Source organism: Stenotrophomonas sp. STEN063 (assembly GCF_056854515.1).
Window position 1 is genome coordinate 1 of record NZ_JBXFWF010000039.1, and the last position, 42,122, is coordinate 42,122.

A 42,122-nucleotide genomic window follows, 5' to 3' on the forward strand; every position below is an offset into this window, starting at 1 on the left:
CCGCGCCGATGGTAGTGCAGCCTAAGCTGTGCGAGAGTAGGTCATCGTCAGGGTTTTATCTAAGAACCCCGCTGCTCACGCAGCGGGGTTTGTCTTTTTATGTAAGCCAGGGGTTTTACAGCCTGGCTTCAGTTCCGCAAGGAAACGCATTGGAGCTGGCGCAACGCGCTGCTCAAACCGTCTTCCTGATGAAAACAGCGCTATGGAACCACCCGATCCCATCCCGAACTCGGAAGTGAAACGTAGCCGCGCCGATGGTAGTGCAGCCTAAGCTGTGCGAGAGTAGGTCATCGTCAGGATTCAAACCAAAAACCCCGCTGCCAGAAGCAGCGGGGTTTTTCTTTGTGCGAAATAGCGGCACACGTGCACTTGTAGGAGCGGCGTAAGCCGCGAAGCTCATAGAAACAACGATGCGGAAAGGCTTGAGCGAAGCCAGAAGCTAAAAGCCAAAGCTCCCCTCATCCCAACCCTTCTCCCGCGGACGGGAGAAGGGCTAAAACAACAGCAAGAGCGACGGTCAAAGCCAAAGCCAAAAGTCAAAGCCAAAGCCAAAAGCCAAAAGCCAAAAGCCAAAGCCAAAAGCCAAAAGCCAAAAGCCAAAAGCCAAAAGCCTTGGGGTTCTGTAGGAGCTGCTTGGAATGCCCCTGCCGAACATGGTTCGGCACTACGGGTTCGCGGGGCCTTGGTGAACCGTCACGAAAACCGTCGGTGACTCAAAGGCTCGCTGTCACCGTAGACGCACAATCGCCGCTGTCATCAGCCTGTTCGAACCAGGTGTTTACCGCACCCGATAGACGATCCAGGCGCATCGGCAATGTCAGGTGGTCCTCGGCGGCGACTTCAAGATAGCGCGCGTGCGGCGCGGCCGCGGCCAATGCGCGGCCCTGTGCTACCGGAATGTGCTCGTCGTCGCGGCCGTGTATCAACAGGACGCAGGCGGGAACCTGTGCCAAGGCTTGACCGACGTCCACGTGGTCCAGATTGAGGCCCAGTTTGCGATCGGTCGTGGCGATTGCTTCGTCCAGACCGCGGCCACCGTACTGCCAGCGCGCCAGCGGCAGGGCGACATAGTCGCTCCAACGTTCCGCAGGCTTGGCCAGCATGTGCGGGACCATCGTGCGGATTGCTTCGCCGGCGTTGTCGAAGGATTCCATCGCCACGACGCTGCGCAGCTGCGGGCCTAGTTCGCGTGCGGCGAAGATCGCGGTAGCGGCGCCGTAGGAGACACCGAGCAGATGCACCGGGCCGGTGACCTGGCCTTCGCTCTTCAGAGCTCTCAATGCGGCGACCACATCCTCGCCTTCGCGGGTGCCATAGCCGGAAAGTGCATGACCGGAACGACCGTGATTGCGCAGATCCAGGGCGATAGTGCGGTAGCCCTGCTGCGCCAATTCCAGCGACCACGGCATCAGCGAACCGCCATCCATCATCCAGCCATGCAGCAGGATCACCGTACCGCGTGGCTGTGTGTGGGTTTCGATGTCCGGTGCCGAGGCGTCCAGCGAAAACTCCGGGAAGCGCTTGCCCTTGCCCAGATAACGGTAGTCCAGGCGGTAGTCGCCCGGCTCGAACGACACCCAATGCAGGGCGACGCCATCGCTGCCGGTAACGCTGCCTTGCTGATGTGGCAGGCGGGCGAGCAGGGCATCGATGCGTTCAGTGGGGACCAGCGGTGATGTGCCACCAGGTGCCGCCAAGCGCTCACTGAGCGACAGCGGGGGGACGGGGGATGAGAGGGCAAAGCCGGCCAGCATCACGCAGACGCCAGCCAGCGCCAGCGAACGAAGCATGGCGGGAACCGGTGTGGGGAGCCTGCCACGGTAGTCACAAAGCGGCGCTGCATCTACCTCGTGGCGATGACAGGCAGATGACCGTTGTGTGGTGTTTGGGTTGCGGGGGCCTACTGATCAGGCGCCCGCTCAACAAAGGGCGGTATGACAGGTTTGCACAGTTGTCTGTGGGAGCGGCATAAGCCGCGACGCAGATCAAGCATCCGCTATCTGCAATAGGGAATTGCAGTTTATGCGGTCAAAGCGAGTGCGCTTGCGAGTGCTTGTAGGAACGGCGTGAGCCGAGAAGCAGGTAATGCGTCCGCTACATATGGGTTGGCAATCGCAGCTTTTTTGTGTGATCGGAGCAACGCCGCCTGCGGCCGATGGCCGCCCCGCTACCGCAAAGAAGCGAAATGCTGCCCTCACCCCAACCCCTCTCCCGCGAACGGGAGAGGGGCTTCAAGCGCAGCGTTGCGGGTGGTCGACGTTGTCGTCGGCACCCGCCGCTGTTGTTACCTGGATCAGAAGCGCTGCTGGTACTTCATGTACATGAAACGACCGATGTCGAAGCCACCGTAGTAGGTGAAGCTGCTGTTCGGCTGGCTGTACATGATCGGACCTTCGTGCTTGAAAACGTTGTTGACGCCCAGCGACACGGTGCCGTTCCACGGCATGGCATAACGCACCTGCAGGTCGTGGAAGGTGTTGGAGCCCAGCTTGCGGCTCGGCTGCATGTCGGTGTACGCCGACTGGAAGTCCGGCATGTTGCACTCCGGGCCACCGTCCAGATCGTAGGAACACTTCTCCTTCATGCTGGAGTAGTAACGGGTGGTCCAGCTCGCGCCGAAGTTGCCGTTCTGCCAATCCAGCGTCAGGTTGGAGCGCACGCGGAAGTTGCCTTCCCAACCCGTGAACTCTTCGACCGGGGTGGTGGCTACGTTGTCGCTCTTGCGCGACAGGTAGTCCACGTACGTGGTGTTCCAACGCAGCGACAGCTGGCCGTAGGCCATTTCCGGCAGACGGTAACGGACGCCGAGGTCATAGCCAGCGGTTTCCTGGTAACCGGCGTTGTTCAAGGAACGGTTCATGCCGCTGACCTGGCCCTTGTTGGCGCCGGAGCTGTAGCGGGTGAAGCGGTCGCAGGCCGAGCTGATGTTCTGCACGTAGCACTGGTTGAGGATGTCGGTGGCCGACTCGCCAACGATCACGTCATCGATGCGGATCTTCCACCAGTCCAGGCTCAGGTCCAGGCCGCTGACGAAGTCCGGGCTGTAGACCAGGCCGACGGTCCAGGTCTTGGCAGTTTCCGGCTTCAGCGCGGCGTTGGAGCCGGAGGTGAAGTCGGTGACGGCCTGTACGCCGGAGGTCGTGGCCAGTTCGCCGTCGCCGGTCTTCTGGCGGAAGTCGACACCCAGGCCGGCAGCGCTGCAGCGTGCAGCTACTTCAGCATTGCGTGCGGCTGCACCGAACGAACGGTCGCAGGGATCGGTGACGCGGTCACGGGTGGTGACGGTGCCACCGTACAAGTCGTCCACGGTCGGCGCACGGAAGCCGGTGCCGTAGGTGGCGCGGACCAGCAAGGTGTCGATCGGCTTCCACTTCAGGCCGAACTTGCCGTTGGTGGTGCCACCGAAGTTGTTGTAGTCGGAATAGCGACCAGCCAGGTCCAACGATAGTTCACGTGCGAACGGCATGTCGGCCAGCAGCGGTACCTGCACTTCCAGGTAGACCTCGTCCAGCTTGTAGTCACCACGCGTCGGCGCGCCGCTGGTGCCGGCGATTTCGCCGTTCTGCACCATCAGGTCCGGGGTGTAGCTGGCTTCTTCGCTGCGATGCTCAACGCCCATCGCCGCCATGATGTCACCGGCCGGCAGGCTCGCCAGCGAGCCGGAGATGTTGGCGCTGACCACCTTGGTGGTGCTCCGCATTTCATCGGTGAAGCGGGTGAAGATGTAGTCGCGCACCGCCTTGTCGCTGAGCGAGCCGGGGGCGTTGCTGCCTGCCGGCGCCAGCGGATTCCACGGCACGCAACCTTCGATCACGTTGCCGAGGCTGCCGCAGCGGGCAACGCCGTTGGCGTCGATGAAGGACGGGCCGACGGCCAGGTTGACGTTCGGCTGGTACATGCTCTGCAGGCTGCGGCGCTCGCCTTCATTGCGGTTGAACATGTAGCTCACGTTCCAGTCCCAGAACCGCGAACCGGTCTCGAAGCTGCCTTCCAGGCCAAGGCTGGCGCGCTTGGTGGTCAGCGCGTTGTTGGTCACACGCGGGTATTCCTCGGTGCGACGCGAGAACAACACGTCCTTGCCCCAATGGTTGAACGCGCTCTCGGCCGAGAGTGCGGCACGTGCGCCGCTGGCTGCCTGTGCGGCCGACACCGAGTAGGGATAACCGGCGAGTTGCTTGACCGATTCGCGTTCGCTGTACAGAACGTCGGCGACAACGCGCAGATCGTCGGTGATCTGGAAACCACCATTGGCAAAGGCAGACTTGCGCTCCAGCGAGGAGAGCAGTGTCATGTTGGTCTTGGTGTTGGCGTAGGTCGCCGGGTCCGGCTTGTGGAAGTTGGCGACATCGGACGGATCGCCGCCGGGGCCAACGGTAAGCGGCTTGCCGTCAACGGTGACCGAACCCCACTGGGTATTGCCGTTCAGGCCATCAGCGCGATGGTAGGGGCCGTTGGGATAGGCGGTGAATTCGCGGGCGCCACCCAGGACCGGATCTTCCTTGGTCTTTTCGGCGCCAATGCTGAACCAGCCGCGGTCGAAGGTCTTGCCGAAATTGGCGCTGTAGGAGCGCTTCTGGCCGTCGCCTTCGCCGTACTGGCCGACATAGGCGCTGGCGTTGCCGCCGTCGAAGTTCTTGCGGGTGATGACGTTGACGACGCCGGCGATGGCGTCCGAGCCGTACAGTGCCGACGCACCGTCGGTCAGCACTTCAACGCGCTCGACGATGGCCGAGGGAATCGAACCGACGTCGGAGAAGCCGCCGGCGCTGACGCCCATGCGGCGGCCGTCGATCAGCACCAGGGTGCGCTCCGGGCCGAGGTTGCGCAGGCTGACATACATGCCGCCGTAGTCACGGCCGGACGACAGCGCCGAGGCGCGGCTCAGCGACGGTGCGCCGGCAGCGGTGACGTCCTGCAGGATGTCGGCGACGTTGACGTAGCCCTTCTTCTCGATTTCCGCACGGCTCAAGGCGATGACCGGCTGGGCGGTCTCAACGCTGGCTTGGCGGATGCGTGAACCGGTGATCTCGATGCGGTCCAGGGTGGTGGTGGTCTCGCCCGCATCCTGTGCGAACGCGGTGAGGCTGGAGCTGCCGAGCAACGCGAGGGTGATCGCGGAGCACAGTTTGGTCGACTTCAAATACATCGCTTTCGGTTTTCCTTTATACCAACTACAAAAAAAGCGCCCTTTTGGGGCGCCGTCACAGATGCATCACCGTTGGGGGAGGGACACAGCATCTGCCATCACAGCTCCGCTGGCCGCCGGGACTTGGGCGGGCGCGCATGATGACCGAAACCGATGGCTGCGTGAAGGTAGACTTTCCGCCAACCCACCTGCACAAGGGCAGGTGGGTTGTTTGCTGTGCGGGCTGCGCCGTGTTGAGTCAGGTTTCGCGCAAAGCGGTGGTGATGGGTAAACGCGCCGCGCGCAGCGCGGGGAACAGGCCGCCGACCAGGCCAATTCCCAACGCCCACTTCAATCCGCTCCACAACAGTGGTGGTGAGACCTTGAACTGGAACACCACCTGGCTGAAGTTGTTGCCCAGGGTTGAAACAGTGAAGTTGTTGAATGCCAGCCAGGCGACGGCACCGCCCAGCAGACCGCCCAGCAGGGCCAGCAGCATGGTTTCCAGCATCACGGCGGTAACCACCGGCACGCCACGGAAGCCGATTGCGCGCAGCGTTGCGATTTCCCGCGCACGGGTGGCGACGGCGGCATACATGGTGTTGAGTGCGCCGAATACCGCACCAACGGCCATGATCGCGCCGATCACCGTGCCCAGTACCTTGAGCAGTTTGTTCAAGCCGCCGCCCTGCTTGCGGTAATACTCGGCCGTGCTTTCGACATCGAGCTTGAGCCGCGGATCGCTGGCGACGGCTGCCTTGAAGCTCTCAAAGCCCTGCTTGCCCTCGGCGCGCACGCTGATCGATTGCCAGGCACTGCGGTTGTAGGTAGTGGCCAGCGTCTGCGCATCGGTCCACAACTCCGAGTCATGCGCATCGCCGGATTCGAAGATACCGACCACCGTCCAGGCTTGATTGCCCAGCATCAACTCCTTGCCAACCTCCAGGCCCTGGAACTGCTTCTGCGCCCCACGGCCGGCGACGATCTCACGCAGGCCCGCACCGAATCTGCGGCCTTCGACCAGCTTTACCTTGTCGTGCACGGCCCAGGCCTGCTCGCCGACACCACGGAACTGTGCGTTGACATCGGTGCCGTCGCCGCGCGAGGTGAGGTTGACTACCTGCGAGACTTCAGCAGACACCAGCGGCCGGCCATCTTCACCACGCTTCACGCCTGGCAGGGTTTCCAGCAAGGGCACCTGATCGCGGGTGATCACCGAGTTGGTCTCGGCCTGCGAGCCGCCGCGCAGGACGATGGCGGTGCTGTCATCACCGGTGCTTTCCAGTGTGGCCTGGAAGCCATGGCCCATCGCCAGCATCGCCACCAGCACGCCGACCACACCGGCGATACCGATCACGATCACCGATGAGGCGCCCCAACGCTGCGGCAGGCTGGCAAGGCCAATCCGGGTGGCAGCCAGTGCCAGCCGCCCGGTGCGCGTGAGAAGCAGCCACAGTGTGATCGCCACCGCGAGTACCGCCACACCGATCCATGGCAGCGCGATCCACACGCCAAGGCCAGCCACCAACAGCACGATCACCAGCGCATTCGAAAGAAAGTTCTTCATGTCGTTGTCCTCAGCGCCCGGCCAGTGCGTCGACGATCTTCAGGCGCTTGGCCCGCAGTGCCGGCAACACGCCCACCACCAAGCCGATCACCACGATCAGCACCAGTCCCACGATCCAGGTCTGTGCCGGCACGTGCGGCGGCAGCAGGCCCATGGTCTGCGGCGCCATCACCGGCAGCGCCAGCGCGGCGAGCCCCAGGCCGATCACACCGCCCAGGCCAACCAGTACGATGGATTCCACCATCACCAGCATCAGCATGGTGCCGTCCTTGAAGCCCAGCGTCTTCAGCGTGGCAAGTTCGGGCACGCGTTCACGCACGGCCTGGGCCATGGTGTTGCCGGTGAGCAGCAGCAAGGTGAAGAACACGGCACCCATGATCGAAGTGACGATCATGCCGATGTCGGCGAACTGCTTGATGAAAGCCTGCTGGAAGGCCGATTCGGTCTGGCTCTTGGTCTCGTGATCGGAGTTGGCCGAAATCGCGTCGATGGCCTGCGCCACACGTGAAGCATGATCCGGGTTGTCCAGACGCACGGTGTACCAGCTGACCTGGTTCTTGATGTAGTCGTTGGATTCGTCGAAGTACTTCCAGTTCATCATCAACTGGCGCTCTTCGTTGGCAGCGGTTGCGGTGTTCTTGGACTTGAAGGTACCAACCAGCTGCAGCGGCCAATCGTTGCTGCCACCACGCGGGAAGATGGTGGCCTGCAGCGGAATGGTGTCGCCGATCTTCCAGCCGAACTGCTTGGCCAGCGACTCACCGACGATGGCGCCGGTGCGCGTGTTGCGGAACGCCTCCACCTGTTCCTTGGAGATGTCGAACTCGGTCATCAGGTCGAAGTAGTTCGGTGCAACCGAGAAGTTCGGGAAGAAATTCTTCTGGTCCTGGTAGATGCCGCCGAACCACATGGCATAGGTGACGTCGTCGACGCCCTCGATCTGCCGTATCTGCGACTCCAGCCGGATCGGCAGTGATTGGGTGATGGACAGACGCGAGGCCACCACCAGGCGGTTGGCACCGGCCACGGTGCTGCCACCGCTGGCAAAGGCCACGCGCACCGAATCGAGCATGCCGAACAACAGGAAGGCGGTAACGATGGAGAGCAGGGTGAACAACGTACGCGTGCGGCTGCGGAATAGCTGCGCCCAGATCAATGAGAAGTACTTCATGGCCGTGCTCCTCAGTGCACCGGGGCGTCGACCAGCTCGCCCTTGTCCAGATGCACGGTGTGGGTGGCGTACTCGGCGGCCTTGGGATCATGGGTGACCATGATGATGGTCTTGCCGTGTTCGCGGTTGAGCAGCTGCAGCAGGCCCAGCACTTCCTCCGCGCTCTGGCGGTCGAGGTCGCCGGTGGGCTCGTCGCAGATCAGGAAAGTGGGATCGGAGACGATGGCGCGGGCGATGGCCACGCGCTGCTGCTGGCCGCCGGAGAGCTCGTTGGGCCGGTGATCGCGGCGATCCGCCAGGCCGACCAAGGTCAAGGCGATCTGCGCACGCCGCTTGCGGTCGCTGGCGCTGAGGTTGGTCAGCAGCAGCGGTAGCTCGACGTTCTTCTGCGCGCTGAGCATGGGCATCAGGTTGTAGAACTGGAACACGAAGCCAACGTGGTGGCTGCGCCAGGTGGAGAGCTGGCCCGCGCTGAGCTGGTCGATGCGCTGGTCTTCGATGTTGATCTCGCCACCGCTTGGGGTATCCAGGCCACCGATCAGGTTGAGCAGGGTGGTCTTGCCGGAACCGGAGGGTCCCATCAGCGCGACGAAGTCGCCACGGTCGATGTCCAGGTTGATGCCCTGCAGGACCTGCACTTTTTCCGGGCCACGCTGGTAGGTCTTGGTGATGTTGCGCAGGGAGACGAGGGTGCTCATGGATGATCCTCAGCAGTGACGCGGTGGTGTTTGATGTTGAGTGTTTGACGCCTGACGTGGGATTGCTTCGCTTTGCTTCTGTTCCCTCCCTTTGCCGAAGGCAAGGGGAGGGTTAGGGAGGGTGCTTTGGCTTTGGCTTTGGTTTTGGCTCTAGCTGTGGCTCTTGTCTTTGCTTCAGCTTCAGCTGTTGCCGTTGCTTTCCCCTCTCCCGCCTGCGGGAGAGGGGTAGGGGTGAGGGCTGCTTCTGCTTTGCTTCAGGTTTCTGCAGTAGCTCTGCTTCATGTGGCTTTCAAAGCCAAAGCCAAAGCCAAAGCCAAAGCCAAAGCCAAAGCCAAAGCCAAAGCCAAAGCACCCCTCCCCAACCCTCCCCTGCGCTCCGCGCAAGGGAGGGGGTAGAAGCAACAGCAAAAGCTCCACTTCAGTGCATCAAGTGATTCGTGCCATCGCAGCAAGGATCACAAGCCCGCGCTTACTTCTCCGCGCCTTCCAGCGCCACCTTGTCGCCATCCTTCAATTCCGCTGCAGGACTGAGCACCACTGTCTGCCCGGCACTCAATCCCGACAGCACCTGCTTGTCCTTGGCCAATACCTGGCCTACTTCCAGTGCCTGCTGTTTCACCTTGTCATCGGCCTGCACCACAAAGGCGACCGGCTTGCCATCACGTTCGACAATCGCAGCAGCCGGTACGCGCACGCCCTTCGGTGCTTCAGTGCCAGCGGCTGCGGCTTTCTCCAGGAAACTGACGCGTACGCCCATCTCCGGCACGATGCGTGGGTCCTTTGCTTCCAATGCCACACGTACCTTGACCGTCGCCTTGCCGCGGTCAGCGGTGGGAATGATGGCGATCACGTGGCCCGGAATCTTCCAGTCCGGATAGGCATTCAGCACGATTTCCACCGGCATTTTCGGCTGCACGCGGCCGATGAAGGCTTCGCCTACCTCCACTTCCACTTCCAGCGATTCCATGTCGACGATGGTGCCGATGCCGGTACGGGTGAAGCCGCCACCGGCCGACAGCGGCGAGACGATCTCGCCGGGCTGCGCGGCCTTGGCCGTGACCACGCCGGAGAACGGTGCACGCACCACGTTGTTGTCCACGCCCAGGTCGGCGATGGCCAGCGCATCCTGCGCGACCTTGGCGTTGTGGCGTGACGTTGCCAGCTGCGCGCGCAGGCTGTCGCGTGCGGCCACGGCCTGGTCATACTGCGAGCGTGAGACCAGTTGTTGGCCAACCAGCGACTGCAGGCGGCCCGCCTCAGCTTCGGCCTGGCGCAGCTGCGCCTGCAGGCCTTCGGTCTGGCTGCGGGCGGCATCGAGCTGGGCGGCGTTGAGGCTGCGTTGCGCGTTGGCATCGATCGGGTCCAGCGTGGCCATCACCTGGCCTTCTTCGACCCGCATGCCTTCCTCGATCATCACCTCGCGTACCTTGCCGGTGATCTTGGCCGAGACGGTCGCCATGCGCCGGGCAACCACGTAGCCGCTGGCGTCCAGCACCGAACTGTTGCCGGCACCGGCCTGGTTCATGGCTACCACGGGGGCGGTCTGCACCGTCACCGGCGGTTTGCCGCCCAACATGGCGCCAATGCCGAGTACCAGCAGCAGGGCTACTACCAGTCCGATCACGATCCACAACCAACGGCGCGACGGTGCCGGGCCACGCGGTGGCGGGGCGGAGCGGTCGATGCGGAGTTCCTTCAGCAGTTCAGCAGATGCATTCATGGGTAGCAGGACGGCGTGAGAGCGGGAATGTGACCGCAACTTAGCGTAATTCGCTGCGGCCGACAGTGATGGACCGGGACGGGCACATCATAGGCAGCACCCGCCCCGGCGCGCAGGTGACGGCTGTCATGTGCTTTGCCTGATCGGGTTCACTGGGGAGGCAGACATCGCCGACCTAATGTTGCGGCACTCCCGGAAGAAGGCGGCGGCAATGACGGCACATGGTGAAGTACTGGCAGGCCTACACGGCGTGCACAAGCATTACGGTGCAGTGCGGGCCCTGGATGGCGTTGATCTGGAGCTGCGGGCCGGGCAGGTGCTGGCGCTGCTTGGGCCAAATGGTGCAGGCAAGACCACCGCCATCAGCCTGATGCTGGGCCTGCTGCGGGCCGATGCCGGGCAGGTGCAGCTGTTCGGCCATGATCCGCAACAGCTGGCCGCGCGGCGTGGCATCGGGGTGATGCTGCAGAGTGCCGCGTTGCCGGAGACCTTGAACGTGGCCGAGCTGATCCAATTGTCGGCCAGCTACTACCCGTCCCCCCGCGACCTGGCGGATGTAGCCGCGCTGGCCGGTATCGAGGACCTGCTGAAGCGTCGCTACGGCAAGCTGTCCGGCGGGCAGCAGCGACGGGTTCAGTTCGCCCTTGCCGTGTGTGGGCGGCCACGGCTGCTGTTCCTGGACGAACCCACGGTTGGCCTCGACCTGCCGGCACGCCAGCAGCTGTGGGCGACGGTAAGGGCCCTGGTCGCCGAAGGCACCGCCGTGGTTTTGACCACTCACTATCTGGAGGAAGCAGAGCGCCTGGCCGATCGTGTCTGCGTGCTGTTGCGCGGACGCATCGTCAGCGACGGCAGCGTGGATGCACTGCGCGCACGGGTCATCCATCGCAGCATCCGCTGTGTCAGCACCTTGGATGCGGCGGTGCTGGCGTCCTGGCCGGGGGTGGTGCAGATCAGCCGGGACGGTGACTACCTGCAGCTGCGCAGCGACCGTGTCGAAAGCGTGGTGCGGCAACTATTGCAGGCAGACCCTGCGCTATCCGGACTGGAAGTGCAGCCGGCTGGCCTGGGCGAAGCATTCACCGATCTGACTGCAGCCGATGCTGCACAGACACAACGCGAGGCAGCCCGATGAACAGCCAATACCAATCCATGCTGCCGGTGATGTCGTCCCGCCAAGTGCTGGGTGCCTATCTGCAGGAGAGCCGTGCCGAATGCCTGCGCTATCTGCGCTACCCCGGGTTCGTGTTGCCGACATTACTTTTCCCGGCGGTGTTCTATCTGCTGTTCGCGGTGCTGCTCGGTCACACGCAGCCGGCCCAGGCCGCCCGCTTCCTGCTCGGCAGCTATGTCACCTTCGGCGTGATGGCGCCGGGCCTGTTCGGCTTTGGCATCGCGCTGGCGCTGGAACGTGACAACGGCCTGCTTACCCTCAAGCGCGCGATGCCGATGCCTCCGCTGGCCTATCTGCTCGGCAAGATGGTGATGGCGATGCTGACCGCGCTGGCCATCGTGGTGATCCTGCAGCTGTTGGCAACCACCGTGGCCGGGGTGCAGCTCAATGCCTCACAGATGCTGCGGCTGACCGCGGTGGCAACCCTGGGCACCTTGCCGTTCTGCGCACTGGGCCTGTTGCTGGGCACGCTGGCCAAGGGCAATGGTGCGGCCGCCGTGATCAACCTGGTTTACCTGCCGATGGCGGTGTTGTCGGGCCTGTGGTTTCCCTTGAAGGTGCTGCCGCCGCTGTTGCGGGACCTGGCGGTGATCTGGCCGAGTCATCATCTGAACATGTTGGCGCAGGGCGCATTGGACTTCGAGGTGGGCAGCGCGTGGCCGCACGTGCTGTGGCTGCTCGTATTCACGGTAGCCATCACGGCGGTGGCCGGTTGGCGTCTGCGCCGCCACGGCTGATGGCATCATTGCCGCATTGCACAGGATGAAGGTCGATGGGATTGCAGCGCCCTGAGTGGTTGAAGCCGGCACCGGACTCGGTGGTGGCCGACAACATCAAGCTCGGCAAATGGCCGTGGGTGGATGCCGTGCATCTGCTGTGGACGGTCTGGGTGTTCATCACGCCGATGTTCGGCGCGGGCTACACCCTGCGCTGGGCGTTGATCACCCTGTGGTCGTTCCCGCTGTTCATCGTGTTCTACATGTTGACGCTGACAAGCGCGCGGCGGCACGCGCCGATCTTCGCGCTGGCGATGATCGTGCTGTCGATGGCGCTGCTGCCGATCTACCCTTCCGGCATGAACTACTTCGTGTTCGGTTGCGTGATGTTGCGGACCAACCGTTGCATCAGCGTGCGGCACTACCTGCTGGAACTCGTACTGTTGAACATCGCCTTCGTCTCGTTGGCATGGTGGATAGGCTATCCGTGGCAGGTGGTGGCTTGGATTCCGGCGCTGACGGTCATCATTGGATTGATCGTCAACGTCGAGCGCACCAGCAGCGAGAAGGACGCCGCGCTGCGCCTTTCCCACGAGGAAGTTCGACGCCTGGCCGCGACCGCCGAGCGCGAGCGTATTGGTCGCGATCTGCACGATCTGCTCGGGCACACCTTGTCGCTGATCACCTTGAAGATGGAGCTGTCACGCAAGCTGTTCGAACGCGACCCGCAGCGCTCACAGCGCGAGCTGGCCGAGGCCGAGCAGATCGCGCGCGATGCGCTGGCCCAGGTGCGCAGCGCGGTTACTGGTTTTCGTGCTGCCGACCTTGCTGCTGAGTTGGCTTCGGCCCATCTATTGCTGGAGTCTTCGCGCGTGCACCTGCGCTATTCGCCGCCGCCCGCGATGCCTGGGTGGATCGAGGCTGGCTTGTCGATGGTGTTGCGCGAGGCCGCGACCAATATCGCTCGCCATGCCCAGGCCAATGAGGCACTGATCAGCATCGACGTTTCGCCGGAGGCGGTGCAGATGGAAGTAGTGGACGACGGTCGCGGTGGTGTTTCAGCCAACGGCAATGGTCTGGCCGGAATGCGCGAGCGGGTGTTGGCATTGGGCGGTGAACTGCAGATCGAGTCGCCGAAGGGCCAGGGTACGCGCTTGAAGATCCGTGTCCCGGTGCAGGCGCAGGACAGGCCGTCGACGTTGGTCGCCGGCGTGCCGCAGGCCGACGCAGGAAGTCTGCCGGCACAGGAGGCACGCGCATGATCCGCATCCTGTTGGCCGAGGACCAGGCGATGGTGCGCGGAGCGCTGTCGGCACTGCTCAACCTGGAATCGGATATCGAAGTGATAGGCACGGCAGCCGACGGCGAAATCGCCTGGCGCGAACTGCAGCGCCTGAAGCCGGATGTATTGGTCACCGATATTGAAATGCCACTGCTGACCGGGCTGGAGTTGGCACAACGGGTGCAACGTCATCAACTGCCGATCAAGGTGGTGATCGTCACCACGTTTGCCCGCAGCGGCTTCCTGCGCCGCGCCCTGGATGCGGGCGTGCAGGGCTATCTGCTCAAGGATGCGCCGGCCGAGAAGCTGGCTGATGCCCTGCGTCAGGTGCAGCGCGGTGGGCGCGCGATCGACCCGCAGTTGGCGGTGGAGGCATGGTCCGAGGCCGACCCGTTGAATGATCGCGAGCGGCAGGTTCTCCGACTCGCCGGAGAAGGCCGCTCGGCCAATGAGATCGCCGAGCAGCTGGGTTTGTCGCATGGCACCGTGCGGAACTATCTGTCCGAGTGCATTGGAAAGCTCGGCGTGGCCAACCGTATCGAAGCCCACCGCATTGCGCGTCAGAAGGGCTGGCTGTAGCCCAACGGTAGTGCCGAGCCATGCTCGGCAGGGGCCTCCGAAGCAGACCCAACCTCGCTGCAATGGACACATTGCGAGCTTCGCGGCTTATGCCGCTCCCACAAGCGGTTGGCGGTATGCCTTTATCCGCGCGAGCTATGAAATTTCAGCAACGCCGCCGTTGCCGCGTCGACGGCACACTATGCTCGCTGCAATCACGGGCAGGAGCTGGGCATGCGAGGTAGATGCTGGATGTTGGCGGTATTGCTGTGTATCAGCGGCCCTGCATGGGCGCAGCAGTTCAAGGTACTGGTCGCTGCAATCCCCAACCAGTACCACCATGACTACATCCCGGTGGCCAAGCCGCAGTTCGAGGCGCTCGCGCGGCAGCACTACTTCGCGTTGACCTGGGCGTGGAACACCAGCGCCTTCGATCAGGATCTGGCGCAGTACAACGCCATCGTGCTGCTCAACACGCCGGCCACCGAGCTGTCGCCGGCGCAGCGTGAAAAGTTCCAGCAGTACGTGCGCAATGGTGGCGGTGTGGTCGCCGTGCACAAGGCGTTCGCGATACGGCGCGGTGAGTGGGAATGGTACGACCGCATGATCGGCCGCTCATTCCGTACTCATCCCTATCTGCAGACCGCCATGGTCGATGTGGTCAACCGTGATTTTCCGGCGACCGCAGGCCTGCCGCAGCGCTGGATGTGGAGCGATGAGTGGTACGAGTACGATCCCCCGTACAGCGATGACCTGGTCACGCTGCTGGCGGTTGATGAGCGTAGCTACGATCCGACCCTGATCTGGCCGGGCCAGGTTGCCAAGGGCATGGGCAGGGATCATCCGGTGGCGTGGTATCACCGGTTCGAAGGTGGTCGCGTGTTTGCCACCGCGCTGGGTCATCAGGCCGAGGCCTATAACGATCCGCGCTACCTGGAGCACCTGTACGGCGGCATCTACTGGGCCGCTACCGGCAAGGGCGAGGGCAAGCCGCCAGCGCGGTGAGTGCTTTAGCGGCGTGGGCCGCGTGCCATCGCCTGGAACACGCCATCGCGGCGCACCCAGGCATGGAACAGGGCCGCGCCCACATGCACCAGCACCGTGGCGAACAGCAGGTAGGCGAGCAGGCTGTGGGCATTGCGAAGCAAGGCATACAGCGATGGCGTATGCGGCACGATGGCCGGCAGCTGCACGCCGCCCCACAGCACGATGGGATAGCCGCCCGCCGACAACATGGCCCAGCCGATCAGCGGCATCGCCAACATCAATGCATACAACAACCAATGCGATGCGGTGGCGGCCCATGCCTGCCATGCCGGCAGGTCAGCAGGCAGCGGCGGTGGCCGGTGGCGCAGGCGGTTGTACAGGCGCAGCACGGCCAGTAGCAGGATCAGGATGCCGAGTGGTCGGTGCAGGTTGATCAACCCCGGCCGCAGATGCACCGACGCAACCATGGTCACGCCGACGAACAGCATCGCCAGGATCAGCAGCGCCATGCTCCAGTGCAGTACGCGCGCCAGCAGGTTGAAGTGGCCGTTGCTGTTCATGGCTGCACCTGCGCGTTGTCACGTGCGGCTTCGCCAGTGGCGCGCTCGCGCTCGCGGCGATTGAAGGATTGCGAGTACACCGCTGAGCGGGCGGCGAGGATGGGGTCATCGCTGCCTTCGACGCCCTCGGGCAGGATCAGCGGGTCGAAGTTGAGGTCATTGCAGCTGCCTTGTTCCTGCGACTGCATCCGCTCGATGTTGAGCACGCCGGCGACGATCTGCTCGCGCTCAGCTGGCCATGGCACCGATGGATCATTGATCGCGTCCCTCGTACTGGCCAAAGTCACCACCAGATTCCAGCGGACCGGGCCCTGTGCGAGCCGCTGCTGAAGATCCTGGCTGAGGAAATCCACGCCGGCCTGTTCGCGGGTTGCGGCATCCAGCTCACGCGGCGTGGCCTGTGGTTGCCAGCGCCAACGTACAGCTCGGCGCTGCCCCTGCGCATTGGTGAACCAGAAACTGTTGACGCTGTTGAACTCGGTGCTGGCCCAGCTGTCGGTCCACGGTGCGGTCTTGGCCCATTGGGTGAACGCGCGGGCGCTGGGGTATTTCTCCTGGATCGCCGCCAGCCTGGCCGGGTCCGGCTTGCCTGTGGCGGGATCGGGAATCTGTGCGCGGGTCTGCTCGTAGAAGGCCTCCGGTGTCGCGACGGCGAGGAACGGGAAGCTGTTCATGGCCATGCGCCATTGCTGGCCGTCATCGCTGCTCAGCTGCAGGGCGATACTGCGCACGCGCGCATTGTTGTCGGCACCATGCGGGTTGCCGCCGCCTATCGACAGGCGCCCTAGTACCGGCACACGTGCCTGTTCGAAGACGCGGGCGTGGGACAGTTGTGGCGCCTGTGCGTTTGGTTCGAACCAGCCGTTTACGCATACGCCCTTGCTGTGGGCGCGACGAAAGCCGGGATGGTTTGCGCCGGTGGCTTCGATGGCGTCGGTGAAGTTCTGTGCGGTCAGGCGATCACGGCCAATCCAGCCAGCGAGCCAGGCAAAGCCGAGTGCGACTGCACCGAGGATCAATGCGATCAAGGCGATCCAGGGCAGGGGAGAGTGCGGCTGGCTGCCGCGCGCTAGCCCGCCGTGGCGGGTGAACTTGAATAGGGGCATTGCGGTACCAGTCGTGTCTGACGGGAGCGTGGTGCCGCTATACGGTGGCAGAACTGGCTGCCGAGGGCCAGCGTTGCTCCTCCGTTGCGCACAGTGCGGCGGCTTTCAGCTCCCTCCCTTGCACACAGTGCAGCGGCTTTCAGCTCCCTCCCTTGCGCGTAGCGCAGGGGAGGGTTGGGGAGGGGTGAGCTTTTGCGTTGTTGCTGTTGCTGTTGCTTTGGCTGCTGCCTTTTCACGCTTGGATCGCGGCGTGCATGTAACTCAAAATCTGAAGCCAAAGCCAAAGCCAAAGTCAAAGCCAAAGCCAAAGCCAAAGCCAAAGCCAAAGCCAAAGCTCCCCTCATCCCAACCCTCGCTCCGCGCCCCGGCCCTTGCGCTGGCGCAAGGGCGTTCGATGGGCAGCGAACCAGTGGTTCGCAAGCTGCCCCTCTCACCCCGCAGGCGGGAGAAGGGCTAAGGCGACAGCCCGAGCCGGAGCCGGAGCAGCAGCCAAAGCAGCAGCCAAAGCAGCAGCCAAAGCAGCAGCCAAAGCACCCCTCCCCAACCCTTCCCTGCGCTGCGCGCAAGGGAGGGGGTATCACGCGCGTGCGAGCTTGCGCAGGCGCTTGCGCTCCCTGCTGCGTGCACGCCAGTTGCGCCAATGCTGCTGCAGGCAGGAGAAGATCACATACAGCGCCGGTGTGCTCAGCAGGGTCAGGCTTTGCGAGATCAGCAGGCCGCCGATCATCGCGATGCCCAACGGACGGCGCAGCTCGGAGCCTTCACCCAGGCCAATCGCCAGCGGCAGCGCGGCGAGGATGGCGACCATCGTGGTCATCATGATCGGACGGAAGCGCACGATGCTGGCTTCGCGCACCGCTTCGGCCGGGGACTTGCCGTGCACGCGCTGCGCGACCAGGGCGAAATCGATCATCATGATCGCGTTCTTCTTGACGATGCCGATCAGCAACACCAGCGCGATCATCGAGATGATCGACAGATCGGTATTGGTGACCCACAAGGCCAGCAAGGCACCCATGCCCGCTGCCGGCAAGGTGGACAGGATCGTCACCGGATGCACCAGGTTCTCGTAGAGCATGCCGAGCACGATGTAGACCGTGGCGATGGCGGCGATGATCAGCATCAGCATCGCCACCGGGTCCATGGCCTGGCGGAAACCACCGGGTGCGGCCTGGCGGATATCGCCGGGCATGCGCAGGCCTTCGATCACCGATTTGACGATGGCATCGCCTTCGCCGCTGCTTACACCGGGGGCAAGGTTGTAGCTCAGGTCCATCACCGTGTACTGGTTCTGGTGGGTGACCTGCGACGGTGCCAGGCCGGCTTCCTGATGGGCGAGGGCGGTCAGCGGAATCATCTGCCCGCTCTTGGACGGCACATACAGGTCTTCAATCGCGGCCGGGCTGCCGGTCTGGCTGGGCAGTGCATTGACCACAACCCCATACTGGTTGAGGTCGGCATAGATGGTGGAGATCTGGCGTTGGCCGAAAGCGCCGTATAGCGCACCGTCGATGGCGCCGATGGTCACGCCAAGACGCGAGGCCTTTTCGCGGTCGATGACGATCTTCTGCATCAAGCCGCCCTTGTCCACGTCCGAACCGACATCACGCAGTTGCGGATGTTGCTTCAACGCGGTCACCAGCTTGGGCAGCCATTCGGCCAGCTGTTCGGCGTCGTTGCCCTGCAGCGTCACGCGGTTCTGCGCGCCCTGTGAACCGCCACCGCCGCCGTCGGAGGGAAGGTCCTGGATCGCGCGCAAGCGCACATCCAGATCCGGGAACTGCGCGGCCTTGGCGCTGAGCCGGCTGACCACCACATTGGTGGGCTCCTTGCGGCCTTCCTTCTCGGTATGCAGCTCGACGTTGAACTGTGCGCTGCTGCCCTGGCGGCTGGAGCCCAGTCGCGAGCCCACCATCTTCACCGCCGGGTCGGCCAGGAAGGTATCGCTGAGCCGGCGCTGGCGTTCGGCCATTTCCTGGAATGAGACGGTGGCGCTGGAGCTGGCGCGGCCCCAGATAAGGCCGGTGTCCTGTTCGGGGAACTGGCCCTTGCTGACCGAGCCGGCCAGGTAGAACGTGGCCACGATCAACAACAGCGGCGTCAGTGACAGCAGCAAGGCGTGGCGCAGGGAGAAATCCAGCGCGACCGTATAGACCTTGAGCATGCCTTCATGCACGCGGTCCAGCAGGCGGTTGGTGCGGGTATCGCGTGCGCCTTCGGCATGTGGATGCAGGAAGCGTGCGCACAGTGCCGGGGTCAGGGTCAGCGAGACCACGGCCGAGACCAGGATGGCCGCAACAAGGGTGAGGGTGAACTCGCGGAAGAACGCACCGATCATGCCCTGGGCGAAGATGATCGGCAGGAACACCGCGATCAGCGAGGCGGTGATCGAGACGATGGTGAAGCCGATCTCGCGCGCACCGGCCATCGCTGCTTCCCGTCGCGGCATGCCCTCGTCGAGATGGCGCATGACGTTCTCGATCACCACGATGGCGTCGTCGACGACGAAGCCGATGGCAATCACCAGCGCCAGCAGGGTGAGGTTGTTGAGGGTGAAGTCCAGCGCGTACATCACCAGCGCCGCACCGGCCAGTGACAGTGGGACGGTCACTGCGGCAATCAGCGTCGGCGCCAGCCTGCGCAGGAACAACGCCATGGTTAGGATCACCATCAGCAGGCTGATCATCAGGGTGATCTGCACTTCGGCCAGCGAGGCGCGGATGGTCGGCGTGCGGTCGAAGTACGGGGTCAGCGTGGTGCCTGCATCCAGATAGCCGGTTAGCGAGGGAATGGCGGCCTTTACCCGATCGACGGTAGCGACCAGGTTGTCGCCGCTGCGCAGGTAGACATACATCAGTACGCCGCGCTTGCCGTTGAACCAGGCCGCTTGATACGCGTCCTGCTGGCCGTCGTAGACCGTGGCCACGTCCTTCAAGCGCACCACCGCGCCGTCGTGGGTGGAGATGGCGACGTTGGCGAAATCCGAAGCCTTGCGGATCTGGTCGTTGAGGATGATCGCGGTCTGGCTGCTGCCATCGCTGAGGAAGCCCAGCGGCGAGGCGACGTTGGCTGCGCGCATCGCGTTGCGCAGGTCATCCGGGCTCAGGCCCAGCGCAGTCATTGCACGCAGGTTGAGGTCCACGCGCACCGCCGGCGTGGAAGCACCGGCGATATCCACCTGCGAGACACCCGGGAGCTGGCGCAGGCGCTGCGCCAGCAGTGAGTCGGCGGTGTTGTACAGCTCGGCTACCGACTGCGTGTCCGAGGTCAACGCCAGCGCGATCACTGGATCGTCGTTGGGATTGGCTTTCTGGTACGTCGGTGTATTGATGCCGGCCGGCAGGTCAGCCATGGCTGCGTTGATCGCAGCCTGCACGTCCTGTGCGGCAGAATTGATGTCGCGGCTGGTGTTGAACATCAGGAACACCATGCTGCGGCCATCACTGCTGCTGGAGCGCATGGTGTCGATGCCAGGCACCTGCCCCAGGTGCCGTTCCAATGGCGCGGTGACCGTGGCCGCCATGGTGTTGGCGTCGGCACCGGTATTGGAGGCCTGCACGAAGATCACCGGGATGGCGAGGTTGGGCAGGGCGGCAACGCCCAGCCGCAGGTAGCAGAGCAAGCCGGCGAAGAACAGGCCGATCGCCAGCAGGGTGATGCCGATCGGGCGCGAGATGAAAGGCGCGGAGATGTTCATCCGCGCTTACCGTGCCGTCTGCAGGCGTGCGGCGGCGCGTTGCTCGCGGCGCTTGGCCGCCCACTCGGACAGGCGCTCGAAGTACAGATAGATCACCGGCGTGGTGTACAGCGTGACCAGCTGCGACAGCAGCAGGCCGCCGACGATGGCCACACCCAGCGGACGCCGCAGCTCCGAACCGATACCGGTGCCCAGTGCAAGCGGCAGGGCGCCGAGCATGGCCGCGGCGGTGGTCATCATGATCGGGCGGAAACGCAGCAGGCAGGCGCGACGGATCGCGTCATAGGCATTGGCGCCGGAGCGCTGCGCGTCCAGTGCGAAGTCGATCATCATGATCGCGTTCTTCTTGACGATGCCGATCAACAGCACGATGCCGACGATGCCGTCCACCGACAGGCTCATCCCGCACAGGTACAAGGCCAGCAGTGCGCCGACGCCGGCCGGCGGCAGGGTCGAGATGATGGTCAGCGGATGGATCCAGCTTTCGTACAGCACGCCGAGCACGATGTAGATCACCGCGATGGCGGCCAGCAGCAACAGGATCACGTCGGTCTGGCTGCTGGAGAACTCGGCCGCGGTGCCGACGAACTGTGCCTGCATCTGTTGCGGAAGCTCCAGTTCGGCCACCGCCTTGTTGATCGCATCCACGCCTTCGGACAAGGAGTAACCCGGCGCCAGGTTGAACGAGATGGTCGCCGACGGCAGCTGCTGCTGGTGGCTGACGATCAGCGGTGCGGTGCCGGGCTTGGCGCTGGCAATCGCCGACAGCGGGATGCTGCCGCCTGCGCCCAGCGCGATGCCGGTATTGGCACTGCCGATACCGGTGGCGGTGGACGAGTTGCTCGAGGTCACCTGGCCTAGGGTGGTGGCATTGCTGCCGCTGAGCGTGCCACTGCCATTGCTGCCGATCGCCAGCTGGTTCATCAGCGCATCGCTGGTGCGGAACTCCGGCGCCACTTCCAGCACCACGCGGTACTGGTTGAGCTGGGTAAAGATGGTCGAGATCTGGCGTTGGCCGTAGGCGTCATACAGCGTGTCGTCGATGGTCTGCATCGGCACGCCGTAACGGCTGGCCTTGTCGCGGTCCACTTCCACATGCAGCGCGCGGCCATGGTTGGCCAGGTTGTCGTCGACGTCGGCCAGTTCCGGCAGCCGGCGCAATGCGTCGGTGACGAGCTCGGTCTGTTTTGCCAGCTCGGCGCTGTCCATGTCCGACAGCGAGAACTGGTAGGCGGTGGCGGCCACGCGCGTATCCAGGGTCACGTCCTGCACCGGCTTCAGGTACAGGGCGATGCCGGGGATATGCGCGGCCGCGGCCTGCAGACGCGGCAGGATCACATCCAGCCCATCGCGATCGCCGCGGTCCTTGAGCACGATGCTCAGCTGGCCCTGGTTGAGGGTGGGATTCATGCTGCCAGCGCCGATGTAGGCGGCGACGCCGGTGACAGCCTCATCACTCTGCAGTGCGGCGGCGACGGCCTGCGTGCGCTGCTGCATCTGCTCGAAGGCGACGTTCTGGTCGGCGATGACCACGCCGGTGACCATGCCGGTGTCCTGGTCGGGCAGCAGGCCCTTGGGGATCACCATGTACAGCACTACGGTCAACGCGACCGATGCCAGGGCGATGCCCAGGGTCAGCGGCTGGTGGCGCAGCACCCAGTCCAGCGTGCGCTCGTAGACGCCGACCAGGCGCGACCAGGCGGTGACCTTGCCTTCCGCCGCGGTCCGCTCGTGTGCGTCGTCGCCTTCCGGCAGCGCGTCGGGCTTGAGCAGGTAGGCGCACATCATCGGCGTCAGCGTCAGCGAGATCACCATCGAGATGGCGACTGCAATCGACAACACCCAGGCGAACTCATGGAACAAACGGCCGGTGACGCCCGGCATCAGGATCAGCGGCAGGAATACCGCGATCAGCGAGACCGTCAACGACAGCACGGTGAAGCCGATCTCGCGCGAACCAATTTCCGCCGCTTCCTGGCCGTCCTTGCCCTTCTCGATGTAGCGCACGATGTTCTCGATCATCACGATCGCATCGTCGACCACGAAGCCGGTGGCCACGGTCAGCGCCATCAGCGACAGGTTGTCCAGCGACATGCCGGCGAAGGCCATCACCCCGAACGTGCCAAGCAGGGACAGCGGCACCGCCACCGACGGGATCACCGTCGCCCACAGCCGGCGCAGGAACACGAAGATCACCGCCACCACCAGGCAGATGGTGAGGACCAGGGTGAACTGCACGTCATGCACCGAGGCGCGGATGGTCACCGTGCGGTCGGAGAACACATCGAGCTTCACGTCGGCCGGCAGCATGCCCTGCAGGTTGGGCAGGATCTGGCGGATGTTCTCCACCGTCTTGACGATATTGGCACCGGGCTGGCGGCGCACTTCCAGCAGCACTGCCGGCTTGCCATCGGCCCAGGCGGCGAGCTGGTCGTTCTCGACGCCATCGACCACCTTGGCGACGTCGCGCAGGCGCACCGGTGCACCGTTCTGGTAACGGATGATGATGTCGTTGTAGTCGGCCGCGTCGCTGAGCTGGTCGTTGGTGGACAGTGTATAGCTCTGCGTCTTGCCGTTGAGCGAGCCCTTGGGCGCGTTGACGTTGGCCTGGGTCAACGCACTGCGCAGGTCTTCCAGGGTCATGCCCATGTTGGACAGCTGCGCCGGGTTGACCTGGATGCGCACCGCCGGCCGCACGTTGCCGGCGATGGAGACCAGGCCGACACCGTCGGTCTGTGACAGGCGCTGGGCGAGGATGGAGTCGGCCAGATCGTTGACCTCACGCAGCGGTCGCGTGTCCGAGGCCAGTTTCAGGGTCAGGATCGGCGCATCGGCCGGATTCACCCGGTTGTAGACCGGCTGGTAGGGCAGCGAGCTGGGCAGGGTGGCCTGGCGGATGGCCGCCTGCACGTCCTGCGCGGCGGTATCCAGATCGCGTTCCATCGAGAACTGCAGCACGATGCTGGACAGGCCTGCCGACGAATCGGAGGTCATCATGTCCAGCCCGGAAATCTGCCCCAGCTGCCGCTCCAGCGGCGTGGTCACCAGCGAGGCCATGGTCTGCGCGCTGGCACCCGGATACTGGGTGGTCACCACCAGACTGGGGGCTTCGATCTCGGGCAGGGCCGCAACCGGCAGGCGCTGGTAACCGAGGATGCCCAGCAGCATCAGCCCGATCATCAACAGGGAGGTGGCGATCGGGCGCCGGATGAAGATAGTCGAAAAGCCCACGGTCGGTTCCTGGTGCGGGGGAGGGGAGGCGGGTGCCGGCCAGCGCCTCAGCGCGGCGGGCCACCCCGTCCACCACGGTTGCCCTTCTGGCTGGCCGCCTTGAGCTGTTCTTCGGTCGGCGTTGGCGGTGCCTGGCCCGGTGCCAGTGCATTGACCTTGCTGCCTTCCTTCAAGCGGAACTGGCCTTCGGTGACGACCTTGTCGCCGGCCTGCAGGCCCGTGCTGATCACCACGTGGCTGTCATCGACCTGACCGCCCTGCACCACCTCACGCAGGGTGACGGTGTTGTCGGACTTGACCAGGTAGACGAAATCGCTGGTGCTGCTGCGCTGCACCGCTTCGGCCGGCACCACGATCGCGCCGGGCAGCACGTTGAGCTTCATCTGCACGTTGACGAACTGGCCCGGCCACAATGCGTCGTTGGCATTGGGGAATTGCGCACGCAGACGGAAGGTGCCGCTGCTGCTGCTGATCTGGTTGTCCACCACCTGCAGCACGCCGTCGGCATTGACCACGCTGCCGCCTTCGCGGTCCAGGGTGGCGGTCTGCAAAGGGCCTGCAGCCTGTGCACTGCGTACCGCGTCGAGCTGCTGCTCGGGCAGGTTGAACAGCACATAGGCCGGCTGCAGCTGGGTGACGGTGACGATCTGGCTGCCGGCGCTGACCACATTGCCCGGGTCAACCGCACGGATACCGGCGATACCGTTGATCGGCGAGGTGATGCGGGTGTAGTCCAGCTGCACCTTGGCCTGTGCGGCCGAGGCCTGCGAGGCGGCGACGGCGGCCTGGTATTGGGTCACCTGGTTGCGCAGCGTTGTCAGGTCGGTCTGGGCGACGAACTGGCGGTATTCCGGCGAGTTGGAGCGTGCATAGTTGGACTGTGCGGTAGCCAGCAGGGCTTCGTTCTGGCGCTTGCTGGCGACGGCCTGGTCGTACTGTGCCTGGAAGGTGCGCGGGTCGATCTGCGCCAGCAGCTCGCCCTTCTTGACCGCCTGGCCTTCGCGGAAGTTGACGCTGAGCAGCTGGCCACCGACCTGCGGGCTGACGGTGACGGTATTGAACGCGGTCACCGTACCTTGCGCGGTCAGGTAGACCGGCACGTCCTTCTTCTCGGCGCTGACCGCGGTCACCGGCACCGGGTCCTTGTCCTGCTCACCCTGGCCGCCCTGGCTCATGCCTGCCTGCGCCGCACCGGCCTTCTGCTTGCCGCCCCCCATCACCCGATAGCCGATACCGGCCACCAGCAGCACTGCAATGACCAGCAGTACGATCTTCCAGAAACGCGACATGCGAAAACTCCTGAGGAACCGATAGGGGAGGGCAAACAAGGCGCAGAGGATACCGCCGCGCCTGTTGTCATGGAGGCATGACCGATGGGCCACGCATACAGACCCGTGCAGGTGATGAACGTTCCATCGCGGCATCGGTTGACCTGATGTTGTAGTGCCGAGCCATGCTCGGCAGGGGCCTTCCCAGCGTCGCATCAACCAGCAGGAATGCTGTGGGCGCGGCGTAAGCCGCGAAGCCGGCACATTGGGAACCACCAATTGGCCTGCGATCCGGGAGGCCATCAGTTTCGCGGCTGACGCCGCTCCCATAAGCCGGTGGTTGCGGGGCAGGCCCTTGCCGAGCATGGCTCGGCACTACGCCGGATTACTTACATCGTGTCGGTTCCCAGCCGGCGGGCGCTTGGCCCATGATTGGCCTACATTCACCCTGTCACCGATTTGAAGGAGAGTTGCTGATGGCCCGCAAGACCGTGTTGCTGTCTGCCTTGCTATGCGCCCTTGCCCCGCTGGCGCAGGCCCAGGATGCCGCCCAGCGGCCCGAGGTGGCAGCTGCCGCCACTCGCCTGCAGCAGCAGGTGGTGGATTGGCGTCGTGACTTCCACGCCCATCCGGAGCTCTCCAACCGCGAAGAACGCACCGCGGCCAAGGTCGCCGAGCGCCTGCGTGCAATGGGCCTGAACCCGAAGACCGGCGTGGCCGTGCACGGCGTGGTCGCCATCATCAAGGGCGGGCTGCCCGGCCCGAAGATCGCCCTGCGCGCCGACATGGACGCGCTGCCGGTCACCGAACAGACCGGCCTGCCGTTCGCCTCCAAGGCCACCGCCGAGTACCGCGGCGAGCAGGTCGGGGTGATGCATGCCTGTGGCCATGACGCGCACACCGCAACCCTGCTGGGCGTGGCCGACGCGCTGGTCGCCATGCGCGACACGCTGCCCGGCGAAGTGATGCTGATCTTCCAGCCGGCCGAGGAAGGCGCGCCGCCGCCGGAGCAGGGCGGCGCCGACCTGATGTTGAAGGAAGGCCTGTTCAAGGACTTCAAGCCGGAGGCGGTGTTCGGCCTGCATGTGTTCTCCAGCGTGCAGGCCGGCCAGATCGCCGTGCGCGGCGGCCCGCTGATGGCGGCCTCCGACCGGTTCGGTATCACCGTCAATGGTCGCCAGACCCACGGCTCGGCGCCGTGGAACGGCGTTGACCCGATTGTTGCGGCCTCCGACCTTATCGGTACCGCGCAGACCATCGTCAGCCGCCGCGCCAACCTGTCCAAGCAGCCGGCAGTGCTCACCTTCGGCGCGATCAAGGGCGGCATCCGCTACAACATCATTCCCGACTCGGTGGAGATGGTGGGTACCATCCGCACCTTCGACCCGGACATGCGCAAGCAGATCTTCGCCGACTTGCGCAACGTCGCCGAGCACACCGCCGCCGCCCACGGTGCGACGGCTGTCACCGACATCTATGAGAAGGACGGCAACCCGGCCACGGTCAACGATCCGGCACTGACCGCGCGCATGCTGCCCAGCCTGCAGGCGGTGGTGGGCAAGGCCAACGTCTACGAGCCGCCGCTGCAGATGGGCTCGGAGGACTTCTCGCTGTACGCACAGCAGGTGCCGTCGATGTTCTTCTTCGTCGGTTCCACTGGTGCCGGCATCGATCCGGCTACCGCGCCGAGCAATCATTCGCCCAAGTTCCTGCTCGACGAAAAGGCACTGGATGTGGGCCTGCGCGCGCTGTTGCAGGTGTCGCTGGATTACCTGCACGGTGACAAGGCAGGTTGAGTCCGGGTAGTGTCGGGGGCTTACCTACAAGGAAGAAGGCGCTCCATGACAGCCAGCCTGGCCATGCTGCTGCAGTCGCAGCTCGACCCTCAGCTCACCGCCGAAGCCCTGCTTGCGCAGATGCGCAGCGATTGGCCCGACCTGGACCAATCGCTGCTGCGGCTGGGCGAGGCAACGACGGATGGCACTGTCGACAAGGATACCGATGGCGACGATTCGCCGATGCTGTGTCTGGAATACGCCGACTACCTGATCGCGTTGATGCCGATCCCGGTGCAGATCGGCGATGACATCGCGCAGATCTGCGCACACAGCCGGCTGTGGCCAGACGCCACGCCGGCACCGGTGGACTACGCCGCACACACCATCGTCACCGTGATGCGCTTCGGCGACGACGGGCAGGAGACCAATCTGGTCGCACAGGCGGCACTGCTCAGTCGTGTGCTGGCGTCGGCGGTGGCCGTGTCCAACAGCATCGAGGCGGTGTACTTCGGCAGCGCCAATCACGTGGTGCTGCCAAGCCTGTTCCGCGAGCTGACCCAGGCCACCTTGCCCGAGCCGCTGCCGATCGCCTGGGTGGCGATCAATGTCGGCCAGCGCCCGGACGGGGTGATGACCGGCCATACCCGCGGCATGGACATGCTGGGCCTGATGGACATCGAGATTCCCGAGACCGGGGAAACTGCCGAAGGCGTGTTCAGCCGCCTCACCGGCATCGTCGATTACCTGATCGAGAACGGCATGGTCATCAGCAATGGCGACACCCTCGGGGCGACCGAGGAGGAGCGAATCCGCGTGGTCTACGGCCCCTCGGCGCTGGACCCGGAGCGGGAGGTGATGCGGCTGGTGAGCGAGGAGATCCCGCAGGCCAAGCCAGGCAAATCGTGGTGGGCGCGGCTGCTGAACTGAAGCTGCGCCAGGTACCGGTTTTCGTGCGAATGAGCGCCTCGGTATATCCGGCGCTCAAGCTGGCGCAACTACAATGGGGCCGATGAACACTCCCCAAGATTCCAGCCTCGGCCGTGAGGTCGACTACCCCCGCCAGTACGACGCCAGTCTGCTGTTCCCGATCCCGCGCGCTGGCGCCCGTGCCGAGATCGGCCTGGGCAGCGAACTGCCGTTCGTCGGCGAGGATCGCTGGCATATCTATGAGCTGGGCTGGCTGGACGCGCGCGGCAAGCCCTGCGTGGAAACCGCAACCCTGTACGTGCCCGGCACCTCGCCGAACCTGATCGAGTCCAAGTCGCTCAAGCTGTACCTGAACTCGCTCAACGGGGCACGTTTCAACCGTGCCGAAGCCGTGCGCGAGCGCATTGCCACCGATCTGTCGGCCTGCGCCGGTGCAGATGTGCGGGTGGAGTTCGGCCTGCCGCCGGTAGAACAGGCGGCAGGTGAGAGCATTGACCACCTGGATGTCGCCATCGACAGCTATGGCCCGCCCGATGCAAACCTGCTGCTCGCCGATGCCGGTACGGTGGCCAATGAGACCCTGGTCTCGGCCCTGCTCAAGTCCAACTGCCCGGTGACCGGCCAGCCGGACTGGGCCAGCGTCAGCATCCGGTACCAGGGCCCGCGCATCGACCGCGAGGGCCTGCTGCGCTACCTGGTCAGCTACCGCGACCATGCCGAGTTCCACGAACAATGCGTGGAGCGGATCTTCCTGGAGCTGAGCCAACGCTGCCAGCCCGTCACCCTGGAAGTCGAGGCACGCTATACCCGCCGCGGCGGCCTGGACATCAACCCGCGCCGCTCCAGCCCGGGCCTGCCCGCCAGCCCCCCGATCCGCGACCTGCGTCAATAAACATTCAGCTGCGTACGCAGGTTTTTACGTCGGCACGATGAAACCTTAACAGGCCTCATGCAATCGTTGCTCCCCGTCAGTCACGGAGGAGCAACCTGGATGAGCAGTACTGAAAAGAAAGCCGACTTTTCCGATGTCACCGGGACCGTCAGCAGTACCGAACAGGTAGTGCAGAAAGCCGATTTCTCCGACGTCACGGCTAACGTGACAAGCACGGAAGAGATCGTTGGTGAACAGCACTACACGGTGCAGAGCGGCGACAACCTGTCCAAGATCGCCAAGAACCTGCTTGGCGACGGTAACGCGTGGAAAAAGATCTTTGACGCCAACCGTGACGTCCTCGATGACCCAGACAAGATCCGGCCGGGACAGATACTGAAGATTCCTGCGCGTCAGGGCTGATCTCCGACGCCGCAACGTACGAACTTTCAATCCAGATTCGGAGCAATTCATGAAGAAGACTTCGCTTAGCAGTGCCTTGATGATCGCGGTGGTCGGTGCGGTTGCACTGGTTGGTTGCAAGAAGAAGGAAGAAGAGGTCGCGCCACCGCCGCCGGTTGCAGCAGCCCCGGCACCGATGGTTGAGTCCGCACCTGCCGCGCCGGCTCTCGCAGTGACCGCGGTGACCGTCGGCAACGCGGCAGCGGCTGACATGTCGGTGGCACCGGTTGCGGTGTTGGCAGCCAAGGACAAGATCATCGTATCGATCAAAACCAGCGGTACCGCCAGCAATGTGCCGGTCGGGGCCAAGTTGACCTATCAGGACGGCCAGGTGGCCGGTGAGCAGAGCGCCACCCTCAACGCGACCGACACTGGTACCACCAATATCGAGTTCAGCAAGGCAACGCCGTGGCCGGCTGGCAAGTACACCGCCGACGTCACCGTCGATGGCAAGGCTGCCGGTACCCCGCAGCAGTTCGAGGTGAAGTGAGCAAGGCGTAAGCCGGCGAACTCTCTCCCGCCGGTGATACGCATGGGCGCAGCCACCAGGCTGCGCCTTTTTTTTTGCATCAACCGTAAATGCTTGTTGTAGGAGCGGCGTCAGCCGCGAAGCAGGGAGATCATCAGATGAAGGGATTCGAGCAACCTCAGTGTCGCGGCTGACGCCGTTGCTACAGGTATACCGCCGGTTCGAACGTGGCGATTTCGAGCATTTGAGTGGCTCGGAACCCGCTGTCTGGCTCTGACATCGGCTGATTCTTGTGGGAGCGGCGTCAGCCGCGAAGCAGGGAGATCATCAGATGAAGGGGTGTGGGGATCCTCAGCTTCGCGGCTGACGCCGCTCCCACAGATAGCACCGTGCTGCTGCATGGAGCCGCGGTTTGCGCACTGTGTGCACCTGTTCCATGTATGGCGTGGGTGGTTGCAGGTGAGACCACCACTGCCGTGAGCGACATGAGCAAGACGGCACAAGGCCTGCGCGGGCTTGCCCTGCAACAGGCCCGCCACTCCCTACCTTTGCGTATGGGTTTGCTTTGCCCGGCCCGGTCGAAAACGCGACAATACAAGGGTTTCCCAATCCGGCAGCCGGATGGGGTTTGCGCGCCGGCCCACTGGATGGTCGTGCGCCTGCCCAATCGCCGCTGCCGTTCCACGCACCGCATCCGTCAGCAAGAGAGTTTTTGCCCCCATGTCGAATACGCCGAAGATCATCTACACGCTCACCGACGAAGCTCCGTTCCTGGCCACGCAGTCGCTGCTGCCCATCGTCGATGCCTTTACCGCGACCGCCGGCATTGCCGTCGAAACCCGCGACATCTCGCTGTCCGGCCGCATCCTGTCGCAGTTCCCGGATTTCCTGAAGGACGAGCAGAAGATCAGCGATGATCTGGCCGAACTGGGCGAGCTGGCCACCAAGCCGGAAGCCAACATCATCAAGCTGCCGAACGTGTCGGCCTCGGTGCCGCAGCTCAAGGCCGCGATCAAGGAGCTGCAGGAACAGGGCTACATCCTGCCGAACTACCCGGACGCACCGACCGACGACGTGTCGCGTGACATCCAGGCCCGCTACGACAAGATCAAGGGCAGCGCGGTCAACCCGGTGCTGCGCGAAGGCAACTCCGATCGCCGCGCACCGCTGTCGGTGAAGAACTACGCCCGCAAGCACCCGCACCGCATGGGCGCCTGGACTGCCGACTCCAAGTCGCACGTCGCGCACATGGACGGCGGTGATTTCTACGGCAGCGAAAAATCGGCCACCGTCGCCAACGCCGGCAGCCTGAAGATCGAGCTGGTACAGAACGACGGCAACACCGTCGTGCTGAAGGCCAAGACCGCAGTCAAGGCCGGTGAAATCGTCGACGCTTCGGTGATGAACCGCAAGGCGCTGGCTGCGTTTGTTGATGCACAGATTGCCGATGCCAAGGAGCAGGGCGTGCTGTTCTCGCTGCACCTGAAGGCGACGATGATGAAGGTCTCCGACCCGATCATGTTCGGCGTCGTGGTCGACGAGTTCTACAAGGACGTGCTGGGCAAGCACGCTGCCAGCCTCGCCCAGATCGGCTTCGATTCCAACAACGGCATCGGTGACCTGTACGCGCGCCTGTCGCAGCTGCCGGAAGCCGAGCAGGAAGCAATCAAGGCCGACATCGCCGCCGAGTACGCCAAGCGTCCGGCCGTGGCCATGGTCAACTCGGACAAGGGCATCACCAACCTGCATGTGCCGTCGGACGTGATCGTCGACGCCTCGATGCCGGCGATGATCCGTGACTCCGGCAAGATGTGGAACGCCGAAGGTAAGCTGCAGGACACCAAGGCGGTCATTCCGGACCGCTGCTACGCTGGCGTGTACCAGGCCGTTATCGACGACTGCAAGGCGCACGGCGCGTTCAACCCGGCGACCATGGGCTCGGTGCCGAACGTCGGCCTGATGGCACAGAAGGCCGAGGAATACGGCTCGCACGACAAGACCTTCCAGATCGCTGCCGATGGCGTGGTCAAGGTCACCGACGAGGCCGGCAACGTGGTGTTCGAACACGCCGTCGAAGCCGGTGACATCTGGCGCATGTGCCAGACCAAGGACGCGCCGATCCAGGACTGGGTGAAGCTGGCCGTCAGCCGCGCGCGCCTGAGCAACACCCCGGCGCTGTTCTGGCTGGACGCCGAGCGCGCCCACGATGCGCAGGTCATCGCCAAGGTCGAGAAGTACCTGAAGGACCACGACACCAGCGGCCTGGACATCCGCATCCTGTCGCCGGAAGAAGCCACCGCCGTGTCGCTGGAGCGCATCCGCAAGGGCGAGGACACCATCTCGGTGACCGGCAACGTGCTGCGTGATTACCTCACCGACCTGTTCCCGATCCTGGAGCTGGGCACCAGCGCCAAGATGCTGTCCATCGTGCCGCTGATGGCCGGTGGCGGCCTGTTCGAAACCGGTGCTGGCGGCTCGGCGCCGAAGCACGTGCAGCAGTTCGTCGAAGAGGATTACCTGCGTTGGGATTCGCTGGGTGAGTTCCTGGCCCTGGCCGCATCGCTGGAGCACCTGGGCCAGCGTTACGACAACAAGGGCGCCACCGTGCTCGCCAATGCGTTGGATGCTGCCAACGGCAAGTTCCTGGACAACGACAAGTCGCCGTCGCGCAAGCTGGGTGGCATCGACAACCGTGGTAGCCATTTCTACCTGGCCATGTACTGGGCGCAGGCGCTGGCCGAGCAGAACGACGATGCCGCGTTGAAGGCAAAGTTCGCACCGCTGGCCGAAGTGCTGACCAGCAACGAGCAGAAGATCGTCGACGAGCTGGCGGCGGTGCAGGGCAAGGCCGTGGACATCGGCGGTTACTACCGTCCGGACCTGGCCAAGGCTGGCCCGGCAATGCGTCCGAGTGCCACCCTCAATGCCGCGATCGCCAGCCTCAAGGGCTGATCAACGTAAGAGCAATGGCGGCGTGATGTAGCTGCTGTTACACATTGAAAGCCTGCCTCCTCCCAGGAGGCAGGCTTTCTTGTTTTCGCGTGATGACCGCGTGTAGATACGACCAAGGTCGTGTGCCGAAAGCGCCACTGAAAAATCGAAATGTGGGACCAATCACCCTTTCACATGCAGCATCTGGAATAGCCTGATTCGACACGCAGGGAATCGCATGACGCGAGCGCGTCAAAAGGGGAAGAGGGCATGACCAGGGTGCTGGTAGTGGGCTCGGACACCCGGGAGGAGCAGACGCTCCTCGGGCGATTGAGGGAGATTGCGGGGCTACCACCGGAGGGTCTGCAACGCTGTGTCGATCTGGACCAGTGCGACCTGCTCCTGGTCCGCGATACCCCGGCGTTGCGCAGCGCTGCCCAACACATGGCCAGCAAGCGGCCGGCGATGCGCTTATGGCTGCACGATGATGCCGGCGCCGTGCACGATGGCCGCAGTAGCGGCGAACTGCATCTGGATCGGGCGCAGATCCAGCACGCGCTGGCACCGCCGCCCACGCCGACAACCACCGATGGTCTGTATCTGGCCAGCGGTGCCAAGCAGGTCACCCGTCTGTTGCGGCAGCGCCTGCAGGAGAAGCAGGGCCGTGCGGTGCTGTCGTTGCAGGGCCAACCACAGCTGCTGATTGATTTCGAACACGACCAGATGGTGCCGCTCTACGTGCATCCAACGCACGGTCCCAGCCTTGCCCAGCAACTGGGTGACGTATTCGAGCTGTTGGCGCTGCAGGAACTGTCGTTGGCGCGCTTCCAGGCCTTGGCGGAGAACCTGTCGCGGCAACCGCTGCGGCCGCTGCTGTGGCAGATGGCGCAGTACGGCGACAACTGGACCGATTTTGATCGACGCCTGCAACAGAATGCGCGGGTGAGCCTGCTGCGTTGGCCGGACTTCCGTGTGCTCGCCCATCAACACGATGGTTTCAGGCTGTGCTCGCTGCTGCTGAAGAAGCCCTGCACCCTGGCCGAATGCACCGAGCTGCTGGAACTGGACAGCAACGCAACGCGCGCCTTCATGCGCTCGGCTTACCTGTGTGGCTATGCCACGGTGCAGCTGCCAGAGCCCACAGCTGCGCCGTCGCCGGCGCCGGCCAAGCTTGGTGCCAGCGCCCTGCTGGCACGGATGTGGCGCAGCGTCCGTCACCGTACAGGGACCCATGCATGATCGAACACAAGGTAGTGATTCTGGGCGCCATGGGGGCAGGGAAGTCGACGCTGGTGCGTGCTGTAGCGGGCGGCACCGTCATTGATACCGACGTACTCAATACCGACGCCAGTTCTTCCAAGCTGGTAACCACGGTGGCGATGGACTATGCCGACGTGAGTCTGCCCAATGGCGATCGACTGCGCCTGTACGGCACACCGGGGCAGGAGCGGTTCTCGTTCATCTGGCCGGTGCTGCTGCAAGGCGCGCGTGGCGTGGTGATCCTGGCTGACGCCTCCAGCCCTGACGTGGCGCAGGAAATGGAGCGTTACCTGCTGGCACTGCGCGAGCACGCCGGGACGGTTCCGGCGGTCATTGGTGTATCCAAATTCGATCTTGTGCCGGACGTGGACCTCGATGCCTGCCTGCTGCAGGCACAGAAGACCGCCGGCCGGCCGTTGCCACTGGTGCCGTTCGACGCACGCTCGGAGGATGCGGTGATGCTGCTGATGGATGTGCTGATGGGTGAGGTCGAAGCCGCTGCCCTGGTGGGTGCCCATGACTGAGGCCAAAGCGATTGCATTGTTGGAGGACTGGGAAGTCGCCGTGATAGACCAGCGGCTGCAGGAGTTCACCGGTTCAGTGGACGGCGTGCGTGCCGCGGTGGTTGCCAGCATCGACGGTTTTGTCCTGGCACAGGCGGCTACCGAGACCTCCAGTGGCGAACGCCTGGCCGCCATGACCAGCGCCATGCTGGCCCTGGCCTCGGCGGTTGGCCGCGAGCTGGCGCTGGGCACGATGGACGTGCTGATGCTGGAGGCCAGCGAGGGCAAGGTACTGATGCAATCGATCCAGTTGCCTCGCGGCTCGCTGCTGCTGATGGCCGCTTGCGGCCAGCGCAGCGTGATCGGGCATGTGCTGTGGAGTGCGCGCGAGTGCGGGCGCAAGATCCAGGCGGAATTGTCCGGGGAGTGAGGGCGGCACTGGCTGCGGCTGCATTGGAGCCAAAGCCAAGGCCAAAGCCAAAGCTCCCCTCATCCCAACCCTTCTCCCGCGGGCGGGAGAAGGGCTAAATCAAAAGGCAAGGCCAAAGCCAAAGCCAAAGCCAAAGCCAAAGCCAAAGCCAAGGCCAAAGCCAAAGCCAAGGCCAAGGCCAAGGCCAAGGCCAAAGCCAAAGCCAAAGCCAAAGCCAAAGCCAAAGCCCTCCCCTGCGCTAGGCGCAAGCGAGGGGGCGGAGCTTGCGCTCGCACGCAACCTGCAGATGGCCGCGATCCACCCCCTCCCTTTTGCGTAGCAAAGGGGAGGGTTGGGGAGGGGTGCTCCTGGCGCGAAACCCCCAATCCACGACAACTCCACGCCCAGGCCTGCCCCGAACAGCAGCCAGTGGCGTATGGTCAGCGCAACTCCCCGGTGTTCTCCCGCATGCGATTGCCCCGTACCTGCATTGACCCAGCACCTCGGCAACGTCTGGTCATGCCGTCATGACCGAGTCGGCTACAGACAGCGCGTTGGCCGCCAGCATCGCCAGCTGCATCGCGCAGGGCTTCGATGATTACCACCGCGACTTCGCCCAGATCAGCCGGCGCGCACGCGAGCGCTTCCAGCGCCGGGACTGGACCGCTGCCAAAGCCGATGCAGTGGAGCGCATCGAGCTGTATGACGTCTGTGTTGCACAATGCCGCACCCAGCTGGATCAGCTACTGCAGGGCAGTAGCGAGCTGCAGCTGTTGTGGCGGCAGGTCAAACAGGACTTCGACGGGTTGATCGAAGGCCGCATCGACGGCGAGCTCTACAAGACCTTCTACAACACGCTCACCCGGCGTCTGTTTGCCACCCATGGCGTGGATGACAGCATCGAGTTCATGGCGTTGGACATTGAACCCTCCGACGCCATCACCCATCCGGTCGCGCGGCATGTCTATGCAGTGTCCGAGGCGCGCCCGGCCGAAGCGTTCTCACGCTTGTTGGCGGACTATGCGTTCGACCTGCCGTACGCGCACCAGCTACGTTGTGCAGCGGCCATCGCGGTGCGGCTGCAAGATGACCTAGCCCATTGGGGGCCGTATCCGGTCCGCGCGATCGAGTTGTTGCAGACCGTGTTCTACCGCGAGCGACGTGCCTATCTCGTCGGGCGCGTGTTTGGCGAGCACAGGTTTTCGCCGTGTGTGATTGCGCTGATCAACGATGAAAACGGGATTCGCGCGGAGGCGGTGCTGAGCCGCCGCCGCGATGTGGCGCATCTGTTCGGCGTCTCACGCAGCTACTTCCAGGCCGACCTGCCTACCGTGGCCGATGCAGTGGTGTTCCTGCGCAGTATCCTGCCGGGCAAACCGGTGGATGAGATCTACACGGTGCTGGGCCGGGCCAAACAGGGCAAGACCGAGCGTTACCGCACCTTCTTCAGTCACTTCCAGCAGCACGACAACGAGCAGCTGGTGCACGCGGATGGCACGCCCGGTATGGTGATGACGGTATTCACCCTGCCCAGCTACCCGCTGGTATTCAAGCTGATACGTGATCGGTTTGCGTGGCCGAAGACGATGAGTCGGCAGGATGTTGAAGACAAGTACGCCCTGGTATTCAATCTGGATCGCATCGGGCGCTTGCTGGATGCCCAGCCTTATCGTTACCTGCGCTTCCCCCTGCAACGGTTCGCGCCCGCGCTGCTGCAGGAACTTGTGCAGGAGTGCAGCCAGAGTGTCCGCGTCGATGGCGACGAGGTCGAGATCGCGTTGTGCTACGTGCAGCGACGTTTCCGGCCTTTGAATCTCTACCTTCGCGAGCAGGGAGCCGAGGCGGCGCGCGCTGCTGCGCTCGACTACGCGCAGGCGATCCGCGACATGGCCTGCAACAACATCTTCCCCGGTGACATGTTGTTGAAGAACTTCGGCGTGTCGCGGCATGGTCGCGCGGTGTTCTACGACTATGACGAACTGTGCCTGGTGACCGAGTGCACTTTCCGCGCATGGCCACAGCCGCGCAGCGAGGAGGAGGCGATGGCGGCCGAGCCGTGGTTCCACGTTGCCCCTAACGATGTCTTCCCGGAGCGCTTCGGGCTGTTCATGGGTTTGTCTGCTGTCCTGTTGGACGTGGTACGTGAAAAACACGCGGAGTTGTTCGAGCCGGAATGGTGGCAGGGATTGCAGGCCGGCTTCCGTGAAGGACGCTACCCCGACACGCCGCCTTATCCAGCGGCGCTGCGCTTGGCTTGATGCTTGTAGCGCAACTTCGGCTGCGCTCTAATCCGCATTCCGGACACAGGGAGAGGTGCGATGCGACACATGCTTGCAGCAGTGGCAGTAGGTGCGGTGCTGGTGATGGGGATGCCGGTGGTGGCCGCCGCTGGCAGTGGCGGTGTCAGTTCGGTGCGCGAGCGGATCGAAAGCAGCATGGTGGTCAGTGGTGACGTCACGATAGAAACGGATGGTTCGGTATCTGCGCTGCGGGTGGATAAGCAGGATGAGCTACCTCCGTCCGTGGTCAAGCTGGTGCGTGACGCGGGCTTGAAATGGAAGTTCGAGCCGGTTGTCAGGAATGGTGTGGCGGTACGTGCACTGGCCCCGATGAGTCTGCGCGTCATAGCCCGTAAGCTGGACCTTGGACGTTATGAAATCAGCCTGCGTGGCATCAATTTCTCACGCCTTGACGGTGACGACCCGGAGAGCATCGCACGCATCGAGATGACGCCACCGCGTTACCCGGTACAGGCGTTCCGTGCAGGCGTGTCCGGTAGCGTCTATCTGCTGCTCAAGGTTGGCCGGGATGGCAAGGTCGAGGACGTTTTCGCCGAGCAGGTGAACCTCACTTTCCTCAGCGGGGAGTCCGAACAGCGGCTTGGACGCGAGGTGCTTGCAAAGAGCGCGATTGCCGCTGCCAGGCAGTGGACCTTCCGCGTTCCAACGCAGGGCGCCGAGGCTGGGCAGGCGTTCTGGAACGTACGCGTGCCGGTTGGGTTTTCCTTGGGCGATGCGGCTGCCGAAGGCCAGGGTCCGGCGCGGTGGGTAAGTTACGTCCCTGGCCCACGTGAGCGTGCCCCATGGCGGGACGACAGCGATCCGCTGGGCTTTGCGCCGGATGCACTGGTCGATGGCAGCGTAAACCTGGTGGACAACAACGGTCCGCGCCTGCTGACGCCACTGCAGGGCAGCTGATCCCTGATGCGGAGGTAGTGCCGAGCCATGCTCGGCACCGGCGCTAACCGTAATGCCCCCGCCCAGCATGGCTCGGCTCATCACGTGCGGCGGAAGCTGCGAAGCAGGTACCGTCCGTCCAATCATCGCCAAGCAAAAACCCCGCGAAAGCGGGGTTTTTGCCTGCAGCCAACTCCAACCGGAATCAGCGCTTCATCGAGCCGAAGAACTCGTCGTTGGACTTGGTGTTCTTCATCTTGTCCAGCAGGAATTCCATCGCGGCGATTTCGTCCATCGGGTGCAGCAGCTTGCGCAGGATCCAGATCTTCTGCAGCAGCTCCGGTTCGATCAACAGGTCTTCGCGGCGGGTGCCGGAACGGTTGATGTCGATGGCCGGGTAGACGCGCTTCTCGGTGATGCGACGGTTCAAATGCACTTCGCTGTTGCCGGTGCCCTTGAATTCTTCGTAGATCACTTCGTCCATCTTCGAACCGGTTTCAACCAGCGCGGTGGCGATGATGGTCAGCGAGCCGCCTTCTTCAACGTTGCGTGCCGCGCCGAAGAAACGCTTCGGGCGGTGCAGGGCGTTGGCGTCCACACCACCGGTCAGGACCTTGCCGGAGCTGGGCACGACGTTGTTGTAGGCGCGGGCCAGGCGGGTGATCGAGTCGAGCAGGATCACCACGTCCTTCTTGTGCTCGACCAGGCGTTTGGCGCGCTCGATCACCATTTCGGCAACCTGCACGTGGCGCGCGGCCGGTTCGTCGAAGGTCGAAGAGACCACTTCGCCGCGCACAGTGCGCTGCATTTCGGTCACTTCTTCCGGGCGCTCATCCACCAGCAGCACGATCATGTGCACTTCCGGATGGTTGGTGGTGATGGCGGTGGCGATCTGCTGCATCATCATCGTCTTGCCGGCCTTCGGCGGCGAAACGATCAGGGCGCGCTGGCCCTTGCCCTGCGGTGCCATCAGGTCGAGGATGCGGCCGGTGATGTCTTCCGAGGAACCGTTGCCGCGCTCAAGCGTGAAGCGCTTGCGCGGGAACAGCGGGGTCAGGTTTTCGAACAGCACCTTGTTCTTCGAGGCTTCGATCGGCTCACCGTTGATGGTGTCCACGATCGACAGCGCGAAGTAGCGCTCGCCGTCCTTCGGGAAGCGGATGCGGCCCGACAGGTGGTCGCCGGTGCGCAGGTTGAAGCGGCGGATCTGGCTGGGCGAGATATAGGTGTCGTCCGGGCCGGCCAGGTAGCTGGCTTCGGCTGCACGCAGGAAGCCGAAGCCGTCCGGCAGGATTTCCAGCACGCCGTCGGCGGCGACGCCGTCGCCGTGGCGGGTCAGCACCTTGAGCAGGGCGAAGATCACGTCCTGCTTGCGGGCACGGGCCACGCCTTCGGAGATCTGCAGCTGTTCGGCGATTTCCAGCAGCTTCTGTGCCGGCATCCGCTTCAGGTCGCTGAGCGAATAGACCGGGAAACCTTCCGGCACGCTCGGCATCTGGCGTGGGACAAAATTGTCGTTGCCGCCGTCGTTGCCCATGCCGTTGTCGTCACGCTGACGATTGCGGTCACGACGGTTGCGGAAACGGTCGCGGCGGTTGCCCTGGCCCTGGCCCTGCTGATTCTGCTGGCCATAGCGCTGCTGGTTGTTGTTGCCTTCGCCGTTGTCCTGGCCACCCTGTGAGGTGTTGTTGTCGCCGGAGCTGGCTGCCGGGGCCTGGCCTTCATTGCTGGACGCCGCCGCGGCGGGCGCGGGAGGCGGAGCAACCGGGGCCGGTGCTGCCGGAGCAGCGGCTACCGGAGCCGGAGCGGCCGGGGCGGCTGGCAATGGAAGCGCTGGCTGGGCGGGGGCAGAAGCACCGCTGTCGGCGCTTTCAACGGCTTTGGCAACACGCGGCTTGCGCACGCGCTTCTCGACAGGAGCGTCGGTGCTCCCGGTTTCGGAAGGAGTGTTCTCGGACAAGTGCTTGATTCCTCTCGCTTGGATGTGCGAGCGCCCTGCGGGGCTGCGAACTGGTTGGGATGGTCCGGACGAGAACCCGTCCAGAGGGTGCGGCACGCGAATGCTGCCGGATGTAGCGACACTAACACCGCCAAACGTGGCGGCGCAAGCGCCTGCAAAACCCTGTTGGGCCGCGGTCAGGCTGGCCCGGTGGCCGGCGGCACGGGGCCGCCGGACCGTGCTGGATCAGACCAGCGCCTTGTCGATCATCTGGCTCAGCTGGCCCTTGCCGACTGCGCCGATCTGGGTGGCCTGGATCTGGCCATCCTTGAACAGCAGCAGCATCGGGATCGAGCGCACGTGGTACTTGATCGCGGTGGCGCGGTTCTCGTCCACATTGACCTTGGCGATCTTCAGCTTGCCGTCATAGGCGTCAGCCAATTCGTCCAGGACCGGGGAAATCATCTTGCACGGGCCGCACCATTCAGCCCAGAAATCCACCAGGACCGGTTCGCTCGATTGCAGGACGGCGCTGTCGAAGTCGGCGTCGCCGACGTGTAAAACCTTATCGCTCACTTGGAGTCTCCTGGTGCAATGCGACTGCCCATGCCGGGTTGGCGGTCGCATTGCGGTAAACTGGGGCATTGCGCGGACAGTGGGCAGGGCCCAGGTGTCGCGCGACCCGGCGCAGGGGCCGCAGTGTGCGACGGTGCCCGAATCGATGCAAGCTGCCCGGCCACACTGACCGGCTGGCACTACAAAGACGAAATCAATGAGCGACAAACCGCTAACCGACGTGACATTTTCCTCCTTCGAGCTGCAGCCGGCCTTGCTGGCGGGCCTTGAAGGCGCGGGTTTCACCCGCTGCACCCCCATTCAGGCGCTGACCCTGCCGGTGGCTTTGCCGGGCGGCGACGTTGCCGGCCAGGCCCAGACCGGTACCGGCAAGACGCTGGCCTTCCTGGTCGCCGTCGCCAACCGCCTGCTGACCCGTCCGGCGCTGGCTGACCGCAAGCCGGAAGATCCGCGCGCGCTGATCCTGGCACCGACCCGCGAGCTGGCCATCCAGATCCACAAGGACGCGATGAAGTTCGCCGCCGACACCGGCCTGCGCTTCGCGCTGGTCTACGGTGGCGTGGACTATGACAAGCAGCGCGAGCTGCTGCAGCAGGGCGTGGACGTGATCATCGCCACCCCCGGCCGCCTGATCGACTACGTCAAGCAGCACAAGGTGGTTTCGCTGCACGCCTGCGAAATCTGCGTGCTGGACGAAGCCGACCGCATGTTCGACCTGGGCTTCATCAAGGACATCCGCTTCCTGCTGCGGCGCATGCCGGAGCGCACCACGCGCCAGACCCTGCTGTTCAGCGCCACCCTCAGCCATCGCGTGCTGGAGTTGGCCTATGAGCACATGAACGAGCCGCAGAAGCTGGTGGTGGAGACCGAAAGCATCACCGCCGACCGCGTCCGCCAGCGTATCTACTTCCCGGCCGACGAAGAAAAGCTGCCGCTGCTGATCGGCCTGCTGTCGCGCAGTGAAGGCGCCCGCACCATGGTGTTCGTCAACACCAAGGTATTCGTCGAGCGTGTTGCACGCGCTCTGGAAAAGGCCGGTTACCGTGTTGGCGTGCTGTCCGGTGACGTGCCGCAGAAAAAGCGTGAGAGCCTGCTCAACCGCTTCCAGAAGGGCCAGCTGGAAATCCTGGTGGCCACCGATGTGGCCGCACGCGGCCTGCACATCGACGGCATCAAGTACGTCTACAACTACGACCTGCCGTTCGACGCCGAAGACTACGTGCACCGCATCGGCCGTACCGCGCGCCTGGGCGAAGAAGGTGATGCGATCAGCTTCGCCTGCGAGCGCTATGCGATGAGCCTGCCGGACATCGAGGCCTACATCGAGCAGAAGATTCCGGTCGAGTCGGTTACCGCCGAACTGATGACCGCGCTGCCGCGTCCCGAGCGCGCGCCGCTGCCGGAAGGCGAAGAAGGTGAGAGCGTTGGTGCCATCTTCCGCGAAGCCCGCGAGCAGAAGGCCGCCGACGAAGCCCGTCGTGGCGGTGGTCGCAGCGGTGGCAAGCCCGGTGAACGCCGCGGCGAGCGCAGCGCCGACGGCAAGCCGCGTGGCCCGCGCAAGCCGCGCGTCGAAGGCGCCCCGGCCAATGCCGAAGGCACATCCAAGCCGCCGCGTCCGGTCGCTGAAGGTGCGCCGAATGCGGCCAACAGCCCGGCAGTGGAAGGCGAGCGCGCACCGCGCAAGCGTCGCCGCCGTCGCCACGGTCGCCCGGTTGAGGGTGCCGAAGGTGCAGCACCGGCAGTGGTCAACACCAACGGCCCGGTGCAGGTACAGGCCAAGCCGATGCGTGCTGGCAACGACAGCGACTCGTTCCTGACCCGCCTGGGCCGCAAGATCCGCCGGATGCTGTCGGGCAGCTGATCGCCGCGAGCCTGTAGTGGGGGGGGGGGGGGGGGGGCGGCCGGACAGGGCTCGCGACCAACCCACGACACGCGCGCCGCGCGCCCCCGCCCCACCTCAC

Annotated in this window: 30 protein-coding genes and 1 rRNA gene; 18 read left to right on the forward strand and 13 right to left on the reverse strand. The window is 64.2% G+C overall.

Going from position 1 to position 42,122, the window contains the following annotated elements; all coding sequences use genetic code 11:
• Positions 1 to 184 precede the first annotated feature (184 nt).
• A 5S ribosomal RNA gene (gene rrf, locus AC1VWL_RS11615) occupies positions 185 to 299 on the forward strand.
• A gap of 414 nt (positions 300 to 713) precedes the next feature.
• Here rrf and AC1VWL_RS11620 read toward each other — a convergent pair.
• The 6 genes from AC1VWL_RS11620 to AC1VWL_RS11645 form a co-directional block, all read right to left on the reverse strand.
• On the reverse strand, positions 714 to 1,790 hold the full coding sequence (locus AC1VWL_RS11620; protein WP_482986793.1) for an alpha/beta fold hydrolase: 1,077 nt from the start codon (positions 1,788 to 1,790) through the stop codon (positions 714 to 716).
• A 503-nt stretch (positions 1,791 to 2,293) separates the two neighbouring features.
• Positions 2,294 to 5,146, reverse strand: a complete 2,853-nt coding sequence (locus AC1VWL_RS11625) for a TonB-dependent receptor plug domain-containing protein (RefSeq protein ID WP_482986794.1) — start codon at positions 5,144 to 5,146, stop codon at positions 2,294 to 2,296.
• Positions 5,147 to 5,384: 238 nt separating this feature from the next.
• Positions 5,385 to 6,692 carry an ABC transporter permease gene (locus AC1VWL_RS11630; RefSeq protein WP_482986795.1) on the reverse strand — a complete coding sequence of 436 codons (1,308 nt, stop codon included), beginning with the start codon at positions 6,690 to 6,692 and terminating at the stop codon, positions 5,385 to 5,387.
• Between the two features lie 10 nt (positions 6,693 to 6,702).
• A complete protein-coding gene (locus AC1VWL_RS11635; RefSeq protein ID WP_482986796.1) occupies positions 6,703 to 7,863 on the reverse strand; it encodes an ABC transporter permease in 1,161 nt (386 codons plus the stop codon).
• A gap of 11 nt (positions 7,864 to 7,874) precedes the next feature.
• Entirely contained in the window at positions 7,875 to 8,561 is a 687-nt protein-coding gene (locus tag AC1VWL_RS11640; protein WP_482986797.1) for an ABC transporter ATP-binding protein, read from the reverse strand.
• 469 nt (positions 8,562 to 9,030) lie between these two features.
• Positions 9,031 to 10,281: an efflux RND transporter periplasmic adaptor subunit gene (locus tag AC1VWL_RS11645; RefSeq protein WP_482986798.1), complete on the reverse strand. Its 1,251-nt coding sequence runs from the start codon at positions 10,279 to 10,281 to the stop codon at positions 9,031 to 9,033.
• 211 nt (positions 10,282 to 10,492) lie between these two features.
• Here AC1VWL_RS11645 and AC1VWL_RS11650 point away from each other — a divergent pair, with 211 nt between their 5' ends.
• The 5 genes from AC1VWL_RS11650 to AC1VWL_RS11670 all read left to right on the forward strand — a co-directional run bounded on the left by AC1VWL_RS11650 (position 10,493) and on the right by AC1VWL_RS11670 (position 15,016).
• A complete protein-coding gene (locus AC1VWL_RS11650; protein WP_482986799.1) occupies positions 10,493 to 11,416 on the forward strand; it encodes an ABC transporter ATP-binding protein in 924 nt (307 codons plus the stop codon).
• On the forward strand, positions 11,413 to 12,192 hold the full coding sequence (locus AC1VWL_RS11655; RefSeq protein ID WP_296252692.1) for an ABC transporter permease: 780 nt from the start codon (positions 11,413 to 11,415) through the stop codon (positions 12,190 to 12,192). The genes AC1VWL_RS11650 and AC1VWL_RS11655 overlap by 4 nt, the downstream gene beginning before the upstream one ends.
• Positions 12,193 to 12,227: 35 nt before the next feature.
• Positions 12,228 to 13,433 carry a sensor histidine kinase gene (locus AC1VWL_RS11660; protein ID WP_482986800.1) on the forward strand — a complete coding sequence of 402 codons (1,206 nt, stop codon included), beginning with the start codon at positions 12,228 to 12,230 and terminating at the stop codon, positions 13,431 to 13,433.
• Complete coding sequence (locus AC1VWL_RS11665) at positions 13,430 to 14,032, forward strand: response regulator transcription factor (RefSeq protein WP_481614867.1); 603 nt, start codon at positions 13,430 to 13,432, stop codon at positions 14,030 to 14,032. Before AC1VWL_RS11660 ends, AC1VWL_RS11665 begins: the two co-directional genes overlap by 4 nt.
• Positions 14,033 to 14,263: 231 nt before the next feature.
• Positions 14,264 to 15,016 (forward strand): ThuA domain-containing protein, encoded by a 753-nt coding sequence (locus AC1VWL_RS11670; protein WP_482986815.1) that lies wholly within the window; start codon positions 14,264 to 14,266, stop codon positions 15,014 to 15,016.
• A gap of 5 nt (positions 15,017 to 15,021) precedes the next feature.
• On the opposite strand, the gene AC1VWL_RS11675 is transcribed toward AC1VWL_RS11670, so the two are convergent.
• The 5 genes from AC1VWL_RS11675 to AC1VWL_RS11695 form a co-directional block, all read right to left on the reverse strand.
• Complete coding sequence (locus tag AC1VWL_RS11675) at positions 15,022 to 15,558, reverse strand: cytochrome b (protein WP_282269240.1); 537 nt, start codon at positions 15,556 to 15,558, stop codon at positions 15,022 to 15,024.
• A complete protein-coding gene (locus AC1VWL_RS11680) occupies positions 15,555 to 16,664 on the reverse strand; it encodes a catalase family peroxidase (RefSeq protein ID WP_482986801.1) in 1,110 nt (369 codons plus the stop codon). Before AC1VWL_RS11680 ends, AC1VWL_RS11675 begins: the two co-directional genes overlap by 4 nt.
• Before the next feature lie 577 nt (positions 16,665 to 17,241).
• Positions 17,242 to 20,361: an efflux RND transporter permease subunit gene (locus AC1VWL_RS11685; protein WP_482986802.1), complete on the reverse strand. Its 3,120-nt coding sequence runs from the start codon at positions 20,359 to 20,361 to the stop codon at positions 17,242 to 17,244.
• A gap of 6 nt (positions 20,362 to 20,367) precedes the next feature.
• Positions 20,368 to 23,592 carry an efflux RND transporter permease subunit gene (locus tag AC1VWL_RS11690; RefSeq protein ID WP_482986803.1) on the reverse strand — a complete coding sequence of 1,075 codons (3,225 nt, stop codon included), beginning with the start codon at positions 23,590 to 23,592 and terminating at the stop codon, positions 20,368 to 20,370.
• Between the two features lie 47 nt (positions 23,593 to 23,639).
• Positions 23,640 to 24,881 (reverse strand): efflux RND transporter periplasmic adaptor subunit, encoded by a 1,242-nt coding sequence (locus tag AC1VWL_RS11695; RefSeq protein ID WP_482986804.1) that lies wholly within the window; start codon positions 24,879 to 24,881, stop codon positions 23,640 to 23,642.
• A 455-nt stretch (positions 24,882 to 25,336) separates the two neighbouring features.
• On the opposite strand from AC1VWL_RS11695, the gene AC1VWL_RS11700 reads away from it, so the two are divergent.
• The 11 genes from AC1VWL_RS11700 (at position 25,337) to AC1VWL_RS11750 (ending at position 37,667) form a co-directional block, all read left to right on the forward strand.
• A complete protein-coding gene (locus AC1VWL_RS11700; RefSeq protein WP_482986805.1) occupies positions 25,337 to 26,656 on the forward strand; it encodes an amidohydrolase in 1,320 nt (439 codons plus the stop codon).
• A gap of 45 nt (positions 26,657 to 26,701) precedes the next feature.
• Positions 26,702 to 27,565 carry a DUF4261 domain-containing protein gene (locus AC1VWL_RS11705; protein ID WP_482986806.1) on the forward strand — a complete coding sequence of 288 codons (864 nt, stop codon included), beginning with the start codon at positions 26,702 to 26,704 and terminating at the stop codon, positions 27,563 to 27,565.
• 82 nt (positions 27,566 to 27,647) lie between these two features.
• Complete coding sequence (gene queF, locus AC1VWL_RS11710) at positions 27,648 to 28,457, forward strand: NADPH-dependent 7-cyano-7-deazaguanine reductase QueF (RefSeq protein ID WP_481614874.1); 810 nt, start codon at positions 27,648 to 27,650, stop codon at positions 28,455 to 28,457.
• Positions 28,458 to 28,556: 99 nt separating this feature from the next.
• Positions 28,557 to 28,859 carry a LysM peptidoglycan-binding domain-containing protein gene (locus AC1VWL_RS11715; RefSeq protein ID WP_481614875.1) on the forward strand — a complete coding sequence of 101 codons (303 nt, stop codon included), beginning with the start codon at positions 28,557 to 28,559 and terminating at the stop codon, positions 28,857 to 28,859.
• Positions 28,860 to 28,908: 49 nt separating this feature from the next.
• Complete coding sequence (locus tag AC1VWL_RS11720) at positions 28,909 to 29,388, forward strand: hypothetical protein (RefSeq protein ID WP_482986807.1); 480 nt, start codon at positions 28,909 to 28,911, stop codon at positions 29,386 to 29,388.
• Between the two features lie 699 nt (positions 29,389 to 30,087).
• On the forward strand, positions 30,088 to 32,319 hold the full coding sequence (locus AC1VWL_RS11725) for an NADP-dependent isocitrate dehydrogenase (protein ID WP_482986808.1): 2,232 nt from the start codon (positions 30,088 to 30,090) through the stop codon (positions 32,317 to 32,319).
• Positions 32,320 to 32,568: 249 nt separating this feature from the next.
• Positions 32,569 to 33,537, forward strand: coding sequence for a hypothetical protein (locus AC1VWL_RS11730; RefSeq protein WP_482986809.1), 969 nt, complete (start codon positions 32,569 to 32,571; stop codon positions 33,535 to 33,537).
• Positions 33,534 to 34,082, forward strand: coding sequence for a GTP-binding protein (locus AC1VWL_RS11735; RefSeq protein ID WP_282272045.1), 549 nt, complete (start codon positions 33,534 to 33,536; stop codon positions 34,080 to 34,082). The genes AC1VWL_RS11730 and AC1VWL_RS11735 overlap by 4 nt, the downstream gene beginning before the upstream one ends.
• Positions 34,075 to 34,491, forward strand: a complete 417-nt coding sequence (locus AC1VWL_RS11740) for a roadblock/LC7 domain-containing protein (RefSeq protein ID WP_482986810.1) — start codon at positions 34,075 to 34,077, stop codon at positions 34,489 to 34,491. The genes AC1VWL_RS11735 and AC1VWL_RS11740 overlap by 8 nt, the downstream gene beginning before the upstream one ends.
• Positions 34,492 to 34,997: 506 nt before the next feature.
• Positions 34,998 to 36,728 carry a bifunctional isocitrate dehydrogenase kinase/phosphatase gene (gene aceK, locus AC1VWL_RS11745; protein WP_482986811.1) on the forward strand — a complete coding sequence of 577 codons (1,731 nt, stop codon included), beginning with the start codon at positions 34,998 to 35,000 and terminating at the stop codon, positions 36,726 to 36,728.
• A 60-nt stretch (positions 36,729 to 36,788) separates the two neighbouring features.
• On the forward strand, positions 36,789 to 37,667 hold the full coding sequence (locus AC1VWL_RS11750) for an energy transducer TonB (protein ID WP_482986812.1): 879 nt from the start codon (positions 36,789 to 36,791) through the stop codon (positions 37,665 to 37,667).
• 184 nt (positions 37,668 to 37,851) lie between these two features.
• Here AC1VWL_RS11750 and rho read toward each other — a convergent pair whose 3' ends face one another.
• Together rho and trxA are read right to left on the reverse strand one after the other, a co-directional pair.
• The gene (gene rho / locus AC1VWL_RS11755) at positions 37,852 to 39,606 is read right to left on the reverse strand and encodes a transcription termination factor Rho (RefSeq protein ID WP_482986813.1); all 1,755 of its coding nucleotides are present in this window, start codon (positions 39,604 to 39,606) and stop codon (positions 37,852 to 37,854) included.
• A gap of 225 nt (positions 39,607 to 39,831) precedes the next feature.
• On the reverse strand, positions 39,832 to 40,161 hold the full coding sequence (trxA, locus tag AC1VWL_RS11760) for a thioredoxin TrxA (protein ID WP_057628040.1): 330 nt from the start codon (positions 40,159 to 40,161) through the stop codon (positions 39,832 to 39,834).
• 196 nt (positions 40,162 to 40,357) lie between these two features.
• On the opposite strand from trxA, the gene rhlB reads away from it, so the two are divergent.
• Positions 40,358 to 42,022 (forward strand): ATP-dependent RNA helicase RhlB, encoded by a 1,665-nt coding sequence (gene rhlB, locus AC1VWL_RS11765; RefSeq protein WP_482986814.1) that lies wholly within the window; start codon positions 40,358 to 40,360, stop codon positions 42,020 to 42,022.
• The last annotated feature ends 100 nt before the right edge of the window (positions 42,023 to 42,122 follow it).

What these genes read in the sequence shown, in the direction of transcription:
- AC1VWL_RS11665 (WP_481614867.1), top strand. Translation starts at nt 13,430, where the DNA reads ATGATCCGCATCCTGTTGGCCGAGGACCAGGCGATGGTGCGCGGAGCG.
- AC1VWL_RS11700 (WP_482986805.1), top strand. Translation starts at nt 25,337, where the DNA reads ATGGCCCGCAAGACCGTGTTGCTGTCTGCCTTGCTATGCGCCCTTGCC.
- AC1VWL_RS11635 (WP_482986796.1), bottom strand. Translation starts at nt 7,863, where the DNA reads ATGAAGTACTTCTCATTGATCTGGGCGCAGCTATTCCGCAGCCGCACG.
- AC1VWL_RS11720 (WP_482986807.1), top strand. Translation starts at nt 28,909, where the DNA reads ATGAAGAAGACTTCGCTTAGCAGTGCCTTGATGATCGCGGTGGTCGGT.
- AC1VWL_RS11655 (WP_296252692.1), top strand. Translation starts at nt 11,413, where the DNA reads ATGAACAGCCAATACCAATCCATGCTGCCGGTGATGTCGTCCCGCCAA.
- AC1VWL_RS11625 (WP_482986794.1), bottom strand. Translation starts at nt 5,146, where the DNA reads ATGTATTTGAAGTCGACCAAACTGTGCTCCGCGATCACCCTCGCGTTG.
- AC1VWL_RS11750 (WP_482986812.1), top strand. Translation starts at nt 36,789, where the DNA reads ATGCGACACATGCTTGCAGCAGTGGCAGTAGGTGCGGTGCTGGTGATG.
- AC1VWL_RS11630 (WP_482986795.1), bottom strand. Translation starts at nt 6,692, where the DNA reads ATGAAGAACTTTCTTTCGAATGCGCTGGTGATCGTGCTGTTGGTGGCT.
- AC1VWL_RS11670 (WP_482986815.1), top strand. Translation starts at nt 14,264, where the DNA reads ATGTTGGCGGTATTGCTGTGTATCAGCGGCCCTGCATGGGCGCAGCAG.
- rhlB (WP_482986814.1), top strand. Translation starts at nt 40,358, where the DNA reads ATGAGCGACAAACCGCTAACCGACGTGACATTTTCCTCCTTCGAGCTG.
- AC1VWL_RS11660 (WP_482986800.1), top strand. Translation starts at nt 12,228, where the DNA reads ATGGGATTGCAGCGCCCTGAGTGGTTGAAGCCGGCACCGGACTCGGTG.
- AC1VWL_RS11725 (WP_482986808.1), top strand. Translation starts at nt 30,088, where the DNA reads ATGTCGAATACGCCGAAGATCATCTACACGCTCACCGACGAAGCTCCG.
- AC1VWL_RS11715 (WP_481614875.1), top strand. Translation starts at nt 28,557, where the DNA reads ATGAGCAGTACTGAAAAGAAAGCCGACTTTTCCGATGTCACCGGGACC.
- AC1VWL_RS11650 (WP_482986799.1), top strand. Translation starts at nt 10,493, where the DNA reads ATGACGGCACATGGTGAAGTACTGGCAGGCCTACACGGCGTGCACAAG.
- aceK (WP_482986811.1), top strand. Translation starts at nt 34,998, where the DNA reads ATGACCGAGTCGGCTACAGACAGCGCGTTGGCCGCCAGCATCGCCAGC.
- AC1VWL_RS11735 (WP_282272045.1), top strand. Translation starts at nt 33,534, where the DNA reads ATGATCGAACACAAGGTAGTGATTCTGGGCGCCATGGGGGCAGGGAAG.
- AC1VWL_RS11675 (WP_282269240.1), bottom strand. Translation starts at nt 15,558, where the DNA reads ATGAACAGCAACGGCCACTTCAACCTGCTGGCGCGCGTACTGCACTGG.
- AC1VWL_RS11695 (WP_482986804.1), bottom strand. Translation starts at nt 24,881, where the DNA reads ATGTCGCGTTTCTGGAAGATCGTACTGCTGGTCATTGCAGTGCTGCTG.
- AC1VWL_RS11680 (WP_482986801.1), bottom strand. Translation starts at nt 16,664, where the DNA reads ATGCCCCTATTCAAGTTCACCCGCCACGGCGGGCTAGCGCGCGGCAGC.
- AC1VWL_RS11730 (WP_482986809.1), top strand. Translation starts at nt 32,569, where the DNA reads ATGACCAGGGTGCTGGTAGTGGGCTCGGACACCCGGGAGGAGCAGACG.
- AC1VWL_RS11740 (WP_482986810.1), top strand. Translation starts at nt 34,075, where the DNA reads ATGACTGAGGCCAAAGCGATTGCATTGTTGGAGGACTGGGAAGTCGCC.
- AC1VWL_RS11645 (WP_482986798.1), bottom strand. Translation starts at nt 10,281, where the DNA reads ATGAATGCATCTGCTGAACTGCTGAAGGAACTCCGCATCGACCGCTCC.
- AC1VWL_RS11640 (WP_482986797.1), bottom strand. Translation starts at nt 8,561, where the DNA reads ATGAGCACCCTCGTCTCCCTGCGCAACATCACCAAGACCTACCAGCGT.
- AC1VWL_RS11685 (WP_482986802.1), bottom strand. Translation starts at nt 20,361, where the DNA reads ATGAACATCTCCGCGCCTTTCATCTCGCGCCCGATCGGCATCACCCTG.
- AC1VWL_RS11705 (WP_482986806.1), top strand. Translation starts at nt 26,702, where the DNA reads ATGACAGCCAGCCTGGCCATGCTGCTGCAGTCGCAGCTCGACCCTCAG.
- queF (WP_481614874.1), top strand. Translation starts at nt 27,648, where the DNA reads ATGAACACTCCCCAAGATTCCAGCCTCGGCCGTGAGGTCGACTACCCC.
- AC1VWL_RS11620 (WP_482986793.1), bottom strand. Translation starts at nt 1,790, where the DNA reads ATGCTTCGTTCGCTGGCGCTGGCTGGCGTCTGCGTGATGCTGGCCGGC.